Below are 57,671 nucleotides of genomic sequence, written 5' to 3'. Positions count from 1 at the left end.
CGGCAGTACGCTCTTTGGCTCCGACGAAACGGAGAACCTGAAAGTGTTTAACGACGTGATCGGTCTGGGTGGATTGGGCAACTTCTCCGCCATCGAACTGGGGAAAAAACTGGCCGGTAAACAGGTATCCTGCGCTACCTCTCTCGGACTCGATCATGAGAGCGTCAACGGCTCGAGCACACCGGCCGATCTGGAGACCTTGTTCCAACTGATCTACCTCTCATTCACCGCCCCGCGGGCCGACGAAGAGGCCTATACCTCGTTCGAAACACGCCTGAAAGCCCAGTTGCAGAACCTGGAACTCAACCCGATGGTGGCGTTCAGCGACTCCTTATCCGCCGCCCTCTACCGCGACGACCTCCGTGCCCAACGGATCCGTCCGGAAGATTTCGACAAGATCAGCTATCCGCGTATCCTGGAGATGTATAAAGAACGGTTTGCCGATGCTTCCGATTTCGTCTTTACCTTTATCGGCAATATCGACGCCGAAACGATCGTGCCCTATATCGCGCAATACCTGGCCACACTGCCCACCTTGAACCGGACCGAAAAAGGCAACGAAGCGGAGGTGCCGGCCATCCGGGAAGGGAAGTTCACCAACCATTTCCGGATGAAACAGGAGACGCCCAAAGCCTCCGTCGCCCAGGTCTATGCGGGGAATATGCCTTACAACCTGGAAAACATCCTTACGGCAACCCTGTTGCGGCAGATCCTCGATCTGGTCTACACCGAAAAGATACGCGAAGACGAAGGCGGCACCTACGGCGTACGCACCTCCCTGCGCATCTCCTCTTTCCCCGAAGGCGAAACGACCCTGCAGGTCTATTTCGATACCGACCCACCTAAACGGACGGCATTGAGTGGCATCGTGCGCAGCGAACTGCGTCGCATCGCCCAGCAGGGTCCGCGCGAAGAAGATTTCCGCAAGTCGGTCGATAATATGATCAAACGCCATGCGGAAAACCTGCAGGAGAATGCCTACTGGCTCAATGTGTTGGACAATTATTATTATAGAGGGATTGATTCGCATACCGGATATACGACGATCCTGCAGGCGATCAGCCCGGAAAAGGTCCGTACGTTCGCGCGCGAACTATTGGATCAGGGAAATACGATCGAAGTGGTGATGGAGCCCTAATCTTTTCCCGTCGAATGCGTGCGAAATTGAAAGCAAGGGCTTACCTTTGCCCGGATAAATACAGAAAAACATGGACAGAGAGTTTCGATCGAAGGTAGACTGGTGGTACCACCTGGTACTGATCCTCGTAGGCGGGGGCTGTGTCGCCGCGTTCCTGCAGGCAGGGATCTGGCCGATCATCGCCATGACCGCCATCACCCTGTTGGCTATTCACGTCTTCCTCAACACCTGGTACCGGATCACGGCCGACGGTTTCCTGATCGCCCATTGCAGCATCTTCCCGGAAAAGAAGATCGCCATTGTCGATATTCAAGCCTTGGAGCCGACCATGATGCCGGCCTCCAGCTATGCTCTATCACTCGACCGCCTGATGATCTGGACCGAGAAAGGACCCTGGATGATGATCTCACCCCGCAACAGAAAAGAATTTATCAAACTCCTCCGCGAAATCAATCCGGAGATAACCATTAAAAAGGAGGATACGTTTCTATGAAAGCAGCGTATGGAATTGATTATTCAAAAAATTGGAAAACAGCACTGTGCGTTTTTCTTGTTCTTTATTTTGCAGCGCTTATTTATCTATCGATCCGCCAGGAATGGGGACCCGTGATATCCTTTTCCCTGAATCTGGTCGTTTTGTATTTTATTCTGCGCAGAAGCAATACCCGGCATATCCAGATAACGGATAACAACCGGTTAATGCTGGGCGCGCATCAGTTTGAAATCCAAGCGATCGACCGAATCAGCTTTTATGACAACTATACATTCCAGGTGTATTATACCTTCGGAGGCGAAGCCCGAACCAGCCCGAAAATACGGTTGAAAGAAAGAGACAAAGAGGACTTTTTAAATACGCTTATAGCTATAAACCCAAATATTCAAATCAATTAAATCTAAGCAACATGAAGTACGATGTAGCCATTATCGGAGGCGGTCCTGCCGGATATACCGCGGCAGAACGGGCGGCACATGCCGGCTTATCCGTAATCCTTTTCGAGAAAAACGCGCTGGGCGGTGTATGCCTGAATGAAGGATGTATCCCGACCAAGACCTTATTGTATTCCGCCAAGACGTATGATACGATCAAATCGGCGGCGAAATACGCGGTGAAAGCGGAGAATCCGGAGTTCGATCTATCGAAGATTATCGCGCGGAAGAATAAGGTTGTCAAGAAACTTGTCGCCGGGATCCGCATGAAAATGGCGAACGGCCAGGTGGAAGTGATCAACGGCGAAGCAGCGATCCAAGGCAGAATAGCCGACGGCACACTCACCATCGCCAGCGGAGAGAATACATACGAAGCCGCTCATCTATTGTTGTGCACCGGCTCGGAAGCGATCGTTCCGCCGATCCCCGGCCTGAGTGAAACAGAATTCTGGACCAGCCGGGAAGCCTTGCAAAGTAAAGAATTGCCCGCTTCGCTGATTGTGATCGGCGGGGGCGTGATCGGTATGGAGTTTGCTTCGTTCTTCAATAGCCTCGGCACGGAAGTACACGTGGTGGAGATGTTGGACAAATGCCTCGGCCCGATGGACCGCGAATTGTCGGATCTGCTGCAGGCGGAATATGCCAAAAGAGGTGTGAAATTCTACCTCAGCCATAAGGTGACAGCGGTGAACGGACAGCAGGTAAGCCTGGAAAAGGACGGTGAAACCGTCGTTTTAGAGGGTGAGAAGGTATTGTTGAGCGTAGGGCGTCGGCCGGTAACCAAAGGTTTCGGACTGGAAGAACTGGGCGTGGAACTGTTCCGCAACGGCATCAAAGTGAACGAATATATGCAGACTTCGGTTCCCAATGTGTATGCCTGTGGCGACATCACGGGCTATTCTCTCCTGGCACATACGGCCGTGAGCGAGGCGGAGGTGGCGATCAACCATATCGCCGGCAAAAACAAACCGATGAGCTACAAAGCGATCCCCGGCGTGGTGTACACCAATCCGGAAATCGCCGGCGTCGGCGCTACCGAAGAGGAACTGCAGGCTGCCGGTACAAACTATACGGTGAAGAAGATCCCCATGGCTTTCTCCGGTCGCTTCGTGGCAGAGAACGAGATGGGCAACGGCGTATGCAAACTGATCCTGGCGGAAGACCAGACGGTGATCGGCGCCCACCTATTGGGCAACCCGGCATCCGAACTGATTATCATCGCCGGCATCGCCATCGAAAAAGGAATGAAAGCGGAAGAATTTGGCTCGTTCGTTTTCCCCCACCCAACCGTTGGGGAAATCCTTAAAGAGGCAGTATTTTCTTAGTGGAAAGTTGAAAGTTGAAAGTTGAAAGCGTTTCAAATACGACCTCAACTTTCAACTTTCAACTTTGCTTTACGCTTCGCTAAGCGATTTTCAATTCAACGTTAAATTCAATGGAAGGTTATATAGGCATACAGATAGGGGAATATCAATTGGTCAAAGATGTGATCTTTGCCATCCTGTTATTCCTCTTTCTGACCTTTGCCTTGATCTTCAACTCCCACTTCCGGCAGTTCTCCAAGATGATGAAGAATGTGGTGCACGTCAAACAACGGCAAAGCCTGTTTGAAGTGACACTGGGCAATATCAAAGAAAACCAGTGGCTCTTCCATATTTTTATGATTTTCCAGGCCCTGCTTCTGTGTGCCCTGTTTGCCTATTATGCCGGAATTACAATCCTTCAGCTACCGGTTGGCTCTCTAAAGACAATCCTGAGCTGTATCGGTATTTCCCTGGCGGTGATTACACTTTTCTATTTTTTCAAACAGGGGATTTATCGGCTTTTCGGTTGGACATTCGCCGACCCAGAGCGTACTAAGCTGTGGAAAATCAATTATATAGCAACCATAGAGTCGGGAGGAATCTTATTCTATCCATTGATCATCCTCTCGTTTTTCAGTAATATTCAGCCGATCTTCTCTCTCCTTTTGTTTTTCTTTCTCTACATCTTGTGTCGTTTTGTAATATTTTACAAGTCTATACGAATATTTCAGATAAAAGAGGACGGTTTATTATTTTTCTTTTTGTACCTTTGCGCCCAAGAAATTATGCCTTTATTCTTATTATTTAAAGGCGTTGAGTTTTTGTATAACTTTATCGATGTGAGTACTTTATGGCGTTGAATATTAAAAAAATGCTGGTGTCACAACCGGAACCTGCATCAGAGAAATCTCCTTATTTCGATATTGCAGAGAAATACGGAGTTGAGATTGATTTTCGTCCTTTCATCAAAGTGGAGGCTGTATCAGCCAAAGAATTCAGACAACAACGAATTGCCATTTTAGACTATTCCGCGGTTATTTTTACCGCCCGGACGGCGATCGATCATTTTTTTCATCTATGCGAAGAGTTGAGGGTTACCGTTCCCGAGACCATGAAGTATTTCTGTATGACCGAACAGATCGCAGTCTATCTGCAGAAATACATTGTTTACAGAAAGAGAAAGATTTTTTATGGGACAGGCAAACCCGAAGACCTGGTCGTCCTTATCGCCAAACATGCGAAAGAGAAATATCTGGCTCCCGTGTCGGATGTGCATAAAGACGATTTATTCGCGATGCTCGACACAAAGAAAATCGATTATACCAAAGCGATCATGTATCGTACGGTAAGTAATGAATTTTCGAAAGAGGAGACTTTCGATTATGATATGTTAGTATTTTTCAGCCCGTCCGGTATCTCTTCCCTGTTGAAGAACTTCCCGGACTTCAAGCAGGAAGATATTAAGATCGGATGCTTCGGCCCGACCACCGCGAAAGCGGTGAAAGAAGCAGGCCTCCGCCTGGACGTGGAAGCGCCCACCCCGGAAGCTCCCTCTATGACTGCCGCTTTGGATCAGTATCTGAAGAAGGCGTCCGGAAAGAAATGACAACAACACCGCAAGGATATACCTTATCCAAAGAAGAACGCCTGTCGTGGAAACGTTATATTGACCTGTTGTTCGCAGAAGGTCAATCGTTTATAGCGTATCCACTACGGGTGATTTTTTTGCCCCTAAGCGAACCGATGCCCGCCCGCTCGGCCTTCCTGGTCAGTGTTTCGAAAAAGAAATTCAAACGTGCCGTCAAACGTAACCGGATCAAACGACAGGTCCGCGAATCCTACCGCCTGCGCAAACCCGAACTGTTCACCGCCCTGGAAGCCAAAGACAAACACCTATTGGTGGCTTTCCTCTATCTGGACAACGAACTCCATACTTTTCAGCAGATGGAGAAGGCTATGTCGAAGGCAATCCGTATCTTGCGGGAGAAAATATGATACGGAAATTCTTTACCTCCTTATTGCTTTTGCCGGTCTATTTCTATAAGTATTGCATTTCGCCTATGACACCGGCATCGTGCAGGTACACCCCTACCTGTTCGGAATATGCCGTGCAGGCGCTCAAGAAACATGGCCCCATCAAAGGCCTCTGGCTGGCCGCCAAACGCATCGCCAGCTGCCACCCCTGGGGAGGAAGCGGCTACGATCCGGTGCCTTAGGAGATCAAGGTCTTTTAAGTCTTTTAGGTCTTTAAAGTCCTAAAAGACCTAAAACTCCTAAAACTCCTAAAAGACCTAAAAGACCTAAAAGACTTAAAGATATAATCAAATGAATCTCTACAATATCCACACCCACCACCCCTCCGGCGCCCCCTCAGCCCTTGAGATCGTCAATATCCTGATCAAGGAGCAGCCAGATGAAACAGATGCCCCCTATCGTTCCTACGGCATCCACCCCGCCTATATATATAATGTAGAGGAGCAACTGGCGCAACTGCGCCAACAGGCCACCCTGCCTCAGACCGTCGCCATCGGCGAAGCCGGCCTGGATAAACTCGTGGCAACTGATTTCACCCTCCAACAACAGCTATTCAAGACCCAGGCCTTAGTTGCCGAACAGATCGGGAAGCCCCTGATTATCCATTGCGTCAAAGCCTGGCAAGAATTATCAGCGATAAAAAAAGAAATCACCCCCACCCAACCCTGGATCATTCATGGCTTCCGCGGCAAACCGGAACTGGCGGAGCAACTGATCGCACAGGGCTTTTACCTCTCCTTCGGCTCACGTTTCAACCCGGAAGCCCTGCGAAAAGCCTGGCCCGACCGCTTATTGGCGGAAACCGATGAAGCGGAAACATCCATACAGGCTGTCTACCAACAGCTGGCCGATGCCCTCTCCCTTCCGCTGGAGACGATCAGTTTCAAATTAGCTGAAAATACCACGTCTATTTTTTGTTTCCTTAAATAAGTCGTACCTTTGGCGCTATTCTTTTTTAACTATTAATATGTTATAATTTAATTCGATGAATTTTGTAGAAGAACTAAGATGGAGGGGCATGATCCATGATCTGATGCCCGGTACAGAGGAACAATTACAAAAAGGGATGACTTCAGCCTATGTGGGGATCGATCCTACAGCCGACTCCTTGCATATCGGCCACCTGGTCAGCGTGATGATGCTCAGGCATTTTCAACGTGCCGGACACCGTCCGATCGCGTTGGTCGGAGGAGCTACCGGCATGATCGGTGACCCGTCGATGAAGTCGGCCGAACGTAATTTGTTAGACGAAGAAGCACTCCGTCACAATCAGGAAAGTATCAAAAAACAGTTGGCGAAGTTTCTCGACTTCGACTCGGACGCGCCCAACGCGGCGAAGTTAGTGAACAACTACGACTGGATGAAGAATTATTCTTTCCTTGATTTCATCCGGGATATCGGGAAACACCTGACCGTGAATTATATGATGGCCAAAGACTCCGTGAAGAAGCGGTTGAGTGGCGAGTCGAACACCGGTTTATCTTTTACAGAATTTTCTTATCAACTCTTGCAAGGATACGATTATCTATACCTCTACCAGCACGAAGGCGTTCGCCTGCAGATGGGTGGCTCCGACCAATGGGGGAATATCACCACCGGCACGGAACTGATCCGCCGCAAACTGGGATCGGAAGCTGAAGCTTTCGCTCTGGTTTGTCCGTTGATCACCAAAGCCGACGGAGGCAAGTTCGGGAAAACGGAGTCGGGCAACGTCTGGCTCGATCGCCGCTACACCTCTCCGTATAAGTTCTATCAGTTCTGGCTCAACGTGAGCGACGCGGATGCCGCCAAGTATATCCGGATCTTCACCGCCCTGTCGCAGGAAGAAATCCTCGCACTGGAGAAAGAACAGGAAGCGGCTCCTCACCTGCGGGCCATCCAGAAACGCTTAGCCCGAGAGATCACCGTTATGGTTCACTCCGAAGAAGATTACGACGCAGCCGTGGAAGCTTCGAATATCCTGTTCGGCAACTCCACTTCCGAATCGCTGAAGAAGCTCGATGAAGACACCTTATTGGCCGTCTTCGAAGGCGTTCCTCAGTTCGAAGTCGCTTATAACGACCTGAAAGAAGGCATCAAAGCGATCGATCTGTTTACCGAAAAAGCAGCCGTATTCCCCTCCAAAGGCGAGATGCGCAAACTGGTACAGAGCGGCGGGGTAAGCCTGAACAAGGAGAAACTGACCGATCAGGACATGACAATCAACACTTCCAACCTATTGAACGACAAGTATCTGTTGGTTCAAAAAGGAAAGAAGAACTATTTCCTGTTGATCGCCAAATAAGATCCGCAGCAACACAGGCAGAAAAAACCGGCAAAATATTTGCATCGTAAGATAAAATACCTACCTTTGCAACGCTTTTGCAGAAAAGCATCGGATTGTCTCATGGTGTAATGGTAGCACTGCAGATTTTGGTTCTGCCTGTCTAAGTTCGAATCTTAGTGAGACAACGAATAATAAAATAAAGATCCTGGAAGTTATACTTTCAGGATTTTTTTTGTTCTTTTGTTATTGTAAAAGCCTTTAAAATCTATTATGCGGAGTTCCATCAGAGTGATATACTTATTCTTCTTCTTTTTGCTGCCGGCACTTGCCTGGGCGCAATGGAATTCTTTTATTATCAACTACAAGAAAGATCTCTTCGGACGAGGGGCGCAGACCTGGCAGATCCGGGCGTACGACAACAACCATATCTTCTGCGCCAATAAAAACGGCGTACTGCAATACGACGGCAACGACTGGCAGCTCTACCCGATGCAGAACGGCTCGGATGCCCGCTCGGTCTATGTCTCCCCCAAGCAGGGACGTATCTATGTCGGCGGAGAAAGTGAGTTCGGCTACCTGGAACCCAGGGAGTCGGGCGAACTGGTTTATACCGCCCTCTCCCCGCGGTTCAACGAGCAGTATAATATGTATGGGGGATACTGGGGCGTGTTTGAGTTGGATAATATGCTCTATTACGTGTCCGACCGCCATATCGTCAAGCAGATCGGCGATACGTTCACCGCTGTCCCCTCCGATTTCAAGATCGATTGCTCGGCGGTGATCAACGGGATACTCTACGTGGGCACGTTCAACGGCATCTGGATGCTGGTGGGAAATACCTGGATCCCGGCTCCGGGCAGCGAATCGGTCAGTAACAAATCGATCCGCGCCATTGTGCCCTACCGCAACGGCTTCCTTGCCGCCACCACTTTCGACGGATTGTTTTACGGTACCACCGAAGGTGTCGAACCGATTGTGACCGGAGCCGAAGAGTTTATGCGCCGCAACGAAGTGTTCTCCCTGGCGGTCTCCGACAACCATATTGCCATAGGCACCATCCACAAAGGGCTTTTACTGATCGATACGCAAACCGGCGTTTTCAGCTATTACAACGAGCAGAACGGCCTGCAGAACAATACGGTGCTGACCGTCAGTTTCGACCGCTCCGGCGACTTATGGCTGGGGCTGGATAACGGGATCGATTATATCTCTTTGCATAACTCCCTGACAAATTTATACACCAGCCCCTACTCCAAAGGGGCCGGATATGCGGCGATCATCCACGACGACAGATTGTATCTGGGTACCAACCGGGGACTTTTCCACCTGCCGTATCCGATAGCTATGGGCGAGAACGCGATCAATCCGGAATTGATTGCCGAATTGAGCGGGCAGGTCTGGGGACTGGAAAAGGTGGGCGACGAGATCTTCTGCCTGCACGACAAAGGGCTTTTCCTGATCAAAGGAAATACGATCGAAGCCATCCCCTCTTTCCGCGGCGCCTTGATTTGTCATCCCTTAGAGCATGAACCCGGCCGTTGCTGGATCGGCTCGTACGACGGACTCTTTATGATCGAAAAGCAAAACGGGAAATGGCATATCATCCACCGGGTGGAAGGCGTCTCTTCCTGGATGAAAACCGTCTTTTTTGAGTCCGACTATACCATCTGGATCCGGGATATGCACCAGGGCATGACCCGCGTAGAGATCGATCCCGCCACATTCACGCGCAAAGACAATGCCCGGCTATTTAACGAGAGCAATGGGTTTGAGACCATCCGGGATTTATATGCGCATTATATCTTCGGCAAACTGCGTTTCAGCACCTTATCGGGTATTTACCAATACGATCCGGCTTCGGAACAGATCGTGCGCGATGAAATGCTCAATAGCTTCCTATCGCCGAACACAAGCTACTCTCAGATCACAACGATCGACAGTACGTTGTTTGCCCTTTCGCCCGACCGGATACAGGTATTGCAGTTCGCCGCAGGAACCCCTATTCAAAGTATGCATTTCCCCTTCAGTGCTTCCCAGATCGATTTTATCCGGGAATACGAAGCATTGGTTCCCGTGGAAACCCATAAAGCCATTATCCCGAACGAGCGGGGATTTGCTCTATTGAATACCGAACGCTCTGCCGCGCAACAGCGTAAAGACCTTTTTATTCAAAACGTCTATATATCCTATCCGAAAGACTCCCTGATCTATACCGACAATATAAGTCACCACATCGCGACCTCCGAGATACCCTACCGACAGAACGCGCTCCGCTTCCAATACGCGCTCCGCTCTTTCGGACAGACCGGCCACGCGGAGTATCGCTACCGCCTCTTGCCTGACGCCCTGTGGTCGGAACCCACCTCCGCCACAGTCAAGGAATACAGTAACCTGGCGGAAGGAGATTATATCTTTGAAGTCGAAGTCTTGCTGCCGGACGGGGAAAATGCCATCCAGCATTATGCCTTCACCATCCTGCCGCCCTGGTATCGCACGCTCTACGCCTGGATCCTCTATCTATTGATGGCGCTGGCCGCGCTTTATTACCTGTATAAATGGGAAGACCGCCGCATTGCCCGCAAACGCAAAGCGGCCCTGGCCCAAAAAGAGCAAGAGATGATGCTCAAAGAACAGGAATATGACCGGGAACGTTTCCGCAAAGAGCAGGAGATTGCCGCCCTCAAAAACGAAAACCTGGAACAGGAACTGACCTTCAAAAGCCAGGAGATGGCCAACCTGATGATCCATTTCTCGCGCAAGAACGAAATCCTGCTTTCCATCAAACAGGAACTCTCCAAGATCACCGGCGAGATGAAAGGCGATGCCTTTGTCAAAAGCAAACGCATGCTACTGGCCCTGAACAACAGTATCGACAGCAATATCGAGTCCGACGACGCCCTCAAACGCTTCGAAGAACAGTTCAACCTCGTACACAACAACTTTATGAAGCGCGTGCGCGAGAGGCATCCCGACCTAAGCACCAGCGAAATCAAGATGTGCGCCTACGTCAAGATGGGCCTCTCCTCCAAAGAGATCGCCCCCCTGTTGAATATCTCCGTGCGCGGCGCCGAAACCCTCCGCTACCGCCTGCGCAAGAAAATGGAACTCGAACGCGAAGACAGCCTGACGGAATACCTCAACTCATTTGCTTGAAAATCAATCCATAAAGAAGAAAAAAATAATTCCTTTTCAAACTACCGGTAGTTTGTGCACAAAGTATTAGTACTTTGCGAACAAACTACTAATACTTTTTCGACAAAATACCCGAACTTTGCAAAATGGTTATAAAAGGCAGAGATGACGCAAATTGAAAATGAAATACAATACAGATGGGCATTAGCTAAAGTAGATGAACTTCTGGAGCTCACCGATGAACATACTCCGGCCGACCATCCCAATATGATTGAATTAAAACTGATCTCTGATTTAGTCGCAGACTATTCCGATGAACATTTTACAGCCAACGCCTAATACCGATTGACAACCAACCCCTTACCCTATTCTGACGTATTCCTGACGTATATATTTTCGTTCACTGACGTATTCGCGAATAGTCATTTTTTAACTATTGCGTGAACAAAGCGCCTATGTTTGCGTCAGTGAATATGTCAATCTTAAAATGATCGATTATGAGAAATCTTTTGTTAACATGTGTGTTGTTATTGGCCACAGCTTTCTCGTTGTACGCACAGAACGTACAGATAAAAGGTGTGGTGGTGTCGGCCACGGACAATGAGCCGTTGCTGGGTGTGAATGTCGTCGTTAAAGGCACGACAAACGGTACCGTCACCGGGCTGGATGGGGATTTTACCCTGAATGCTCCCGACGGAAGTCTCTTAACTATTTCGTATGTAGGGTACAAACCTTTGGAGATTCGGGCGAACGCTTCTTCTCCGATGCATATTGCTTTGCAGGAAGATTCGGAACTGCTGGATGAAGTAGTCGTTGTAGGTTACGGTGTGCAGAAGAAGAGCGTGGTGACTGCCGCGATCAGCCGGGTAACCGCCGAAGACTTGGGGACGAGCAAGCCTTCCCGCGTGGAGGATGTATTGAAAGGAAAAGTATCCGGGGTACAGATCACCCAGAGCTCCGGTCAGCCGGGTTCAGACTCCAAGGTGCGTATCCGTGGGATCGGTACGGTGAACGACAGTAACCCGTTGTATATCGTCGACGGCATGCCGGTGGGCGGTGGCATCAACTACCTGAACCCTGCCGATATTCAGTCGGTCGAGATCCTGAAAGACGCGGCTTCGGCAGCGATCTACGGTACGCGTGGGGCGAACGGGGTTATCCTGGTGACCACCAAAGGCGGCACCAAAGGCAAAGCGACCGTCAGCTATGATATGAGCTACGGCTGGCAGAACCCGTGGAAAAAGAAATCCGTGTTGAACGCGCAGGAGTACATGACTATCATGAACGAGAGCCAGATCAACGACGGCAACGCGCCGCGTTATACGCAGAGTGAGATCGCCGCTGCCGGCAAAGGCACAGACTGGCAGGACGAAACGTTCAATTACGACGCGCCTGTTCAGAACCATCAGTTGAGTATCAGTGGCGGAAACGAGAAAGCACAGTATTTCATCTCCCTGGGTTACTACAACCAGGAAGGGATCGTGGGTGGTAACTACGACAAATCGAACTACGACCGCTGGAGCTTCCGTACGAACACCACTTATGAAGTATTTGAAGACGTGACCCGTTCGTTCCTGAACAAGGTAAAGGTGGGTGTCAACGTCGGTTATTCCCGCAATAAATCTACCGGTATCGAGACCAACTCCGAATACGGATCGATCCTGGGTAGCGCCCTGGCGTTCAATCCGCTGGTTCCGGTCTATGCCGACGAAGCGACAGCCGCCTCTATCCTGGCGCAGTATCCGAACGCGGTGACCGACAAAGACGGTCGCGTATTCTCTATCCCGCCGACAGGCTTCCAGGAAATCGCCAACCCGGTCGGTCTGTTGAACCAACCGCGCAGCGAAAAGAGCAACGATGACAAGTTCGTCGGTTCATTATGGGCAGAGATCGATGTGTTGCCCGGCTTGAAGTTCAAGAGCAGCTACGGTTTCGACCTGGCATTCTGGGGCACCGACGGCTACGAATTCCCCTATTTCCTGGCTTCACAGGGAAAGAATATCACGCAAAGCTCCGTTTGGGGCCAGATGAACCGCGGATATACCTGGTTGGTCGAAAACGTCCTGACCTATAATAATACATTCGCGGACAAGCATAACCTGACTGTCGTATTGGGACAATCGGCCCAGAAATACCGCACCAAACAGATAGGCGGTAGCGACTACGACCTGTTGGAAACCGACCCGAGCAAGGCATGGATCAATTCGGCCATCGCCGACCGCGACCAGGAACGGATTTACGGCGGAAACGGCGGATTCACCTTCGAATCACTCGCTTCTTATTTCGGCCGTGTCGACTATAACTTTGACGAACGCTATATGCTTCAGGCAACACTTCGCCGCGACGGTTCTTCCAAATTCGGAGCGAACAACAAATGGGCGATCTTCCCCGCTGTGTCTGTCGGTTGGAACGTATTGAACGAGCCCTATATGCTCGATTACAAACCGACCTGGTTCGATGCCTTCAAATTCCGCTTTAGCTGGGGTAAGAACGGGAACCAGAACATCGGTAACTTCCGGTATACTTCTTTGATGGACGGTGGACAGAACTACTATTTCGGTGGTGGCTACTTGGTTTCTACGGATGCTAAGAGCGGAACGATGCAATACGGTACGTCTCCGGCGGCTATTCCCAACCCGAACGTGAAATGGGAAGAGTCCGAACAGATCGACTTAGGGTTCGACGCCCGTTTCTTCGGCAGCGCCCTGAGCTTTGGTTTCGACTACTTCAAAAAGAAAACCAACGGTATGTTGATGGACCAGCCCATCCCGTCGTATGTCGGCCAGAGCGCGCCGATCGCCAACGTGGGAGACATGGAGAACTGGGGTCTGGAGTTCGAACTGGGATGGAAACAGACGCTGGGAGATTTCAGCTATAACGTTTCGGCCAATGCCACCTATATGAAGAACAAACTGATCAAACTGGGTAACGCTTCGGGCGAAGCCACGTATGAAAGCGCGGGCGCTTCGGGCGTAGGTAGCTATGTGAAAGGCAGCAACGGTGAAGTATGGCCGTATTTCTACGGATACAAGACCAACGGCATCTTCCAGAACATGAACGAGGTGAACAGCTATGTCAACAGCAACGGCGAAAAGATGCAATCAGCCGCTCAGCCGGGTGATGTCCGCTTTGTCGACTTCAACGGCGACGGCGTGATCGACGATACCGACAAGACCAAGATCGGTAAAGGGATGCCCGACTGGACTTACGGTTTCAGCCTGGGAGCCGAATGGAAAAGCTTTGATTTGAACCTGTTCTTCCAGGGAACGATCGGCAACGACATCTTCGACTTCTCCCAGCGTGGGGATATCCCGGCGATGAACCGTCCGACATGGATCCTCGACCGTTGGATCGGCGAAGGCACGTCCAACAAGATCCCGCGTATGACGACCGCTAACCCGAACAGCAACTGGCGTTCTTCAGATATCTATATCAAAGACGGTTCGTACCTGCGTCTGAAAACGGCACAGATCGGTTATACCCTTCCTATTCACCTGACCCGGAAAGCTTCTGTTCAACGGCTGCGCGTATATGTTGCTGCCGAGAACCTGATCACGCTCACCGGATACGACGGCTTCGATCCGGAAGTCGCTTCCGGCGGATACACGACACTGGGTGTTGATAAGGGTGTTTACCCGCAATCGCGTACCATTTCTTTAGGTGCAAACATTACTTTCTAATTCATTAAATCAAACAGATATGAAACGATATATATTCATGACCATAGTGGCTTTCGCAGGCATGTTGATGACTACGTCCTGCGGAGATGACTTCCTGACTGCTTATTCATCGGAAAAACAGGAAGCCGGTGGGCCGGCAACCGAAGGGGCGATCCTTTCCAACCTCGGCTCTGCTTATCAGATCTTATTGTTCGACAGTTACGCGAGCAACAACTATAACGGTGTCCTGTTTATGTCTGACCTGCGTTCGGACGACCTCTTCAAAGGGGGTGGCGACGCCGGCGACCAGGGACAGCTCTACCGTCTCTCTCAATTCACCTCCAGCGCAGCTGAAACAATCGGTGGATTATGGAGCATCTATTATACCGGTCTGGCGCGTTGCAACAACGTGATCATCGCCTGCGAGAACGCGGTCGACGTGAACGAAGCGAAGCTGGCGCAATACAAAGCCGAAGCCCATTTCCTGCGTGCCTACTACGTGCACCTGTTGTGGAAGTTCTGGGGCAATATCCCGTATTTCGAAGAGCCGCTCAGCTCCGCTCCGTATATGGCGCGTCAGTACAATGCCGATGAGATCTACAACGAGATTATGGAAGACCTGGCGGTGGCCTGTGCCGAAGGCGGCATGGCGATGCGCACCGGCGGAGCGGACCTGGGACGTGCTTCCCGCGCGGCTGCCTTGATGCTGAAAGCCCGCGTGGTGCTTTACCAGAAAGATCAAAGCCGTTACGCGGAGATCACCCAGGATATGGCGACGATCATCAATAGCGGACAGTACGATCTGTTCGGCAACTTCGACGCGATGTGGAACGACGAGAACGAGTTCTGCAACGAATCGATCTTCGAAAGTAACCAGATGCCCGAAGGCAAGACCTGGTCTACCGGCTGGCAAGGCTACGGCACGAACTTACCTGCCTTTATCTCGCCGAACGAATTGAAAGACCCGAGCGGTGTGTTCAAAGGCGGTTGGGGATTCGGCCCGGTACGAACCACGGCTCACGCGATCTATGAAGAAGGCGACTCTCGCCGTGACGCATCGATCAACGTATGGCCTGCCGGTTCCTATGGCGTACGCTTCCAGGATACCGGAATGTTCCAACGCAAATACGCTGCCCGCGTAGGCTACAACCCTCCTCCGGGCGATACCGACCTGAACTACTGCAATAACCTCCGTATCTTCCGTTTCGCGGAAACCTTGTTGAACTACGTCGAATTGGTTCGTATGCACGGACAAGGCGAAGTACAGGGTGTCAGCGCGCAGGATTGCTTCGACCGCATCCGGGCACGTGCTTTCGGCGGAGCCAGCTCCATCGCACCGACAGCCGCCAATATCAAATTGGAACGTCGCCGGGAATTCCTGGGCGAAGGCATGCGCTTCTGGGACCTCGTACGCTGGGGAGAAGCCACTTCCGTATTGACCGAGAACCTGCCGCAGTATAACTCTACCCGTACCTTCGAAGATTGGATGAAGTATCTTCCGATCCCGCAGGGCGAAATGGAAAAGACCAAAGGCACTGAGTTCGAGTTGAAACAGAATGGGAACTGGAACTAAGAGCAATTACGAATTAAGAATTACGAATTAAAAGAAAAGAACATGAAGAATATATTGAAATCCGGATTGCTGGCGCTGATCACGCTGTTTGCGCTGGCTGCCTGTGATCCGCAGGAAAGCAGTGATTATTCCTTAGGGCCCGTGCCACAGGAAAGTCAGTTATCGTTCACGGCAACTCCTTCATCGGGCAAGCCGAATGTTATCGAGTTGAAAGACGCCTCGTCGGTTGCCGGCGTAGCAGTCTGGGATCTGGGCAACGGCTCGACAGCCAAAGGCAGCGACGCCACGGCGGAATATCCGTTTGCCGGCACGTACACCGTGACGTTGACACTCTATACCACCGGCGGTTCCGCCAGTGTTTCGCAGACCATAACGATCGCACAGGATGATATGTCACTCTTGGATACCCCGATGTACAACGCCCTGACCGGTGGCGCCGCCAACCTGAGCGGTAAGACCTGGGTGTTCGACCAGTATCACGATGGACACTTTGGTGTAGGTCCGGCAACGGCTTCAACGCCCGAATGGTGGTCGTGCCCCGCCGAAGGCAAGAATGGCTCAAGCCTGTATACCCAAGAGTTCACCTTTACACAGGTAGGCGTGAAATTGGAATGGAAGAACAACGGATATGTCTATGCCAACGAGCCGGGCAAGAACGCCCTGGGTGGTGAGTTTATTGATAATCCGGGTGGCGCGGGCGACTTCGACGTGAAATACACTCCGAAAAGTAGCTATACCTTCGCCTTGAATGAAACGGATAAGACAATCACCCTGAGCGATGGTGCTTTCTTCGGTTTCTATACCGGAAGCTCTTCGTATGATATTCTTTCCTTGACGGACGATGCCCTGTATCTGAGAAACAAGAGCGCGGTAGAGTCGGGCAACGGTTGGTGGTTCCGCCTGATCCCGAAAGAGAAGAATGTGAAGCCGGATGTAACGGTTGAACTCAAAGCCGTTCCCCTGAGCGACGACTTCGAGAACGAAGCGCCTTCCGTAGTCTTCGATTCGGAAGATATCGGTGAGTTGTTCTCGCAGTATTACCAGAATCCGCTGCCGTTGCCGGTCAATACCTCCAAGCGCGTTTGCATCTACGAGAAGACAACTGCCTTCTATTCGAATATCTTCTTTACGGCCGATGGCTATAAGTTCGACCTGAAAGAAGTGAATAAGGTACGCCTGAAAGTGCTGATTCCGTCGGGTAATGATTACAAGACTGGTTTCCCGGTTGCCGGCGACTGGATCTCGAACAACAAACTGTTGCCGCAGCTTGCCGTGAAACTACAGGACAGTAGCAAAGGCGGGAACGCCTGGGAGACCCAGGTGGAGATTGTCAAGGCCGATCTGGAGATGGACAAATGGCTGGATCTGGAGTTTGACTTCAGCGCTGCCAAAGGTCGCGAGGACTTCGATAAGATCGTGATCCAGTTTGGCGCCGAAGGGCATGCCGCACCGGGCATCTTCTACTTCGATGATTTCTCGTTTGGGAAGTAAGACTATCTTGAGGCTGATCCAAAAGTATCAGATATACTATCTCGGTGTCCCCGCCTGGTCAGGCGGGGGGGACCGCTGCTCGCAGCGGTGGGGTGGTTGTCTTTGTTTGCATAGTTATATATCTTAGCCTGATATATAGGAGCCACCACTCCACCGCTGCAAGCAGCGGTCCCCCTCGCCTGACCAGGCGAGGACTCTTGATACTAACAAAATAATAATAAACAAGCCTCTCTCAATGAACCTGGACAAAATGAACTGGATAATTCTACTATCACTATTGCTTTCGGCTTGTGGGAGCGAAAGCAAATCGGAACAACCCGTCGACAAACCGGAAGAGGCAACGCCCTCCGGTTACGTTCCTGCCGGATACACACTGGTGTGGCAGGATGAGTTCGACGCTGCCGCGACCATGCCCGACCCCGAGCGCTGGTGGTACGAGACCGGCAATCACGGCTGGGGAAATAACGAATTGCAAAACTACGTGCCCGGCATGTACGAAGGCGATCGCTTTGCCCGAGTGAAAGACGGGATCTTGCAACTGATCGCCGACAAACGTGGGGATCAGGTCGTGTCGATCCGCATGAACACCAGCCAGAGCTGGCAATACGGCTACTTCGAAGCGCGTCTGAAACTGCCGACGGGCAAAGGCACCTGGCCGGCGTTCTGGATGATGCCCGCCGACTACAAGAGCTGGCCGGCCGACGGCGAGATCGATATCATGGAAGAGGTAGGCTATCGCCCCGACTGGGTCTCTTCGGCGATCCATTGCACGGACTATAACCACAGTATCGGCACGCAGAAGACCGGTGAGCAGTATCTCGAGACCGCCCGGAGTGCGTTCCATGTCTATGCCGTAGAGTGGACCGCCGACTATATCCGCGCAACGGTCGACGGCAAGCCCCATTTCGAGTTCTTAAATGATAAAAAGGGGAACAAAGACAGTTGGCCCTTCGACAAACCGTTCTACCTCAAGCTGAACCTCGCCTGGGGAGGCAACTGGGGTGGTGCCGAAGGGGTGGATGAAAGCGCGTTGCCCGCCACGTATGAGATAGACTACGTGCGGGTGTATCAAAGGAAATGAAGAATGAGGAATGAAGAATGAAGAATGAGGAAATGAAGAATTGGAGCGAAGCTAAATGAGGAAGGGAAATAATATGAAAAAGAAAATAACAATCGGATTGGGTTGCCTGTTCTTGTTGGCACTGGCTGCCTGCACGGAGAAATCCCAATCGACAGATAAGAAATTAGAGACCCATGTAGAGAATCTTCTGGCGCAGATGACGCTGGAAGAGAAGATCGGGCAGATGAACCAGATCAGTCCGTGGGGGGAGCCGACACAGATCGCCGAAGCCGTGCGCAAAGGGGAGGTCGGCTCTATCCTGAACGTCGTCGATCCGGTGGCGATCAATGCCTTGCAGCAGGTGGCGATGGAGGAGTCGCGCCTGAAGATCCCCCTGATCATCGGGCGGGATGTGATCCATGGCTTCAAAACGATCTTCCCAATCCCGTTGGGACAAGCGGCTTCTTTCGATCCGCAACTGGTGGAAGCCGGCGCCCGGGTGGCAGCTATCGAAGCGGCTTCCGTGGGAGTCGCCTGGACGTTTGCCCCGATGATCGATATCGCCCGTGACCCGCGCTGGGGACGGATCGCCGAGAGCCTGGGTGAGGATAGCTATCTCACCGCAACGCTGGGCGCCGCCATGATCCGCGGTTTCCAGGGCTCGGACCTGAGCGATCCGACAGCGATCGCTGCCTGTCCCAAGCACTTCGTCGGCTACGGCGCGGCGGAAGGCGGACGCGATTATGCCTCGACCTTCATCCCCGAGCGCACGTTGCGCAATGTGTATCTGCCGCCTTTCGAAGCGGCGGTGCGAGAAGGCGCGGCCACGTTTATGACCTCGTTCAACGATAACGACGGCGTGCCTTCGACGGGCAACCGTTTCATCCTCGAACAGGTATTGCGCAAAGAATGGGCGTTCGACGGCTTTGTGGTGTCCGACTGGGCCTCCGTAGCCGAGATGATCGCACATGGATTCTGCAAAGACGGCAAAGAGGCAGCGGAAAAAGCGGTCAATGCCGGGGTAGATATGGAGATGGTGAGCGGACTGTACGTGGCTCACGTCAAAGAGCTCTTGGCGGAAGGCAAGATCCGGATGGAAACGATCGATAATGCCGTGCGTAATATCCTGCGCGTCAAGTTCCGTCTGGGACTCTTCGAGCAGTCGCATATCGACACCGAAGCACCGTCGGTATTCTATGCCGAAGCGCATCTGGCGAAAGCCAAAGAGGCGGCCGTCGCCTCAGCCATCCTGTTGAAGAACGAAGGCGACTTCCTGCCGTTGACCGATCAGATAAAGACCATCGCCGTCGTTGGCCCGATGGCCGACGCGCCTCACGACCAACTGGGTACCTGGGTGTTCGACGGTGATAAGAATTATACACGCACGCCGCTCAAAGCGTTGCAGGAAGAATATGGCGACCGCATCCGGATCCTTTACGCGCCGGGAACAGCCTACAGCCGCGATCGCGCGACCGACGGCATCGCTGCCGCCGTAGCCATCGCCCGCCAGGCGGATGTCGTCTTGGCATTTGTCGGCGAAGAAGCGATCCTGTCGGGCGAGGCACACAGCCTGGCCGACCTCAACCTGCAAGGGGCACAGAGCGAACTGATCGCCGCAGTGGCAAAAACCGGCACACCGGTGGTGACCCTCGTGATGGCCGGCCGCCCGTTGACGATCGAACGCGATGCCGAGGCCTCACGTGCCGTCATGTATCACTTCCATCCCGGAACGATGGGTGGACCGGCCATCGCCGATCTGCTTTTCGGCAAGGCTGTGCCCGGTGGCAAATTGCCGGTCACCTTCCCCCGCACCGTCGGGCAGATCCCCATCTATCACAGCCACAACAATACCGGACGCCCCTACCAGGGCAACGAAACATTGTTGGACGGTATCGCGTTGGAAGCCGGACAGACCTCGCTGGGTAATACCTCTTTTTATCTGGATGCCGGAAACGATCCACTTTATCCGTTCGGATACGGACTCTCATATACCACTTTTGAATATGGTAACCTGTCAATCTCAGCCGACCGGCTGCGACCGACCGATGAGTTGACGGTTACCTTCGAGGTGACGAACACAGGCAAATACGACGCCACGGAAGTGGCCCAACTCTACGTGCAGGACTGCTTCGGATCGGTCACCCGCCCGGTCAAAGAATTGAAACGCTTCGCCCGCGTCGCACTCAAAGCCGGTGAGAAGAAAACCGTCAGTTTCACCTTGCCCGTGCAAGAGCTGGCATTCTATACGATCGATATGCAAAAGAAGGTCGAACCCGGCGACTTCAATCTCTGGGTAGGTCCAAACAGCCGCGACGGACTGCAGACCACATTCGTCGTCGAATAACCCGGAACCGCATAAAACGCTGAAGACGCAGAAGAGAAAAAGCTGCGTCTTCAGCGTTTTTTTCGTTTCGCCGCGCCGTTTTTTTGCCGGGCTGCCGGCCTTTTTTGCTAAGAGGTACCTCATAATTTATTTTGACGTACCTCATAATCTGTTTTGACGTACCTCTAAATAATTTTATACCTACCTCTAACTCCTTTTTGCCGCCCTCTCCCCATGATCTGCCGGGAGAAAACGGGCTTTTCTCGCCTCCACTTTCGAAAGTCCTTCCCGCCACCGCCTAAAAAGGGAGAAGGGTGTTTTATTTTCTTATAAAAGGTTAAAATATCAGCCCGGACGTAGCGGCAATGCGTTCTTTATCCGTTCTTTGCAATAGTGTTTAATATCAATGATTGAACAACTATTACTCAAAATAATCTATTAAAAACGCATTATGACTACAAGAAGAAACTTTTTGAAGAGCGGAAGCTTAGCGCTTGCCGGCTTGATGGTCGGGCAACGCTCGATCGCTTCGATGGCGGAAAAAGCCGCCTACACAACACCTGGAACGGCTGCCACAATGCAGTATGTATGCAAACGACCGGCATTGGCCGACCGGCAATTCACCTCCGAAGCGGTGGAAAAAGCCATCCAGACGACAAAAGCCAAACTGAAAGACCCGAAGCTGGCCTGGATGTTTGAAAACTGTTTCCCCAATACGCTGGATACGACCTGCGAACATTCGATGAAGAACGGCAAGCCCGACACCTTCGTGATCACCGGCGATATCCACGCCATGTGGCTGCGCGACTCGTCGGCACAGGTGTTCCCGCACGTGCAGTTTGCCAACGCAGACGAGAAGGTACGGGTGATGCTCGAAGGCGTGATCCGTCGCCAGACGAAATGTATCCTCATCGATCCGTATGCTAATGCCTTCAACGACGGCCCCCTGGGTGGTGAATGGCAGAAAGACCGGACGAAGATGAAGCTCGAACTGCACGAACGCAAATGGGAGATCGACTCGCTTTGTTACCCTATCCGCCTGGCTTACCATTATTGGAAGAAAACCGGCAATACGGCACCTTTCGATGCGAACTGGGTGAAAGCGATCGAACTGATCTATCAAACCTTTATCGAGCAACAACGCAAAGACAACCTGGGACCGTACAGCTTCCAGCGTGTAACCGACCGCCAGGGCGATACGGTATTGAACGACGGCTGGGGAAGCCCGGTCAAACCTGTTGGATTGATCGTTTCGACGTTCCGTCCGTCCGACGACGCTTCGTTGTTCGGCTTCCTGATTCCTTCCAACCTGTTCGCGATCACTTCATTGCGTCAGGTGGCGGAGATGTTGCGTGAGATCAAAAACAATACATCGCTGGCCTCCAAGTGTGAAGCCTTGGCGAAGGAAGTAGAAGATGCAGTGAAGAAATATGCTATCGTGGAACATCCGGTATTCGGTAAGGTGTATGCCTTCGAGGTAGACGGCTTCCACAATGTCTCTTTTATGGACGATGCGAACGTTCCGAGCCTGTTGGCGTTGCCTTATCTGGGCTGTGTCGATCAGAACGATCCGATCTATCAGAATACACGCAAGCTGGTGTTGAGCGAATACAACCCGTACTTCTTCAAAGGAACAGCCGGCGAAGGTATTGGCGGCCCGCATATCGGTTACGATATGGTCTGGCCGATGAGTATCATCATGCGCTGTAACACAACGAACGACAACGAAGAGATCCGCCACTGCGTCCGCATGCTGCGCGACACGGATGCCAACACCGGCTTCATGCACGAGTCGTTCCACAAGAACAATCCGGAGAAATTCACCCGTTCCTGGTTCGCCTGGGTCAACACCCTGTTCGGCGAAATGATCTACCGCCTGGTCAACGAAGGCAAGACGGATATCCTGAATAATCTGGGATAATACCCTATATGCATTCCGGCTCCTCTCCTGGTCAGGAGAGGGGGAGACAACCACTCCACCATCGCAAGCGATGGTCCCCCTCGCCTGACCAGGCGAGGAGCCAGAATACTCAAATCGTAATTCAAATCAAATACATTTCTTATGAAGTTTTCCTTCCCCCTGTTACTCATTTCCGCCGCACTACTCGTCACCTCCTGCCAACCGCAGCAGGCACGCGACACGGCGGCACAATCACTGGATCTGACGCAATACGTCGATCCCTATATCGGAACCGGCGATCATGGCCATGTCTTTATGGGCGCCAACGTGCCTTTTGGATTGGTACAGCTCGGGCCGTCGAATATCCCGCAGTCGTGGGACTGGACCTCGGGTTACCATATCACCGACTCGACCATTATCGGCTTTAGCCATATGCACCTCAACGGGACGGGTATCGGCGACCTGGGTGATATCAACCTGATGCCGACCACCGGCGAGGTACGTCTGGCACGCGGCACGGTCGACGATCCGCAATCGGGCATGTACTCCCTGTTCGACAGACAAACGGAAAAGGCACGCGCCGGTTACTATGCTGTGCACTTGGAACGTTACGGCATCGATGTGGAACTGACGGCCACCAAACGCGTCGGCTTCCACCGCTACACCTTCCCCGAAGCGCCGGAAGGACGGGTGATTATCGACCTGGAAAACGGACAGAGCTGGGACCGCCCGGTGGACTGCTTTATCCAACAGGAGAGCGCCACGACAATCTCCGGCTACCGCTACTCCGTTGGCTGGGCAAACGATCAGCGGGTGTTCTTCACCGCGGAATTCTCGAAACCGATGACGGGCTTTATCGCTTCCGAATCCGGCGAAGTCAAAGAAGGTACCGAATGGAAAGGCCGCAGAGTCTACGGACAGGCATTGTTTAACATGACAGACGGCGAAGAGCTTTACGTGAAGGTAGCCCTCTCGCCCGTCAGCATCGCCAACGCGAAGATGAATATGCAGGCAGAACTGCCCGGCTGGGACTTCGAACAAACCATCGCCGCTGCCGACCAGGCATGGAACGCGGAACTGAACAAGATCCAGATCCAGACGAAAGACGAACGGGTATTGCGCACGTTCTATACCGCGCTCTACCATACGATGATCGCACCCTCGGAATTCTGCGACGTGAACAAAGACTACCGCGGATCCGACAGACAGATGCACACGGACGCGTCGTTTACCAACTACACCACGTTCTCACTCTGGGATACCTATCGCGCGGCACATCCGCTGATGACGATTATCCACCCGGAGAAGATGACAGATATGATCCAGACGATGCTGACCATCTACAAGGAACAAGGCAAACTGCCGGTATGGCACCTGATGGGCTGCGAGACCGACTGCATGGTGGGCAACCCGGGCATCTCCGTGGTGGCCGATGCCATCCTCAAAGGCTTCGGTGGCTTCGACAAGGAGCTGGCCTACGAAGCGATGAAGAATTCGGCACTGCTCGACGAACGGGGACTGAAATACTTCCGCGAATACGGTTACATCCCCTACGACCTGGAAGGGGAAGCGCTCTCGAAATGTATGGAATACGCGATTGCCGACTGGGCATTGGCGCAGGTCGCCCAGGAAATGGGCAAGACAGAGGATTATGAATACTTCCTCCAGCGCAGCAAAGCCTACCAACACTATTTCGATAAGGAGACCGGCTTCGTGCGCGGACGCTCTTCCACGGGGCAGTTCCGCCCGAACTTCAACCCGTTCGAGTCGGTACACCGGGAGAACGACTATGTCGAAGGTAACGCCTGGCAATACACCTGGCTCGTGCCGCATGATATCGCCGGACTGGTTGAACTCTTCGGTAGCCGGGAAAAGTTCATCGAGAAGCTCGACTCACTCTTTATCGTCGAAGGCTCATTGGGCGAACACGCCTCGCCGGATATCAGCGGCCTGATCGGGCAATATGCCCATGGCAACGAGCCGAGCCATCATGTGTTGTATATGTATCCCTACGTGGGGCAGCCGCGTAAGACGGCCGACCGCGTGCGTGAGGTATTGGATGTAATGTACAACGACCAGCCGGCGGGCTTGTCGGGTAATGAAGATGTCGGCCAGATGTCGGCCTGGTATATTCTTTCTTCGCTGGGCTTCTACCAGGTAGAGCCGGCAGGCGGGAAGTATGTCTTCGGCAGTCCGATCATCGACCGGGCAGATATCCGCGTCAAAGACGGCAAGACCTTCACGATCATCGCCACCAACAACAGCGCGGAGAACAAATACATCCAGAGCATTACCCTCAACGGCCAACCCTACGATAAGTTCTACCTCGACTTCAAAGACATCGAAGCCGGCGGCACACTGGAACTGGTGATGGGGAATTAAGGCTTTATGGAGTTAAGGGGCTCAAGGGGTTTAAGGAGTTTAAGGAAGCAAGAGCTTCCACTCCTTAAACCCCTTGTTCCCCTTAAACCCCTTAATTTCCTTAACCCCCTCTCCTATTCCTCGGATGATGTTCAAGGATCTCCCGCCGCAGGAATTCGCGGTCGATATGCGTATAGATCTCCGTGGTGGTGATCTTTTCATGGCCCAGCATTTCTTGTATGGCCCGGAGGTTGGCGCCGCCTTCCAGTAGGTGGGTGGCAAAGGAATGCCGGAAGGTATGCGGGCTGACGTTCTTATGGATACCAGCCGCCTCGGCCTGCACCTTGATCACATGGAAGACCATGATCCGGGACAAAGCCGTGCCGCGTCGGCTGAGGAAAAGGATATCCTCATGCCCTTTTTTTACGTTGATCGTGTGGCGGTCGAAGAGGTAATTGCGGATCTCGCGTATCGCCGTTTCGGAGATCGGCACCAGCCGTTGTTTACTTCCTTTTCCTTCTACTTTAATGAATCCTTCTTCAAAGTAAACATCCGAGTAACGCAGCGAAGTCAGTTCCGACACCCGCAAGCCGCAACTGTAAAGCACCTCGAGCATTGCCCGGTTACGCTGTCCCTCGGGCAGGGAGAGATCGATACTGTCCAACAGGGCGTTCACCTCGTTGAGCGTAAGCACCTCGGGCAGTTTGACTCCGATCTTAGGCATCTCCAACAACTCGGTCGGGTCGACCTTCAGGTAATCTTCCAATAAAAGAAAGTTATAGAAAGACTTGACGCCCGAAATGATCCGGGCCTGGGAACGGGCATGGATACCGACATCGTGTAGACGGGCGACAAACTGCTGCAGATCCTCGTAGGTAATCTCCGTCACCTTCTTCTTTTCGGCGGCGGCAAAGGAGAGCAGTTTGTCCAGGTCGCGCCCATAGGCATCCAGCGTATGGGGAGAAAGGGATTTCTCCAAACGAAGATACGTATTGTATTTCCGAATGATCTCACTCTCCCGGGCCATTGTTTCCTCCTTGTTCACTGCGTCTCAAATAATTTGTTTACCTTTGCATCGCGTTTCTACTATGGTATCGCAAAGGTAATTAAATTTAGGTATATGAAGCGGTTTCTTATTATCAATGGCCCCAATCTCAATCTGCTGGGCAAACGCGAACCCGATATCTACGGGAGTACGACATTTGAAGGATATCTCGAAAAGCTTCGCGCGGCATACCCTTCCTGCGACATCGCTTATTTCCAAAGTAACATCGAAGGTGAACTGATCGACCGGATCCACGAAGTGGGTTTCGACTACGACGGGATCATCCTCAACGCCGGTGCTTATACGCATACGTCAATCGCCTTGCACGACGCGATCAAGGCAGTGACAACGCCTGTCGTCGAAGTGCATATCTCCAACGTACACGCCCGCGAACCGTTCCGCCACCATTCGATGATCGCCGCCGCCTGTAAAGGCGTGATCGCCGGCTTCGGCATGGACTCGTATCGCCTGGCGTTGGAGGCGCTGGTAGCAATTGATAATTGTTAATTGATAAGAAGGCGAAAGTAAGAAACAAAGAAAGCGAATATAAAGGTATTAGTTTAGAATAAGATTGTGACTTGTTAGTTGATCCGGATGCGGCATCAATTATCAATTACCAATTATCAATTAGTTTATTAGTTATGCTGAAACATACAAAGATTGTAGCCACCATTTCCGACAAACGCTGTGAGGTAGAGTTTATGGACTCCTTATACAAGGCGGGAATGAATGTGGTACGTTTGAATACGGCCCATATGCAAGACGAAGGGCTGAACAAGGTGGTAACCAACGCACGCGCCGTCTCCGACCGGCTGGCGATCCTGATGGATACGAAAGGGCCGGAGATCCGGACGACCGTCCTGAATGAACCGATCGCGTTCACTGCCGGCGACATCGTGAAGATGGCCGGTGATCCGGATGCGGAAACAACCCGCGACTGTATTTATGTCTCCTACCGCAACTTTGCCAAAGACCTCTCGATCGGCAGTGATATCCTGATCGACGATGGTGACCTGGATCTGAAGGTGATCCGGAAAGAAGATGATTTCCTGGTCTGCGAGGCGCTGAACGACGCCACCCTTGGCAGCCGCAAGAGCGTGAACGTGCCGGGCGTACGCATCAACCTGCCTTCCCTGACCGAGAAAGACCGCCACAATATCCTGTGGGCGATCGAGAACGAACTGGACTTTATCGCGCATTCCTTCGTACGCAACCGTCAGGATGTACTGGATATCCAACGCATCCTGGACGAACACAATAGTCCGATCAAGATCATCGCCAAGATTGAGAATCAGGAGGGCGTAGACAATATCGATGAGATCCTCGACGTGGCGTATGGTATCATGGTGGCCCGTGGCGACCTGGGTATCGAAGTGGCTGCGGAGAAGATCCCGGGCATCCAGCGCGTCCTGATCAAGAAATGTGTGGAAGCCAAGAAGCCGGTGATCGTCGCTACTCAGATGCTTCACTCCATGATTCAGAACCCCCGCCCGACCCGCGCGGAAGTGACCGATATCGCCAACGCGATCTATTACCGCACCGACGCATTGATGCTCAGCGGGGAAACGGCCTACGGGAAATATCCGTTGGAAGCGGTGCAGACCATGACTAAGGTCGCCCGGGAAGCGGAGAAGACCAAGATGGCAACCAACGATATCCGTGTGCCGATCACCAGCGACCTGGATGTCACCTCTTTCCTGGCCAAACAGGCGGTGAAGTCGTCGAATAAATTGCATGTCAAATCGATTATTACCGACAGTTATACCGGCCGTACGGCTCGTTACCTGGCAGCTTTCCGGGGAACGGCGACCGTGTTCGCGATCTGTTATAACCCGAAGGTGATGCGCCAGTTGGGACTCTCTTATGGCGTATGGGCCGTCTATCAACCGATGACCGACAGCCGCCGCGCCTATTTCCTGGATGCCCTGCAACAACTGATCAAAAGCGGACAGGTGACGCGCAACAACATGGTGGCTTACCTGAGCGGTAGCTTCGGCGAAGGGGGAGGCACCTCCTTCCTTGAAATCAATAACGTAGGCAAGGTTTTGGATGCCGGGCAGAAATATACCCTGCCCACCTTCCCGGAAAGCGAAGAATAAGTGTATCTTTGAACGATGACGCTCGAAGACTACATACTTGCCCATAGTGATGAAGAAGGCGAACTGCTGGCGGCCCTCAACCGGGATGCCCATGTGAATATTCTTCGTCCCCGGATGCTTTCGGGCCATCTGCAGGGACGTATCCTGAAGATGTTTTGCCGCATGCTGCGTCCGCAGCGGGTGTTGGAGATCGGTACCTATACCGGATATGCCACCCTCTGCCTGGCGGAAGGCATGCCGGAAGGATCAGTGATCCATACGTTGGAGATCAACGACGAGATGGAAGACTTCATCCGAAAGTACATCGACCAGTCGCCCCACCGGGAGAAGATACGCCTGCATATCGGGGATGCCCTGGAGCTGATCCCCCAACTGGAGGAGACCTTCGATCTGGTCTTTATCGACGCCGACAAGCGGCTGTACGCGGAGTATTACGACCTGATATTCCCCAAGCTCCGCCCGGGCGGAGTGATCCTGGCGGATAATACACTCTGGGATGGCAAGGTCGTGGAAGAAACGCCGGCCTCTGACAAACAAACGCTGGGCATTCTGGCGTTCAACGAGAAGATTAAACAGGACGAACGCGTGGAGAAGGTGATCCTTCCCTTGCGCGACGGCCTGACAATGATATGGAAAAAATAAACAAAGAACGATGGACGGAACAAGATTAAGCAAGATAGAACGTCTCCTGCAAAAAGAGGTCGGAGATATGTTTCAGAAACAAACCCAGGGGATGCCAGGCACACTGGTCTCCGTCAGCCGCGTACGGGTCAGCCCCGACCTCAGCCTGGCGAAGATATACCTCAGCATATTCCCTTCGGACAAAGGAGAAGAGCTGCTCAAGTCGATCCGGACGAACACCAAATCGTTCCGCTACGACCTCGGACAGCGCGTGCGCCTGCAACTGCGCCGCATCCCCGAATTGGCGTTCTTTATCGACGACTCGCTGGACTATCTGGACAATATTGATAAACTGCTTCAAAAGTAAAGCGCTTTGAACCTGTCGTTCTACATCGCCCGGCGTTACCTCTTCTCCAAGAAGTCGCATAACGCGATCAATATCATCTCGATGGTATCGGTCTGCGGTGTAGTGATCGCCACGGTGGCGCTGGTCTGCGCGCTCTCGGTATTCAACGGTTTCAACAACCTGGTGGCGATGATGTTCAGCAGCCTCGATCCCGAACTGAAGATCTTGCCGGCCAAAGGCAAAGTGTTCGATCCGACCCGGCCGGAGATCGCCGGCGTAAAAGACTTAGCGGAGGTAGCTTTTATGACCGAAGTCTTAGAAGACAACGCGTTGATCCGCACGCAAGGACGACAGGACTTTGCCGTACTCAAAGGCGTGGATCCGACCTATATGCAAATGACCGGGATTGAAGAGGCATTAGTCGACGGACGTTTCGCCTTGCGGGAAGATGTGGTCGACTATGCGACCCTCGGAATCGGCCTGGCTTACACCCTGGGCACCAAAGCCGGCTTTCTTACCCCCCTGGAAATATACGTTCCCAAGCGGAACGAGAGATACAATCCCGCCAATCCGGCGGCTTCTTTTGATGTGGGATATGCCTACGTAAGCGGAACGTTTCGTATCAACCAGGCGGTGTACGACGATTCGTACATGATCGTGCCGATCGAACTCGCCCGTTCCCTTTTTCGTTACGACAAAGAAGTCTCTGCATTGGAACTCAAGCTTAGTCCGGAAGCGGATCCGGCCCAGGCAAAAAGAAAAATACGCAAAATACTGGGAGAGGCCTATCTCGTTCAGGATCGCTACGAGCAACAGGAGGATGCCTTCAAGATGATGCAGGTGGAGAAAGCGATGACCTTCCTGATCCTTTGTTTTGTATTGACTATCGCGTTGTTCAACCTCGTCGGTTCACTCTCGATGCTGATGAACGAAAAGCAGGAAGACGTACGCACCCTGCGCAATATGGGTGCGGATGAGAACCTGATCAAGCGGATTTTCCTGTTCGAAGGCTGGATGATCTCCGGCTTCGGTGCGGTGATCGGTATTGTGGTGGGACTGATCCTTTGTTTTCTGCAGATCCGGTTCGGCCTGATCCGCTTGGGACAAACGGCGGGCGCCTTCATAATCGACGCCTACCCGGTGCAAGTCATCCTTTCGGACATCTTGATTATCTTCGCCACCGTACTGAGCATCGGCTTCTTCTCTTCCTGGTACCCCGTGCGGCGCCTCAGCAAAAAGTGGTTCCCTTCCAACTAATTATATTCCTCGCCGAACTTCAAACGTGCGTCGGCCATAAACTGTTTGATGCGCTGTTCATCCCCTTTGCGGCAGATCATCAATACATTCCCGGACTCGGCAATGATATGATCGTCGAGGCCCTGAACCACAAGCAGACGGTCCGGATCTTCTAACGAAACCAGATTACCCGTGCTCTCATACAACAAAGCTTTGCTGCTCTTGAGCACCACATTCTGCTGCTCATCCGGATCACCCAGCTCATACAGAGAACCCCAGGTGCCCAGGTCGGCCCAACCAAAATCAACACATAGCATATACACATTATCCGCCTTCTCCATAATCCCATAGTCGATCGAGATATTAGGACTATACGGATAATGCTCCTGAATAAACTGCCGCTCCTCCGCCGAATTGAAATACGGTACGCCCAGATCGAAACGGGCAGTCAACTCGGGAAGATACTTCTTGAAAGCATCCAGGATCGTATTCACATTCCACAGGAAAAGACCGGAGTTCCAGAAAAACTCACCGCTCTGCATAAAGACCTTCGCCAGCTCCAGGTTCGGCTTCTCCGTAAAAGTCTTTACCTTCAGGAAATCACCCAGTTTCTTCTCACTGCTCTGGATATAACCATAACCGGTTTCCGGACGGCTCGGCTTGATGCCCAAAGTCACCAACGCATTGTTATCCCGCACAAAGTCAAGCCCTTTCTGCACATCCGCCAGGAAAACATCCTCCTTCTGGATCAAATGATCCGAAGGCGCCACCACAATATTCGCATTCGGATTGCAATTCCGGATATGATAAGCCGCATAAGCAATGCAAGGAGCCGTATTCCGGCGCGTCGGCTCCAAGAGGATCTGCTTGTCCTGCAACTCGGGCAACTGCTCCCGGATCAGGTCGCCATACCTCTCATTGGTCACGATATAAATATTTTCTGTCGGAATAATTTTATTAAAACGGTCAAAAGTCATCTGTAACAACGAACGGCCGGTCCCCCAGAAGTCTAAAAACTGTTTCGGATAACTCTCTCTGCTGAAAGGCCAGAACCGGCTACCGATCCCGCCGCCCATAATAACACAATAATTATCTTTCATACTATCAGATTATTAAGATGGTGATCAAAACACAGCCAATAAAGATCAGGCTATATGTTACAAATCTAACGAAATAAATCCGTATTTATTCCCTCCCCCACAGACTAAATGAAAAAAAGCAACGAAAGTTTGTCTAATAAAAAAATATATCTACCTTTGCAACGCCTTTTCAGGGAACGCCCTCCACATAAGGCACCTTACATATTGCACATGCCCAGATGGCGGAATTGGTAGACGCGCTGGTCTCAAACACCAGTGGATTCATTTCCATGCCGGTTCGATCCCGGCTCTGGGTACTGAAGCGGAGAAAGTAGAAATGCTTTCTCCGTTTTCTTTTTTATACCCTCGTAATTCGTTGGTTTGCTGATAGATTAAATCAAGGACTTAAACATCGCACTTTCGTCGAAAAAAGCGCAATGTTTTGTTCACCAAAGTGCAATGTTTTGTCGAGCAAAGTGCGATGTTTTGGAAAAGGGGGGGTTGGCGGGTTTCAATTTAGAAGCTAACGCCTCCGGAGCAATAGAGAATATCTTCTTTATAACCTACTGAAAACCAGGCCTCAACATCCCCTTCAGAAACTACCGGTAGTTTGTTCACAAAATACCGGTAGTTTGTCGACAAAATATTAGTAGTTTGTGCGCAAACTACTGGTCGTTTGAAAAAGGGGTTATGCCATCATTGTATTTCTGCGCTGAAATGAATGGAAGACACTACCGGTCCAGCGTGTTTATCACTCCATTCATCTATCCAAATCAACGGTTCTGCAACAATTATTGGCAACACGCGTATGGGCTGGCTTTCTTTGTCGGGAAATAGTTTCAATAGAACTAAAAAAATAAGACAAATGAAAAAGCTAATCGTTGGTTTCGTATTTTTCTTTATGGCTTCCTGTATTATCGCGCAGGATAATCGGCTGAACAAGTATTTTGATCTCCAGTTGAAAGATATAATACGCATGGTTCCTGAAAAACAGGAATATGATGTTGTGATAAAAAGGCAAACGTTGCACCCAATAGAAAACAAGGTGTATGATGGAGAAATATTAAAATCTACCTGGTGGATGTATGATAACGACTCGATTGTATGGGATAATGTTCGTTGGTCGAAGATTGACAACATCTTGCAGGAACCGGAGCAGACTGTTGATTGGAGTGAATTAAACGGGAGGAGTCATATCATTGGTGCTGCCAATAAGATCTTTCAGGAAGATTTCTATTCCGGCATTCCAACAGAAAAGATAGAATGGGCAAGGATGATGACGTCGGATGTTCCCTGGTTTGAATTCGGCTGGTTTATGTTAGACAGTCTTGAATTTCAAAAAGAATATTTCCCACCGGAGATGGAGAATAAAGAAACTTCAATTGAAGGAGTATATACCTTTTCATTTTCATACCTGAAATGTATTTGGGCAGGAATAACATTACATAATAACGAAGTTTGCGCTGTAGTAAAATTCGAATCATTACGCAACCAGATGACAAATTATTGGGAAGGAAAGATAGCTATGCAAGGTCGCAATTTGTATTACGGCGAATTGTGGATATCGTTAAATTCCAAACAAATAGAACATATAGAAATGGTAGAGGACTTCGTAGGCGAGGTTTATCCTCACGCAGCGCTGTTTGAAATGCAACGGACATTGACTATCAACAAGATTAAATAGTCTCTTCTTGAATATATGGCGGACAGGAATGACAAAAAGTTGTAGATTTGTATAGATATGAGAAAGAAAATATTCTACATCGGTTATGGCGCGAGTATATTGTTTGCTATAATATTTCCTTTTCTGTTGGGATGGATACGCTCGCAACCGCTATTTAACGTGGAAAACCTGTTATTCTCAATATGCTGTGGACTTATTGCCTCCATTACTGTTTTTGTCTTTCATAGGGTGATGGTTTATAATTCGAATAAGTCGGCAGCCCAATTGAAAAAGCAATTAATGCCATCATATCTTCTTTTTGTTTCTGTTACAACGTTTTCCGCCTTGTCGCTTTTCTGTCCGACGCTTTATTTAATATACCGGATAAACGACAAGGACACAAGCGGTTTCATGAAACACATCCTCCAACAGGAGTTACCCGGAGTAATTATATCCGTCTTAGCCGGGATCTTTTTGTCTACGATTGTTTTTTTCTTTACCGTTTGGCAGCAGGCAGTTGAGCGGGAGCAACAATCTTCGGCGGAGGCATTGAAATATAAGTACAAAAACCTCAAAGCACAGATTAATCCCCATTTCCTTTTCAATAGTTTGAACACACTCTCTGAAATTGTATATGTAGACGCTAAAAATGCAGACCATTATATACAGATGTTAGCCGCCATTTACCGGTATATCCTGGATAATGAAGAGACAGACCTGATCTCGTTGCATGAAGAATTCCGCTTTATTAATCGTTATTTTGAACTACAGAAAGAACGCGATGGAGAAAAGATCCGACTGGAAATCGATTTCCCGCACCCGGAAAGATACAAGACCATCCCCATTTCTTTACAGATATTGATCGAGAATGCGCTTAAACATAACTCGGCCTCGGAAGAAAATCCTCTACATATTCATATTCAGGAAAACGATGGGTATGTTGTGGTTTCCAATAATATCCAAAAAAGAAATACCTTAAACGCTTCTCACGGAACGGGGCTGGCCAATCTGAAAGAGCGACTGAATCTTATTATAGGGAAAGAGATGACTATAGAGATGAAGAATAATCTGTTTATTGTTAAACTACCCATTATCCGGTCTCAAATATGAAAGTATTGATAATAGAAGACGAACGTCCGGCAGCACAGAAGATTATCCGTCTTTTGGAAGAAATAGATAAAGGCATTGAGGTTGTCGATGTATTGAAATCGGTTGAACAAGCAACGAACTGGTTTACTACTCATCCGGCTCCGGAACTGATTTTCATGGATATTCAGTTGGAAGACGGTATCAGTTTTGAATTATTTGAAACCTGTGAGATAAAAGCTCCTATCATCTTTACAACCGCTTATGATGAGTATACATTGAAGGCTTTTAAGGTGAATAGTGTGGATTACCTTTTGAAGCCGATTGCTTCTGATGATTTGAAAAAAGCAATCCATAAATTCAATACGTACCACAGGCAGAAGATGGATTATACCCAATTGGAGCATATTATCCGCCAGTTACAACCGGCGACAAAAGAACGGTTTCTGATTAAGGTTGGCGAACACTACCGATCGATACCAACCTCTTCTATCCATCGTTTTTATATCCTGGAGAGAAACACTTTTGTCGAGACAGATAAGGGAAAGAATTATCCGATCGACTACTCCTTAGATAAAATAGAACAAATGGTTGACCCGAAACTCTTTTTCAGGGTTAATCGCAATTTTATTGTGAATTTCTATGCGATTCGCGATATCATCATCTATTCATCAAACCGCCTGAAATTAAAACTTGACAATTGGGTGGAGGAAGACATCTTAGTCAGCCGTGAACGCGTCACGGCCTTTAAAGAATGGATGGATCGATAACCCACTTGGAAATCGCCATATTTTCAAACCCGAAAACACCTATGCCACCCAAGTCGCCTTTTTCCATAGCCATTCCAATGGGCCCTGGCGGTGCGTGCGAAGCCACCAGCGGCAGAAGAGGAATTGCAGGAGGAAGACGGCGATGCCGATCAGGAAACAGGCGGTGATGCCGGTGTATCGGTAAAGTCCCAACCCCCAGTTGTAGAACAGGAAGGCGCCGAATAAAGACTGCGACAGGTAGTTCGTCAGACTCATGCGGCCGTACGGGGCCAATGAGTGGAGTATGCCTTTGAGCCTGGTCAGGTAATACAATAGGATAACCCCGGCAAACAAGATGCCGGTGAAGGCCAGGTTGGAAAGGGATTTTAGTATAAGCGTGGAAGGCACGAGCAACGCCTCGCGGCTAATGAACTCGGGAAGCATTGCCGTCAAGCCATAAATCGGGAAGAAAGCGAGGGTAGAGATCAGGAATACCTTGACCCACAGCTTCATATTCTCATCGGAAGGAAGAAATGTCCGGCTACGTCCGATCAGCATACCGACCATAAACAAAGCGGCCGTTTGCGTGATCCGTCCATGCAACAGCATCCAGCCCATATTGGCCACATTACCCGTCCAGATAGCCGTCTTACACATCTCGAGGAAAGAGCCTTCTTTCTGCGCGATATTGACCAAATCCCAATATGGCACATCAAGCCCGGCATTGATCACATATTCCGGGCGAAATAGCGCATAGATAAGCTGCATCCACTCCAGCGGTTGCAACAGGAGAATAACCGCAAGGATCGCCACCGTGCGGGTAGAAAGGCGGCAGACAGCAATCAATACATAACCCACCAATGCATAGAGCACCAATATCTCACCGGGGAACAAAGTCGAATTGATACAAGCAATAAAGAAAAGCAAGACCAGGCGCCAGGCAAACCGCCCGCGGAAGTCTTTCCCTTTCTCTCTTTGCCCGTTGTCCTGAATAAAAAAACTGAAACCGAACAGCAAAGCAAAAATACAATACGCCTTACCCGAGAAAGCGAAAAAGATACTGTCCCAGATCGCCCGGTCGGTAAACAACAGGAAACGATTGGTCTCTTCCGGGAAACTATAGAGACTGAAACGTTCGATAAAATGAATAAGGGTAATCCCCATTACGGCGAAGCCACGCAAGACGTCCGCGATCTCGATACGATGACTATTAGCTGATACGGAACCGGCACCAGCCATTGCCCCTTCAGGGCAGCAGTTTGTTTGAATCATGAATGTAGAGTTATTTGTCGCGTCAAAGATAGTGAAAACCGAATGCAGAACCAAGCTTGCTTGAGTTATGCTGAGGCGCATCCTATCTTCTACAAATATAGAATAAAAAGTTATAATATCCCATAATTTTCATATCTTGCAGCGTTTTTGTGTGTTGCCATATTGACAAGAGAATATAAATGGGTAAGATTGTACCGGAGTTGATTAAACTCTATTTGGTCATTCTGCTGCTTACACTATCTGCAAAAAGTTACTCTATCGACTCAGACAAGCAGCTGTACGAATTACATCAGGACTTGCAAACAGTTCCTGCGGAGGAGCGTTTGCCTTTTCTAGAAGACTACTGCAAGAAGCATACACAGGATGAGAACTACCGGGAATTCCTCCGCTTTTACGAAGAAGAAGCCACACGGATGAACAACAAACATCATCTGGGTAATGCCCTGACCATGCTCGGCCGGCATTACTATCCGGTGTATCCCGACAGCCTGAAGAGGGTTATCAACCGCTTGAAACCGATCGTGGAAGAGAATAAAGAGTATGTAGGTTATATCGATATCTGGGCCTTATATAATTATTCGCTGGTGTGGGAAGGCAAGAATGAAGAATTAGACAAATCGGCTAACGCCCTGAAAACATACAGCCAGCAGGTAAACTACGCCAAAGGACTGGAGCTGGCCGACCTGAATATGGCCTATTTCTACTACACCAACGGGATGGTGGATGAAGCGGAGAAGGTCTATCTGGATGTGTTGGACCGGAAAATCAAACGCGACTCACCGCTTGCCGAGCGTATCAGCATACTCAATCAGCTCTTCCATTACATGACGGACAACAAGAAAAGAGAGAAGTATCTGTTGGAAGCCGATGAGCAGATAAACGTATTCAAGGAACAGCCGAATAACAGCGAAGAGGATAAAAACTCCGTGCAGATGTATGAATTCGCAGTCTATTCCACTCATGCCGAGTTGTTGATAACTGCTAAAAGATTCGACGAAGCCTACGAACGCCTGAAGCAGTTGGATAGTATCCCGGTGCCCCAAAGCTTCCGGGAAGAGCGCCTGATGGCCATCCATAATCTCTATTTCAGCTATTATTTTGAGTTGGAAAAATACGACGAAGCCTTGCTACACCTCGGAGAGATCGAACAGTTGGTGCGCAAGAGCCGGAACTTGGAGAACATCAAGGTGATGCTTTCGAACAAAAGGCGGGTCTACATCAAACAAAACAAGTTTGAAGATTTGTCGCGTGTGCAGGACGAACTGATCCAATTGAAAGACTCCATCAACCAGTCGAATTTCCAGGAGAAGATTGCCGACGTACGTGCCCGCTACGAGATGGATCGATTGGAACTGGAAAAGAAAGAGATGGAGATCGAAGCGGAGAAGACCCGCAGCCAGGCCACGTTGTTATTTGGCGGCTGTGTGTTGTTGCTGTTGGCATTGTGCGGACTGACCTTTGTCATGCGTTCGATCCAGCGCAGCAAGCAGGCCTTGCGCGAAGCCAAAGAGAAAGCGGAGAACGCCGACCGGATGAAGTCTGCCTTCCTGGCCAATATGAACCATGAGATCCGTACGCCGTTGAATGCGATTGTCGGCTTCTCCCAACTGATCATCGAAGAGGTCGATCCCGAGAACAAACAGGAATTCGCGCAGATCATCGAAAGCAATAACGAACTCTTGCAACGCCTGATCGGCGATGTACTGGATATCTCCAAGATCGAGTCGAACTCCATGTCATTGATCTATAAGCAGTACGAAACCTGCCAGATCATGAAAGAATTGTATAACAGTATTTCCCTTCGCGTACCGGAGACCCTTGAGTTTATCCTCGATCCTTGTGAAGCGATCACCATCGAAACCGACCGTAACCGCCTCGTACAGGTCATCACCAACCTATTGACCAACGCGATCAAACATACGCAACAAGGCCATATTCGCTTTGGTTTTGAGCGACAAGATGCGCAGACGCTCTATTTCTATGTCGAAGATACCGGCGAAGGCATTCCGCCCGAGCAGGTCGATAAGATCTTCGACCGCTTCGTTCAATTAGAGAACGGTACCAAAGGTGTAGGCCTCGGACTGGCAATCTGTAAAGGATTGATCACACAGATGGGCGGTTGTATCGGCGTCACTTCTGTCTACGGCGAGGGCTCTACGTTCTATTTCACCCTTCCCCTCGAGCGCAAAGTATAGTTCCGGTCACTGAACCGTTATCACTGCCTGCCCGCGAATAATCTCTCCTTCGTCCGTTATGCCTTCGATCACCACGTCGTAGGAAGTTGTGGTGTCGGGTGTGTTGAAGCTAATTTCCGCCTCACCATCCAGCGAGAGTGAAACTACCGGCAGCCAAAGCAGTGTGGCCCGCCTTTCCGGAAGAGCTACCGTTTGCACCTCTTCCGTCTCCTCCATTCCGGGTGCAGGCATTTTCTCAAGATAGTTCATCGCCGATTTGGTGGTGATCACCAGTAACTTCTCGGTGTCCATAACAGCCGAAAGCCTTACAACCAAATCCACCTGAAGCACATCTTCGACAAACAGGAAATCTTCCAGATCACTATCGGCGCCCGCACCGGAAAGAATATCCATGCCGTCGACCAGGATCTTCACCATGGTACCGCGATGATAAGGCACTCCTCTCGTGATGCGGAAGCCGGGGATGCCGCGCAAGAGGTCCTTGATGGAATGGGGGTTGCGCTTTTCAATATCTTCGAGGGTCAATCGGGCATCCGGCCGTCCGACGACAAAAGGAGAACGTATATTCCGCGGTTTTGCTTTCTCTTCGACCGTCACATCGTCCAGCAGGATATGAAAAGCTTCCTCTTCCGGCGAAGGCATCTCCTGCTCGTATGCGATCTCCGGAATCTCAAAGTCTTGCGCCAATACACGATCCACCGCATAGCGCTGCCACCCTTGCGTCAGCATCAGGCAATCCAATATATGCAATTTGTCCGCAGTCGGCTGATCGAAATACCAGGCGGCACCTTCGACGGGGTCTTTCAATTCGGATGTCAACAACAAAGAAGAAAGTATCGTCACGGCCGGTTCCGGTGGTGCATCCGCCCGATCGGTCACCGACAGGGAGAATGTCCCACGCAACGGATTCCCTTCGAGATCGGAAACGTAGATGGAAAGCCCGACCTTCTCGCCCTTGTCGTAGACTATTTTATCGGTCACAATGGAACTTTGTGTCCGGTCATTGCCTGCCATATTATAGACAAGACGCTCACTAACCGACTGCCCCTCCGCGTTCAGAAGCAACACCTGCACAACTCCCGAAGGGAAAAATGTTTTATCGAAAGAGAGATACGGCTTGGCCGGACCCCAACGATCCGCATAATATACCGTACCCCGGCAATGGATCAACAGGGTATAGTCCGCTGCCGGTGCCGCCCCTTTTCCCGTCAATAAAGAGACGACGTAGTTATTCCGGACCGAACGCAGTTGCAGAGCCACCGCATCGGCTTTAGCCTCAGGCAACGCAAAGCGACGCGTCTGTCCCTGCGAACCGGTGCACTCGGCATAATACGTTTTCCCCGCTTCGGCATGCAACTGAAACGTACCCATACCGGCATGCACGGAATTGAATACCGTCACCTCCTGCCCGGCTTCATCCACTACGCGGCCGCGGATCGGTTCTGCCTGTTCCGCCCGGAAAGCAATTGTCGTAGCGGCTCCCACCGGCAAGTTGCCGCCTTCAGGGAAGAAAGAGACCTGGAATTCATCGTTCGCTACCGTACTCTCCCCTGCCGCGCCGGTCCCGATCCGTAGACTCTTCCGAAAGAAATAGTCCGGTCCTGTATTCTCCATATATCGGGTATAGGCGCGCAAGCTGTATTCGCCGGCAGAAAGAGCTCCCGGGATCGGCAGATAACCCTGATAACACTCCCGGTCGGCCTCGAGCATCACCCGGGATATAGGTGTATCCGTTTGATCGAGTAATTCTGCATACACATAACGGCTATAAGGTACCGGTTCATGCGTGGCAGCATCGACCAGATAGGCCCGAAACCAGACATTCTCGCCCGGCAGATACTGCGCCCGGTCCGTATGCAGATAGAGTTTCTCCTGCGGATACAATTGTTGTTGCTGATGAAACAATAATGGAATGGAGTCGTTGGGTGAAGCAAAAGCTTTCGTTGCCCCGGTCAGGCAAAACAGGCAATATAATAAAACGTAAAAACGGAAGTGTAGCATAGGATAATCGTTTGAGTGATACACACAAATATAAAGTATTTTTTCAGCGATCCATTGAAAAGTTACCACTCATTCGAAAAAAAAGGGCACTTCTCTTTTCCAGAAGTGCCCTTTCTTCGAGAAACTACCGTTTATAGGATAGCCTCTTCGATATCTTTTTTCCGTTTCAACGCTTCGAGGAAATAATAATCGGCGTAGTTCAGGGGTTTATCGACTTCGGCGTCGTGCGGTATGCTGCCGACGCTGTGCATCAACAGGAAGTTGCCGTTCGTGCCCGGTTCGGCGCGGTAGGCGGGCGAAGCCAGGCTGCGCATGATCTGGTCGGCATACGTTTTATAGGTGTCGGCCTCCGGAAGATCCAGGGTGCTGATCTCATACAAAGCGGAAGCGATACAAGAAGCCGAAGAAACATCACGCAACGCATTCGGGATATCGGGCGCATCCATATCCCAATACGGGATCAGGTCGTCCGGCATATCTTTATGATCGCGCATGAAACGGAACGTCTTCAAAGCCTGATCGAGGTATTTCTGTTCGCCGGTCTCCCGGTAGCAGATCGTATAACCGTAGATCGCCCAGGCTTGTCCGCGGCTCCATGCCGATTCATGGGCATAGCCTTGTGCCGTATGGCGGTTGCGCACCGAGCCGTCTTCCAGGCTGTAGTCGATCACATGGTAGCAGCTTCCGTCCGCGCGGAATTGCTCGGTCAATGTACGGTCGGCATGGGCGAGCGCAATCTCGCGGAACGATGGATCGTCGGTGATTTTTGTCGCTTCGAACATCAGTTCCAGGTTCATCATATTATCGATAATCACCGGACACTCCCAGCCGCGCTGCGACATCCAGCCCCGGTCGACATCCCACGATTGGATAATACCGGCTTCCGGACGGAAACGGGTCGATAACGACCGGGCGGCCTGAACCACCACTTCTTTATACTGCGGATTGCCCGTCAACCGCAGTCCGTTGCCGAAACTGCATCCGATCATAAAACCCACATCATGGTGCCAGGTCAGGTTCTTCGCTTCCTCAATGGCCGCACAATATTTTTCGGCCAGCGGACGATAAGCCTCATCGCCGGTCAACTCATACAGATACCAGATGGATCCGGGAAAGAATCCGCTCCGCCAATCCGCATATCCACAATAGAACACCGAGCCATCGGCCTTCAAAGTGGTTGGGTTTAAGAACTTCTCACTATTCTTTTCGATCACATCAATTTCACGCCCTATCTGATCGCAGGCGAAAGCCACGTTTTCCCGGATAAAATCGGTATCCGTCTCTTTCTTTTCCGCACAGGCGAAAAATAAGAGGGAGAGTACAAGAGCTGTAGTAGACTTCATCATATCATTGTTATTTTGTTGTTTGTATCAGAAATGAGTATTTCCCTTTGCGTTTCATCTGCTTGGCATATAATGAAACACGGTAAACTGCCTCGCCCCACACATTCGACAACCGGGCATCATCCAGTGTGATCGTTTCAACGACCGGATCAAAGACCTCTTTGTCGTAGATCAATTTGACCTTCTGCCCGCCGGCTTCAACGGTGAACTCACCCGCCTTCGTCAGTTCGACCTTCCCCCAGGTCAGGAAATTCACCTGGTTGGGTTCCTTTGTTTGATCCAGCGAGAAGCTATCTTCAATCTTCACCCCGTTGCGTTCCAAGGTGTACGAACGGATCCATTCTTTCACGTGAGCCTCTTTCGGATAAGCCGTTGCGATATTGGCAGAGAAGGTTTTTCTTCCCGGCTGGAAACGGACATCCGTCGCCTTATACGCCGCGCCAAAAGCCTGTGCCACGCCATTGATCATCGGCACATTATGATAATCACTCTGCATCGTCCAGATCGAATAGCGTTCCGAGCTGAAGGTCTGCCGGGTGTACGTTCCCACGCCGGCATCGATAAAGAGCGGGGTCTTATTCAGGTAAAGGGAAAACGTGCCGATATCGTTATGATTATGGCTTTCATTGTTGTATCCGCCTTTAGCGGCTAAGAAAAATCCGTTGGCATGGGTCAGGTAGCAAAACTCCGTTTCGGGATACCAGGTATAAAGCGGAGGGGTATAATCGGCTGTTTCGTTCGCCAATTCCTCCCGGTAAAGCAGGGTTTGCAAAGTGCGGAACACATCTTTCCCCGAAGAAACGGGTAGTTGCCGTGTCAGCTGTTTCTGATAGGCGGCATACTGTTTCATCACCCGGCTATCGACCGCTTTCCCATACCGGAAGATCAGGTCGGCACCTCCCCCTCCTTTAGCCGAGGCATCGGCGAAATTGACCACCCAGCCATCCCCGACATAAGAATAAGCGATATACTCGCCCATCGCTTTGATCATCGGCTGATCGAAGATCGAGATCTTTCCGCCCGTTCCGTCGTACAAGATCTGCAGGTAATCGTACATCTTGCCCGCGGCATGCCCCCAATACGAAGGGCCTTCCTCGCAAGCCCCGTCGGTATGCGTATAATTGATAAACTGATCCACAGAGACCATCGTGCGGTAAACGGCCTGCGCCAGGATGTCCGGATCGTTCTCCAAGAGGAAGAAAGTTTGCAACACATTGAAGTTACACCAGGGATTCCAGTTGTTCACCATCATGCCCGGTTGGTAGTTAAAAGCCATCCACCAGAAGCTATCGTCGTGCATAAACGCATCCATTGTACGCTCCTGCAATTCCGTCCGTAACCGTTCGGCAATCACCGGATTGACCTGATCGAAAGACGGTTTGAAATAATAATACACCCAGGCCAGCATAGAACTGAGATCGCCCGAGGTCAGATCGATCACCGGTTTTTTATTGTCCGGAAGCGAGCGGCCTGAGATCTGCTCCCTTCCCAAATGGGCGGAGAGCGCCCAGGAAGTCATCTCGCATGCCTGGTACACACCATTGATCAACGGGTCGATAAACCGACCTTTTCCTTCCGCCAGTTCGGCCATGAAAAGATCGGCTATCGCCTGATTGTTGCTGCCGAAGGGATCTTCCATCACCCGACGGTTCCCTCCGCGTTCAAACTCTAAATAATCGGTTGCCTTAACGACTTTCCATTCATAATTAAGTCGGTCTACTCCTTGTTGTATAAAAAAACCTTTCGTATCACCGAATAACTCATCCCAGCCCTTTCTGTCGGCATAAGCGGGATACGGAACCCATTGTTGTTGCATGACCAACACCTCTTTCAACCGAGAGATGTCCGTTGTCTTTTGGAGTAAGTCTTTCTCCGTATAGGCATGCAAATGCATACCTATACAGAAGAAAGAGAAAAGAAGGAGCTTTTTCATAAATATTTTATATCTAAGTCTGTATCTAACAGTATAACATTTATCGTGTAACAGTAACAAAAGTACAGTACATAAGCCAAAAAGATAGCATATATAATCTATTTTATATGCACAAATAGTCCCAAGCAAGGTTTTAACATCTCTCCACAGCCCAAAAACCCGGTTTTCCCTGAAGGGAGAAGAGAGAAGGGGGAAGGGAAGAGAAGAGAGAAGATAGGAGATAGAAAGCGCAGGGCGGGGAATAGAAGAAAATCTTCCGATTTTCTTCGGTAGTGGGTAGTTGGTAGTTGGTAGGCGCGGAGCGGTAAATGGAAGGGAATTTGAAGGTGCAGGATAATGCCAAATGAACTATCTTGGCTCCCCTTCTTAGAAAAGAAGGGGGTGGACCAGAGCCGTAGGCGATGGTGGGGTAGTTTGATCCTAATTTTGTATGAGATAGGTGTTTATCTTTTATTCCAGCATTCAAACTACCCCACCGCTGCAAGCAGCGGTCCCCCCCTTCTTTTCTAAGAAGGGGAGCTGAGATAGTCCATCTGCTATCACCGGAAAATCCTCAAATCTCAAAAGATTTGCAGATCCGAAGCGAGTTATTGGAGAATGAAACCTCCAAAAACCCCCTCCGTACAGCGTTTTTCGTTTTTTTACTACCATCATACAGGATTTTCTTTCTACTCTGTATATCAATCATATAGCTATTTTAGGCAGCCCCAAAAAGACTAAAATCCCTGTAAGTAACTTTTTGATACCTGTTGGAGAGCCCCATCAGTGATCGGTTTAACATTGTCGGCTGTTCCGGCTGTATGATGGTAGTAAAAAAATGAAAAACTATGTGCGGGATGATCGGTTTACCGCTAATTATCGTTTGCATTTGTTGACATCTGTCGTTTATCAACCCAAGCCGCCTCCTTTACCGAAAAGGCCGGCAGGGTTTCCGAAAAGGCCGCCGGAGTTTAGCAAAAGGCCGGCAGGGTTTTTCCAAAGGCCGGCAGCCTTTTCCGAGAAGGTCTGACGTTTTTTTAAGTATGCCTTTATCTTTCACCCGAAACGCTGATCAATACAGGGATCTGGCGACCGGGTGAAAGGTGAAGACCGGACTAAAAACTTTTATGTGGTAAACTACCGGTACTTTGCGCGCAAACTACTAATACTTTGTCGCCAAACTACCGGTAGTTGGTGCGCAAACTACCGGTAGTTTGTGAAGGGGATATTAATATCTCATAATCAATCCGTTAACCAATAGGGTCAACGTTCAGATACCAAAAAGGCCACCCCGCAATGGGATGGCCTTTGTTTGGTGTTATAGCTACTTATTTATTCGCTTCAAATACTTAGTAGATCCAACCCGGTGTCGGAGTCAGGTTCGGATTCATTTCCACTTCCTTGGCAGGAATCGGCCAGGTGTATTTGTAATCGCCTTGCCAGGTGTACGGAGAGACAACTGCGCCCCATACCTGAGTGATACCGTTACCTGCTTTGAACTTCGTTTCTTTCAACGTCTTCCAACGCATTTCGTCGAAGAAGTTGATGCCTTCGTTCACGAACTCGATGCGTCTTTCGTGACGTACTTTCTCGCGCAGGTCGTCCTGACCGGTGTATTGTACCGGAGGCATTCCCACGCTGGCACGACCACGTACCATATTTACTTTCTCAGCAGCTTCGGTCAGTTTACCTTGCTCTACCAATGCTTCAGCCCACAGCAAGAGCACGTCGGCGTAGCGGATCATCGGTTCGTCGGTCGGACAACGGTCGCGCGCCGGGATCGGGTTATTGCCTTCGTAAACGAATTTACGGTGCAGGTAGTGGAACTGTGTACGTGAGTCGGTCCAGAGGTCGCCACCTGCCTGATCGGCCATCGGCCAGGTGCTGGTGGTCAGGATCTCATTCGTGCCGAAGATACCCAGATACGTAGAGTACGGCGTGATCACGCTGGCAGCCAGACGCGGGTCACGGTTCTCGTATGCTTTCTTGATACGTTCTTCGTTGCCTGCCGGCAGATAAACTGCTTTAGCCGCGTCGCCCAGTGCATCCAGACGTTTTTGTACCGCATCCGTTACCGTCGCTGAAGCACCTTCGATATTCCGCAGGAAGTACACCTCACGCGCTTTGGGATCCATGGCGTTAAAGCCCGGGATGATATCGTCCCAGTTGAACGCTTTGCCATCGGCATATTCATACATATCCACGAAGCTGGGAGCCACCAGGAAGGTATTCCAGCAAGAGCCGAAAGAAGAACGGGTACCGCAATAGAACTGTGAGTTACCGCCAAAACCGGCATCACCGATATGCTGTACGCTGAAGATCATCTCTTCGCAACGCTCGTTGGCTTCCGTGAACAGTTCTTTGTAACCGTCCTGGAACAAAGCGTAACCACATTCGCCTACCTTAGCGAAGTCGGCAGCTGCCTGATCCCATTTCTGTTGGTGCATATATACTTTCCCTCTCAACGCGTAGGCAGCCCCTTTGGTGGCACGGCCTTCTTTAAGGTCGATATTCGGGAAGTTCGGTTCGTTGATACAGTCGGTCAGGTCTTTGGCGATTTGTTCCCATACTTCGTTTTCCGAGCTCTGTCCTAACGTACATTCGTCCGGAGTGATCGGTTCGAGATACACGGGAACACCTTTGAACAATTCATTCAGTTTGTAATAATGCAGGGCACGAAGGAACTTCGCTTCAGCGACCAGACGGCCTTTCTTTTCGGCCGATACCGGAGATACTTCCGGAATGTTCTTGATCGCGTCGTTTGCCCGGTGGATTCCCTCATAAGCTTTCTTCCAGAAGTTGGAGAACAAGCCCTGGCTGGTTGTTGCCGTACCGTTCATAAACGGTTCGTTATCTCTACGCTGAGAAGTCACACCCCACTGGTCGAGGGCATAAAGACCATAACCCGCGCCATCCCCTGCATAACCCCATCCTCTGAGGTTCGAGTAGATACCGGCCACGCCCATATCGGTCAGGTTTTCCGTTCCCCACATCGTCGAGGAAGCCGGTCTGTTGTAGGGCGCCGTATCCAATATATCGGTACATGCTGTTGCTAACGAAAGCATGCCTATTGCTGCAACTATTGAAAATAATCGATTCATATTCATTTCTCTTTATTAAGTTAGAAAACAAGGTTAAGACCTGCAGACAGCATTCGGGCTGTCGGATAAGCATTGACCGAACCACTCATTTCAGGGTCGAGACCCGGGAAGTTGGTAATCGTAATCAGGTTTTCACCGGCTACAAACACGCGTACATTCTGCAACTTAGTCCGTTCAATCAAGGTCTTCGGCAAGGTGTAACCTACCTGAAGGTTTTTCAACTTGATATAGGAAGCGTTATGCAGGTAACGTTCGTTATCGTAATGCGCGCCACTTGAGTTGTATTTCAAACGCGGGTATTCCGCATTGATATTGTTTGCGGGATCCGAAGGATTCTCTTCGTTATAGTAGTAATACTTCGTAGCGGCATCGTGTGCCAATACGGTACGGTCGCCCAGGTTCGAGTTATCGATACCGCGGGTATTCATGTAGTAATACATACCGGCGTTACCTGCCCAGGTCATGCTGAAGTCGAAACCGTTCCAAGCCGCAGAAGCATTCAAACCGAAGCTGTATTTCGGCATTTCCGATTTGCCGGTAAACTTGCGGTCGTGCGTGTTACCATAGATCTTATCGCCGTTATTATCCGCCAGAATGAATTCACCATACCACAAACCGGATTTGCTTACCGTGTTTGTTGCGAAGCTATAACCGGCTGCCTGCATATCTCTTACCCACTGCAAGTCGGCTTCTGTACGGATCATACCGTCTCTTGGTCCACCGTTCGGGTCAACGTTGCCACTGCCATCTTTATAGGTTCCGGTTCCTTTGTAAACCGAACGCATAAAGAACTCATCAAACATATAACCTTCCGTACGGATCTTCGTTCCATTGATATCGGCTACGTCACCGATATTGCTCTTGTAAGATTCACCTTCCCAACCTTGATTCAGTTTGCCTTTATAAGCAACCACCTCATTCTGGTTGTACGAGAAGTTGGCATTCACCATATATTGTACCTTACCGATCTGGTCGTTCCAGGTCAGGTTCAGTTCAATACCTTGGTTACGCATATCCGAGGTGTTCTTCGTCGGAGCGCCTACCGTACCCATCGTCAGATAGATCGACGGTGAAGTCAGGATCCCTTCCGTCAAGCGGTTGTAGTAGTCTACTTCCAGGTTCAGGCGTTGGTTCAATACCGACGCGTCCACACCAATACCGAAAGAGTTTACATTTTCCCACTGTAACAGGGCGTTCGCCAGTTTCGACTGTGCCAGACCGTTCAGGATCACGCCACCGAAAGACGTATTGGTCTTTCCGTAAGTCGCCTGCCAGTCGTAATAACCGGAAGTGGTGTTACCCAGCTTACCCCAGTTGGCACGCAGTTTCAGGTTGTCGAAGAATGAACCTTTCATAAATTCTTCTTCCGAGATACGCCATCCGGCAGAAGCGGAAGGGAACGTACCCCAACGGTTGTCCGGAGAGAAACGGGAAGAAGCATCGCGACGTACGCTGGCTTCAAACAGGTAACGTCCTTTGTATGCGTAGTTCACACGGCCGAGCCATGACAACATACCGAAGTTGTAATGCGCGCCATACTGGCTGTCTGAACCATCACTGTTACGGAAACCGGTGATCTTGTCGTTCTCGGTTGCCGTGGTAATATCGGTCAATGAGAAGTCCATCATACCGTGACGTTGCGCGTAGATTCTCCGGGCGTCTTTATAATATTGTTCGTAACCTACCATAGCAGACACATCGTGGTCGCCGAATGATTTGTTGTAGTTCAAACCTACCATCGCGGTGTATTCGTATGATCTTTCACCGTCGTACGAGATCGTTCCGGTCGAAAGGGTGCTACCATAACGTTTGATTTCGTTCGTGCGGAAGCTATACATATTGTTTTCTTTGGCATAGGCTTCGCTATCGTAACGATAATCCTGATAGTTGAAACGGGCCTGAGCCGAGAGTCCGTCGTAGATATCGGCTACGGCATACCAGGTGGTATTCACGCGTGTGGTGGTCTTTTCACCTCCTGTATTGTTCAGGAACCAGAACGGGTTGTTTGCTGTTCCGTCTTCTTCGTCTGCTTCAGGGAAACCGTATTTGCCGTCGCGTTGCGGGGTCATACCCGGCACGGTCTGGAACAGATAGGTGAAAGCAGAGCCGGTATTGCCCGCTTCGGTGAATTGCTTGGAAGCATAGGTCTGTGTTCCGAAAGTCAGGAAGTTAGCAATCTTCGTCTCGGCGTTGATACGGAATTGATATCTTTCCGATCCGGTGTTTTCCATCGTTCCGGGGTTGTCCATATACATCATCGACAACAGATAGTTTGAGTTCTTGCTACCGCCTGAAACCGAAAGGTTATGCTTGTGGTACAGGTTGTTTTCGAACAATGCGTCGAACCAGTCGGTGTTCGGATACGCCAGGTAGTTGGGGATACCCCATTCGTTGTCTGTTCCGTTCGGATTCTGTGAAGCCTTACGCCAGGCGTCGATGGTTGATTGATTGTAGCGTTGGGTATGTCCCATGTTCGACTGTGCGCGGTTGAACAAGGTCATATAATCCGCATAGTCGGTAATAAAGTCCACCTTACGGCTGGGCTGTTCGGAAGCCACGATACCGGAATAGGTTACGCGCGGAGCTGCTTCCGTACGTCCTTTCTTGGTGGTGATCAGGATGACCCCGTTTGCACCACGTGACCCGTAGATAGAAGACGAAGCCGCGTCTTTCAATACAGAGATTGATTCCACGTCGTCCGGGTTCACCGAGTCCATACTACCCACCGATCCATCGACGATCACCATCGGGCCACGGGAATTGCTGTCGAACGTACCGATACCACGGATGCGGATACTGGCACCGTCGCTGCCCGGGTTACCACTCGTTTGGCGAACGGTCATACCCGGAGCCAAACCAACCAATGAAGTTGACAGGTTAGGCACCGCGCGGCTTTCTAATTTTTTCGAGCCGATGCTGGAAACCGAACCGGTCAGGTTCACTTTCTTCTGCACCCCGTAAGCGACGACGACTACTTCGTCAAGCGCTTGTGTATCTTCCGCCAACAGGATGTTGAATGTCGTTTGATTGTTTACCGGGATCTGTTGTTCGATATACCCGATATAAGAGATTACCAGCGTGGCATTGGCAGCAACGCTCAGCGTAAATTCACCATCGAAATTGGTGATGGTTCCGTTTGTAGTACCTTTTTCTACTACGTTTGCTCCGATAATCGGTCCGCTCGCGTCGGAGACAACCCCTTTTATCGTGATCTTTGCTTGTTGCGGAGAAGCTGTGATAGCCGCTTCCGCATTTTCAAGCCCTGCAGTCGGATTGGCCTGAACCGATCCAACGGATGCCAGAAGCATTGTTGCTCCTACCAGCATCGTTTTCGAAAAGAGAGAGATGTTGAAATCTTTCATCATAATAACATAGACTAAAAGTTTATAAAATATATTTCATTCTTTGAGAAACTTTGGCCGCACAATGGCGGTTCTTACTTGCACATTCCTGAGTTTTAGATTTGCATAGGCTTTTTAGATTTTATTTTGTTTATTATTGTTAAGGCAAATATATGGACTGTCAATTGTTTGCGTCCACACATTGCGTCCGATTCATATACACAAAAAGTCCAAGCCCGGGCTTTTAACTCTTTCTACCCGTTTATTTCCAAGACCATAAGACGATATCCGACTTCCGGTCTTTCCCATTTACCGAACGGGCTTCGATCTGATTCTCTCCGGCAGACAAAGCGACTTCGTTCCAGGTGAACGTAGCATAGCCGTCCGGTGTCTGCCGGCCGAGGCTTTTCCCGTTCACAAACAATTCTACTTCTTTCAGGTTGGAGAATACCGTTACGGTGGTAAGTGGTTGGGTGCGGCGCGTATGCCGGCGGTTGGCGATATACACGAATCGATCCTCCGTGTTCCAGTTGGCCTTATAAAAGTAGAAGGCATCCTTTTTCACTTTCCGGTCGAAGGTGACCAATCCTTTATCATTGATGCCCGGACGATCGCCCTCGGTACGGTGGGCGGCTCCGAAGTCGAACATATTCCAAACGAAAGAGCCCCAGATAAACGGGCGTTCGGCTATCGCCTGCCAGTTGCCGATATGGTAGGCCGTTTGCCAGTTCTCGGGATGCCACCAGCCGGAGGCATCGCCGCTTTTCACTTCGTCCTGTTGGTGATAGATGCTGGCACCGGCACCGTATTCACTGATACCGATCTTATAGGCAGGGAATTGGCGGTGGATGCCATCCGCCCATCGCCCCAGGTCGGCGAAGCTGCCGCCATACCATCCGTAATACTTATTCCAGGCAATCAGGTCGGAATGCGGACTCAGCGCATTATCATCGCCCAGGAAGCTGGCGGCAACCGTCGGACGTGTCGGGTCTTCGTCATGGGCCAGGGCATTGAGCTCCGCGATATACGCTTCGGGGCTGTCACCGATGGTCTTCAATTCATTATACAAGCCCCACATGCAAATGGAAGGATGGTTATAGTGCTGACGGATGAGTTCTTTCAGTTGCTCTTTCCCGTTCGCGCGGAAAGCAGGCTGATCGACATACCCCCGTTCTTCGTAACCGCCGGGACCGATAAAAGGAATCTCTGCCCAGATGATTAAGCCGCTTTCATCGGCTAAATCATAGAAATAAGGGGCCTGGGGGTAATGCGCCAGACGGATGGCATTGGTTCCCATCTCCAGGATAATATCCATATCTTCCCGATGATGCATAGGCCGCAGGGCATTGCCGATCTCCGGCCGGTCCTGATGGCGGCAAACGCCTCTCAACTTGAGAGGATTACCATTCAGGAAGAAGCCTTTGTCGGCATCCACCGTATAATAACGAAGCCCCAAAGGCTGGCTAACCGTATCGACGATCTGCCCGTTCACCGCCAGATCGACCCGCACCTGATAACAGAAAGGATCCTTGCGCCCGTCCCACAAACGGGGAGACGGCAGGGTGAAACGGATCTCCTGCGGTTGATTGATGCCGGTAGGTAAAGTAAGGGTTTTCTTTTCCGAGAGCAGTTTTTTGCCGCCGTCAAAGATGTTCACCGTCAGCTCCGCCTCTTCCGTAGCCGCATAATTACTCAACATCACCCGCGCGTTTACAACCGCCTCTTTCTCCGATATCTTTTCTTGCACCAGGTAAATGCCCGGCGAAGCATAGTCGGTCAGTGAGATCTGCTGCTCGTCGGTGACGATCAGGTAAACATCCCGGTAGATGCCGCCGTAGAAGTTGAAGTCGCCCACCAGCGGCATAATATCCAGTTGCAAGGCATTGTTTACGCGAACCAGAATCTCATTCGGCTTCCCGTAATCCACCCGGTCGGTCAGATCAAAGACAAAAGCGCCATAGCCACCCCGGTGTTCCCCGACATGTTGTTGATTGATAAAAAGATTAGTGACTGTGTTCGCCCCTTCGAAGCGGAGGAAAAGGCGTTTGCCTTTCCATTCTTCCGGGATATCGATCATCTTCCGGTAATTGCCCACGCCTCTGAAATAGTCCTGCTCGCCCGCCAACGCGTCCTGTGCGTTCCAGGTATGGGGCAAATCGACCCGGCGTTCCGAATTTTTCTGTACCTGCCAGGAAAAGCGGAAGTTCCAGTTCTCGTTCAACAGGATTTGCTTCCGGGCAGCAAATAGCGTACTATTACAACATACGCATAGTAGGAATAAAATGGCGGTCTTCTTCATGGTATTTCCCTTTTGCAAGCAAAAATAGGGATCCACCCCCTGACCGGGCCATACAAATCGTCCGATTTATTGACACATATTGTCTAAAGGCAAAGAATTAAGAATTACCGCTATTTATGGCGCTACTGTTCTTTTTCAAAGTCTTCCAGTTCGCGCAGGCCTTTTTCCATGGCGGCGATGTTGTTGCGGTAGAAACGATACTGGACGACGCTGACAAAGGCCGTGCAGAGTAAAAGAACGACTATTGTAACCACATTCATCGTATGAAAATAGATTTTATCGCCCTGCAGAAGGATCACCGCGCCACCTCCCAGAAGCCCTACGACAGCGCCCCAGGTATGGTTCCTTTTGTTCAGTAGTTTGTAGCGGAGGATGACTTTCATATTCTCCACGATGCCTTTCCCCTGGAGGTCGATACCCAATAGGAGATACATCAGATAAGCCTGTACCGCCAGGGCAAGGGCCATCATGCTCATTAATACAATAAAAGAGGAGGTCAACAGGACCGTATTGATTTTGATCAGGGGCAATAGGATGATCGTTACAAACACAACGACCAGACTAAATAAATCATAGCGTTGCAGTCGGCTCTGCGCCGATAGCGTTTTCTTCTCGATCATCTCCCGCACGAGCCGTTGGTTCACTATCTCATTTTGCGCCAGGCGTTCACTCAGGATACCCCAGCTCGCTTTTAATTCTTCCAATTCCATATTCGGTTGTTTTTTAGCTGTCAGACATTGTTTTCAATTTCTCTTTGATCCGATTCAGTTTGACGGCTACATGGTTGCGCGTAAGGCCGGTGATCTCCGCGATCTCGTGGTAATTCTTCTCCTCGAGCCAGAGAAGAATAATCGCGCGCTCGAGCGGATGGAGGCGGTTGATCATGCGGTAGAGTTCGCGAAGCTGACTGGTTTTGTCTTCTTCGTAGGCAAAATCTTCCAGGTCGACCGTGATGGGAACCACTTCCGGCCGGTTCTTCGATTTGCGGTAAAAAGACACACAGGTATTCAGCCCGATACGGTAGACCCATGTCGAGACCTTACTCTCACCCCGGAAGTGAGGATAAGCTTTCCATAGATTGATCACGACCTCCTGATAGAGGTCGTTCAGATGATCGGCTCCGGAGGCATACATATAACAGACCTTATAGATGATCTGCTTATAGTCTTCCACCAAAGCGACAAACTCTTTCTTTTGCAACTGTAGATCCATTGAACTTTTCGTTTCTATATCATCAGTCGCAAAACGGAAGAAATAGTTACACTACCTGATCAGATTCATAAATTCCTCCCGCGTCTTGGCTTGCTGGAAGAAGCCAGTGAAGTCGGAAGTAGTCGTCAGGGAGTTTTGTTTTTCCACGCCGCGCATCTGCATACACATATGTTGGGCTTCGACGACAACCATCACGCCCAGGGGATCCAACGTCTGCTGGATACAGTCTTTGATCTGCATCGTCAGGCGTTCCTGGATCTGCAAGCGGCGGGCGAAGATATCCACGATCCGGGGAATCTTGCTCAGGCCCGTGATGTAGTGCCGGGGGATATAAGCGATATGGGCCTTACCGAAGAACGGCAGCATGTGATGCTCGCACATCGAGAAGAAGTCGATGTCTTTCACAATCACCATCTGTTTGTATCCTTCCTCTTTGAACATGGCAGAGCGCAGGATCGCTTCGGGGTCTTCGTTATATCCTTTGGTGAGGAATTGCATGGCTTTGGCTACACGTTCGGGCGTTTTCAACAGGCCTTCGCGGGTGACGTCTTCTCCCAACAGGCCGATAATCTCTTTGTAATGTTGCACCAACGCTTCGTTGGCAACGATTGTGTTTTCTGTTATTCTCATATCTAAATGAAGAATGAAGAATTAATATAGTGGGATTCGAATCTTTTCTTTAACAATATACATTTCTTTGGCAAAGGAAGGGAAAGAAACGGATAATTGGCGTAATACATGATAAGCTTCCTCATGGGTGCGGTAATCGCCTACGCGCAATCGCCAGAAGGGAGCGGTATAGGTCACATACGTGGTCAGGTCCGGGAAAAGCTCTTTGATCTTTTTCTCTTTATCAAAGGCTTCGTCTTTCGACAAGCGCTGATTATTTCCGGAGAAGACCTGGGTGCGGAAACCATCGAGGATCAGGAACGAATCGCCATCGGTCTGTTCCACATTGGCGCCGTGTTTACGGGCGCCCACCAACTGGCGGATCGCATCCGACTGATGAATCACCACCTCTCCTTTTCCCCATCCCGGTTCTTCCAGGGCATCGAAGATCGTCTTGACCTTCTCTTCCTGTACGGGCAATCCGGTTGCCGTCTGGGCGCTCTGGGCGAACAAAAGACTGGGGAGGAAGATGAAGAATGTAAAGAATAAATGTCTCATAAAAAATTATGAATTATGAATTATGAATTATGAGATAAACGATGAGATGGGAGTTCTCATAATTCATAACTCATAATTCATAATTCTAAACGCGCAGAGCGCGTTTAGTTAAAACGCTTCAATAATCGGCATAAATTTATCTACGCCCAGTGAAGCCCCACCGATCAGACCACCGTCGACATTGGGTTTGGATACCAGCTCCGCGGCATTGGCACCGTTCATGCTGCCGCCGTAAAGGATCGTGCAGTTGTCGGCAATCTCTTCGCCGTATTTGGAAGCGATCGTGCGACGGATATGCGCGTGGATCTCTTCGGCCTGGTCGGCCGTCGCGGTTTTGCCTGTACCGATAGCCCATACGGGTTCGTAGGCGATCACCAATTTCGCGAAATCTTCGGCAGAGAGTTCAAACAGAGAAGCTTTCACCTGCTCGTCGACCACGTCGAAGTGCTTGCCGGCTTCTCTTTCTTCCAGCACCTCACCGATACAGAAGATCGGCGTCAAGCCGTTGGCCAAAGCCAATCCTACTTTCGTTTTCAGGATCTCAGCCGTTTCGTGGTAGTAAGCTCGACGTTCCGAGTGACCCAGGATCACATATTTAGCGCCCGTAGAAGCGACCATAGCCGCCGATACCTCACCGGTATACGCGCCTTTATCCTGATCTGCGCAGTTCTGGGCAGCCACACCGATCACATTCGTATCGATAGCCGCAGCGACAGAAGCCAGATGGGTGAACGGAGTTCCGATCACTACATCACACTTCAAAGTCTTACCTTTCAATGCTTCATTCAATTCTTTTGCCAATTCCAACCCTTGCTCGAGGGTGGTGTTCATTTTCCAGTTTCCTGCGATAATGTTCTTTCTCATAACTTAATTATTGTTAATTGCTTTACGCTTCGCTAAGCGAACGTTGTTTGTTAATTCTTAATTGTTAATTCTTAATTGTCAACTGCCTTCCGCCGTCGGTTACGCAGGTAATCGTAGCCCCAAACGAACAGCAAAGGTACGGCAAAAGTCAATAAGTTGGTTATCATCCAGGTGTCTTCTTTCTTCACCGCCTGGTCGCGACCGCGATAGTCGTCCATCACCGCCTTCACTTCTTCCATCTCGGGAATATCCCGGAAATGCCATTTCGCCCATACCGTTCCGCCCCTCAACAGGATCAGGCCGGGGTTCGCGCGGATCATCGTTTTCAACAGGACATCATCGGCCTGCAGGAAAGGATATTCGGCACCCGTATAGTCGATCCAACGGTTGATCTCCTCTTCCGGCGAACCGGTCACACCATAAAACGCCAGGGCGTGTTCCTGCGCGTAGTCGAATACGCCGTTGATCTGATCGATATATTCATCGTTCGCCGCACCGAGGTTGGGCGAGACCAATAAAAAGACATCTTTGTCGGCTTGCAATATCTCCTGCGTCACATCCTGATCGTCCGGATTATATAAATTGAACGCGGCGATCAAAGGCACATAACCTTGTTTGATCAGGGTCGTCTGCGACTCCACGAAAGTCCAGCCGCTGCCCTCGGCAGGCAGGTTGTCGAGTCCGAACGTCTGTTGCGCCCCGTCTTTCTCATAGATAAACGAATAGAGGTATTCGTCTTCGGGCGCTCCTTCGGGAATGGCCATCGCTTCAGGGATATTCGTGCCCACCTTATACGGGCGGAAATCCATCACCGGCAGGTGGCGGTAGTTCTGCAGGGTGAAAAAGCTGCAGAAAAAGAAAGCGAACAGGGCGACAAACCAATATACCTTATAGGTAAAGAACTGGTAGATCCGTTGATTATGAATAAACAGGAAAATAGCGGCGGCGAGCAATACGACATTCTTGCCGAACGTCTCCCAGTTGCTTAGGATCACCGCATCGCCGAAGCAACCGCAGTCGGATACCGGATCGAACAATGCCAGATAGAGGGTCAACGGCGTCATAAAAGCCATCATCGCCAGTGCCAGGAAAGAGGCATACCGCCGGTAGACGCCCAACAAGACACAGACGCCCAGCATAAACTCGATCGCAATCAGGTTGAACCCGAACACCTGGGATAAGGACTGGAAACGATCCAGTCCGAACGCAATCAGGTAGTCCCCGATCTTCAAAGCGAACCCGACCGGGTCGACCGCTTTCACAAACCCGGAAAAGACAAACACCGCCCCGATCAATACCCGGCAGCATTCGGCTAATCCTTTGATGATCGTTTCCCGGTATTTCATATCTCTGTTTTTGCCTCTTCCAGTTTGATCAAACCGAAAAGCGCGTAGTTGATCATATCCATATAGTTGGCATCCACCCCTTCGGAAACCAGGGTCTGCCCGTCGTTGCTCTCGATCTGCTTCGTGCGGTAGAGCTTCGTCAGGATCAGGTCGGTGTACGAGCTGATCCGCATGCTGCGCCACGCCTCGTCGTAATCGTGGTTCTTGGCATACATCAGTTCTTTCGTCTCCGTGATGTATCGATCATACAACGCCAACGCCTCTTCGTAACTCATATCCGTGGTATCGGAAAAACCTTTCGCCAGTTGAATAAGCCCGATCACGCCATAGTTGACAATGGCGATAAACTCCGGACGAATGCCTTCGTCGACCTTACTGACGCCTTTGATCTCCAGCGAACGTATCCGGCTGGCTTTGATAAAAAGCTGATCCGTGACTGACTCCGGACGCAAAATCCGCCAGGAAGGACCATAATCCTTCAACTTCTTTTCAAACAGCTCCCTGCATTGAGCGATCACACGCTCGA

44 protein-coding genes and 1 tRNA gene (2 of these 45 cut by a window edge) are annotated in these 57,671 nt (G+C 50.5%); 29 read left to right on the top strand and 16 right to left on the bottom strand.

Translation table 11 applies throughout. The annotated features are described in order from the left end of the window. The 19 genes from M2133_RS12515 to M2133_RS12425 form a co-directional block, all read left to right on the top strand. A protein-coding gene (locus M2133_RS12515; protein WP_277466506.1) for an insulinase family protein crosses the window boundary here: on the top strand, positions 1-1,138 show its end. The gene continues 1,655 nt to the left of window position 1, outside the view; only the last 1,138 of its 2,793 coding nucleotides appear in the window; the start codon falls outside the window, past its left edge; it ends in the stop codon at positions 1,136-1,138. A 70-nt stretch (positions 1,139-1,208) separates the two neighbouring features. Then, positions 1,209-1,631, top strand: coding sequence for a PH domain-containing protein (locus tag M2133_RS12510; RefSeq protein WP_277466495.1), 423 nt, complete (start codon positions 1,209-1,211; stop codon positions 1,629-1,631). A 113-nt stretch (positions 1,632-1,744) separates the two neighbouring features. Next, positions 1,745-2,029 (top strand): hypothetical protein, encoded by a 285-nt coding sequence (locus tag M2133_RS12505; protein WP_277466494.1) that lies wholly within the window; start codon positions 1,745-1,747, stop codon positions 2,027-2,029. 11 nt (positions 2,030-2,040) lie between these two features. Next, a complete protein-coding gene (lpdA, locus tag M2133_RS12500; protein ID WP_277466493.1) occupies positions 2,041-3,390 on the top strand; it encodes a dihydrolipoyl dehydrogenase in 1,350 nt (449 codons plus the stop codon). 110 nt (positions 3,391-3,500) lie between these two features. Continuing rightward, entirely contained in the window at positions 3,501-4,229 is a 729-nt protein-coding gene (locus M2133_RS12495; RefSeq protein ID WP_277466492.1) for a DUF4271 domain-containing protein, read from the top strand. Next, on the top strand, positions 4,226-4,975 hold the full coding sequence (locus M2133_RS12490; RefSeq protein WP_277466491.1) for a uroporphyrinogen-III synthase: 750 nt from the start codon (positions 4,226-4,228) through the stop codon (positions 4,973-4,975). Before M2133_RS12495 ends, M2133_RS12490 begins: the two co-directional genes overlap by 4 nt. Beyond that, positions 4,972-5,364: a ribonuclease P protein component gene (rnpA, locus tag M2133_RS12485; protein WP_277466490.1), complete on the top strand. Its 393-nt coding sequence runs from the start codon at positions 4,972-4,974 to the stop codon at positions 5,362-5,364. Before M2133_RS12490 ends, rnpA begins: the two co-directional genes overlap by 4 nt. Further along, positions 5,364-5,585, top strand: coding sequence for a membrane protein insertion efficiency factor YidD (gene yidD / locus M2133_RS12480; RefSeq protein ID WP_277466505.1), 222 nt, complete (start codon positions 5,364-5,366; stop codon positions 5,583-5,585). Before rnpA ends, yidD begins: the two co-directional genes overlap by 1 nt. A 109-nt stretch (positions 5,586-5,694) precedes the next feature. After that, the gene (locus M2133_RS12475) at positions 5,695-6,333 is read left to right on the top strand and encodes a TatD family hydrolase (RefSeq protein WP_277466489.1); all 639 of its coding nucleotides are present in this window, start codon (positions 5,695-5,697) and stop codon (positions 6,331-6,333) included. A 55-nt stretch (positions 6,334-6,388) separates the two neighbouring features. Further along, positions 6,389-7,687, top strand: a complete 1,299-nt coding sequence (gene tyrS, locus M2133_RS12470; protein ID WP_277466488.1) for a tyrosine--tRNA ligase — start codon at positions 6,389-6,391, stop codon at positions 7,685-7,687. 270 nt (positions 7,688-7,957) lie between these two features. Next, positions 7,958-10,822: a transcriptional regulator gene (locus M2133_RS12465; RefSeq protein ID WP_277466486.1), complete on the top strand. Its 2,865-nt coding sequence runs from the start codon at positions 7,958-7,960 to the stop codon at positions 10,820-10,822. Positions 10,823-10,966: 144 nt separating this feature from the next. Beyond that, positions 10,967-11,140, top strand: coding sequence for a hypothetical protein (locus M2133_RS12460; RefSeq protein WP_277466485.1), 174 nt, complete (start codon positions 10,967-10,969; stop codon positions 11,138-11,140). 158 nt (positions 11,141-11,298) lie between these two features. Continuing rightward, positions 11,299-14,481, top strand: a complete 3,183-nt coding sequence (locus M2133_RS12455) for a TonB-dependent receptor (protein WP_277466484.1) — start codon at positions 11,299-11,301, stop codon at positions 14,479-14,481. 19 nt (positions 14,482-14,500) lie between these two features. Further along, positions 14,501-16,033 (top strand): RagB/SusD family nutrient uptake outer membrane protein, encoded by a 1,533-nt coding sequence (locus M2133_RS12450; RefSeq protein WP_277466482.1) that lies wholly within the window; start codon positions 14,501-14,503, stop codon positions 16,031-16,033. Between the two features lie 42 nt (positions 16,034-16,075). Continuing rightward, positions 16,076-17,524 carry a PKD domain-containing protein gene (locus M2133_RS12445; RefSeq protein WP_277466481.1) on the top strand — a complete coding sequence of 483 codons (1,449 nt, stop codon included), beginning with the start codon at positions 16,076-16,078 and terminating at the stop codon, positions 17,522-17,524. A 250-nt stretch (positions 17,525-17,774) separates the two neighbouring features. Next, on the top strand, positions 17,775-18,605 hold the full coding sequence (locus tag M2133_RS12440) for a glycoside hydrolase family 16 protein (RefSeq protein ID WP_277466480.1): 831 nt from the start codon (positions 17,775-17,777) through the stop codon (positions 18,603-18,605). Between the two features lie 73 nt (positions 18,606-18,678). Next, positions 18,679-20,928 (top strand): glycoside hydrolase family 3 N-terminal domain-containing protein, encoded by a 2,250-nt coding sequence (locus M2133_RS12435; protein ID WP_277466479.1) that lies wholly within the window; start codon positions 18,679-18,681, stop codon positions 20,926-20,928. Between the two features lie 430 nt (positions 20,929-21,358). Continuing rightward, positions 21,359-22,828: a glycoside hydrolase family 125 protein gene (locus M2133_RS12430; protein WP_277466477.1), complete on the top strand. Its 1,470-nt coding sequence runs from the start codon at positions 21,359-21,361 to the stop codon at positions 22,826-22,828. Positions 22,829-22,969: 141 nt separating this feature from the next. Beyond that, complete coding sequence (locus M2133_RS12425) at positions 22,970-25,189, top strand: GH92 family glycosyl hydrolase (protein WP_277466476.1); 2,220 nt, start codon at positions 22,970-22,972, stop codon at positions 25,187-25,189. A 100-nt stretch (positions 25,190-25,289) separates the two neighbouring features. Here the strand turns inward: M2133_RS12425 and xerD are convergent, their stop codons facing one another. Next, positions 25,290-26,195, bottom strand: a complete 906-nt coding sequence (xerD, locus tag M2133_RS12420; RefSeq protein WP_277466504.1) for a site-specific tyrosine recombinase XerD — start codon at positions 26,193-26,195, stop codon at positions 25,290-25,292. Between the two features lie 93 nt (positions 26,196-26,288). Here xerD and aroQ point away from each other — a divergent pair, with 93 nt between their 5' ends. The 5 genes from aroQ (at position 26,289) to M2133_RS12395 (ending at position 30,536) form a co-directional block, all read left to right on the top strand. Continuing rightward, positions 26,289-26,720: a type II 3-dehydroquinate dehydratase gene (gene aroQ / locus M2133_RS12415; protein ID WP_277466475.1), complete on the top strand. Its 432-nt coding sequence runs from the start codon at positions 26,289-26,291 to the stop codon at positions 26,718-26,720. A gap of 134 nt (positions 26,721-26,854) precedes the next feature. Continuing rightward, the gene (gene pyk, locus M2133_RS12410; protein WP_277466473.1) at positions 26,855-28,312 is read left to right on the top strand and encodes a pyruvate kinase; all 1,458 of its coding nucleotides are present in this window, start codon (positions 26,855-26,857) and stop codon (positions 28,310-28,312) included. Between the two features lie 15 nt (positions 28,313-28,327). Beyond that, positions 28,328-28,954: an O-methyltransferase gene (locus M2133_RS12405; RefSeq protein WP_277466472.1), complete on the top strand. Its 627-nt coding sequence runs from the start codon at positions 28,328-28,330 to the stop codon at positions 28,952-28,954. A gap of 10 nt (positions 28,955-28,964) precedes the next feature. Continuing rightward, the gene (rbfA, locus tag M2133_RS12400) at positions 28,965-29,300 is read left to right on the top strand and encodes a 30S ribosome-binding factor RbfA (RefSeq protein WP_277466470.1); all 336 of its coding nucleotides are present in this window, start codon (positions 28,965-28,967) and stop codon (positions 29,298-29,300) included. Positions 29,301-29,306: 6 nt separating this feature from the next. Next, positions 29,307-30,536, top strand: a complete 1,230-nt coding sequence (locus tag M2133_RS12395) for an FtsX-like permease family protein (RefSeq protein ID WP_277466467.1) — start codon at positions 29,307-29,309, stop codon at positions 30,534-30,536. Here M2133_RS12395 and M2133_RS12390 read toward each other — a convergent pair. Continuing rightward, positions 30,533-31,615, bottom strand: a complete 1,083-nt coding sequence (locus M2133_RS12390) for a mannose-1-phosphate guanylyltransferase (protein WP_277466465.1) — start codon at positions 31,613-31,615, stop codon at positions 30,533-30,535. The genes M2133_RS12395 and M2133_RS12390 overlap by 4 nt on opposite strands. Before the next feature lie 212 nt (positions 31,616-31,827). On the opposite strand from M2133_RS12390, the gene M2133_RS12385 reads away from it, so the two are divergent. The 4 genes from M2133_RS12385 (at position 31,828) to M2133_RS12370 (ending at position 35,113) form a co-directional block, all read left to right on the top strand. Further along, positions 31,828-31,911: transfer RNA gene (locus tag M2133_RS12385), tRNA-Leu, on the top strand. Between the two features lie 548 nt (positions 31,912-32,459). Then, the gene (locus M2133_RS12380; protein WP_277466464.1) at positions 32,460-33,278 is read left to right on the top strand and encodes a hypothetical protein; all 819 of its coding nucleotides are present in this window, start codon (positions 32,460-32,462) and stop codon (positions 33,276-33,278) included. 390 nt (positions 33,279-33,668) lie between these two features. Then, positions 33,669-34,367: a histidine kinase gene (locus M2133_RS12375; protein WP_277466463.1), complete on the top strand. Its 699-nt coding sequence runs from the start codon at positions 33,669-33,671 to the stop codon at positions 34,365-34,367. After that, positions 34,364-35,113 (top strand): LytTR family DNA-binding domain-containing protein, encoded by a 750-nt coding sequence (locus M2133_RS12370; RefSeq protein ID WP_277466462.1) that lies wholly within the window; start codon positions 34,364-34,366, stop codon positions 35,111-35,113. Before M2133_RS12375 ends, M2133_RS12370 begins: the two co-directional genes overlap by 4 nt. Before the next feature lie 39 nt (positions 35,114-35,152). Here M2133_RS12370 and M2133_RS12365 read toward each other — a convergent pair whose 3' ends face one another. After that, positions 35,153-36,331, bottom strand: a complete 1,179-nt coding sequence (locus M2133_RS12365; RefSeq protein ID WP_277466503.1) for a DUF418 domain-containing protein — start codon at positions 36,329-36,331, stop codon at positions 35,153-35,155. A gap of 212 nt (positions 36,332-36,543) precedes the next feature. On the opposite strand from M2133_RS12365, the gene M2133_RS12360 reads away from it, so the two are divergent. Beyond that, complete coding sequence (locus M2133_RS12360) at positions 36,544-38,559, top strand: HAMP domain-containing sensor histidine kinase (protein WP_277466460.1); 2,016 nt, start codon at positions 36,544-36,546, stop codon at positions 38,557-38,559. Between the two features lie 6 nt (positions 38,560-38,565). On the opposite strand, the gene M2133_RS12355 is transcribed toward M2133_RS12360, so the two are convergent. The 13 genes from M2133_RS12355 to M2133_RS12295 all read right to left on the bottom strand — a co-directional run. Further along, the gene (locus tag M2133_RS12355; RefSeq protein ID WP_277466459.1) at positions 38,566-40,560 is read right to left on the bottom strand and encodes a hypothetical protein; all 1,995 of its coding nucleotides are present in this window, start codon (positions 40,558-40,560) and stop codon (positions 38,566-38,568) included. A 131-nt stretch (positions 40,561-40,691) separates the two neighbouring features. Then, on the bottom strand, positions 40,692-41,906 hold the full coding sequence (locus tag M2133_RS12350; protein ID WP_277466457.1) for a glycoside hydrolase family 88 protein: 1,215 nt from the start codon (positions 41,904-41,906) through the stop codon (positions 40,692-40,694). A 7-nt stretch (positions 41,907-41,913) separates the two neighbouring features. After that, a complete protein-coding gene (locus M2133_RS12345) occupies positions 41,914-43,836 on the bottom strand; it encodes a heparinase II/III-family protein (protein WP_277466456.1) in 1,923 nt (640 codons plus the stop codon). A 1,328-nt stretch (positions 43,837-45,164) separates the two neighbouring features. Continuing rightward, positions 45,165-46,916: a RagB/SusD family nutrient uptake outer membrane protein gene (locus M2133_RS12340; protein ID WP_277466455.1), complete on the bottom strand. Its 1,752-nt coding sequence runs from the start codon at positions 46,914-46,916 to the stop codon at positions 45,165-45,167. 20 nt (positions 46,917-46,936) lie between these two features. After that, positions 46,937-50,281 carry a TonB-dependent receptor gene (locus M2133_RS12335; protein WP_277466454.1) on the bottom strand — a complete coding sequence of 1,115 codons (3,345 nt, stop codon included), beginning with the start codon at positions 50,279-50,281 and terminating at the stop codon, positions 46,937-46,939. Between the two features lie 238 nt (positions 50,282-50,519). After that, entirely contained in the window at positions 50,520-52,556 is a 2,037-nt protein-coding gene (locus tag M2133_RS12330) for a glycoside hydrolase family 2 TIM barrel-domain containing protein (protein ID WP_277466453.1), read from the bottom strand. A gap of 122 nt (positions 52,557-52,678) precedes the next feature. Next, positions 52,679-53,266, bottom strand: a complete 588-nt coding sequence (locus M2133_RS12325) for a hypothetical protein (protein ID WP_277466452.1) — start codon at positions 53,264-53,266, stop codon at positions 52,679-52,681. A 13-nt stretch (positions 53,267-53,279) separates the two neighbouring features. After that, a complete protein-coding gene (locus M2133_RS12320) occupies positions 53,280-53,768 on the bottom strand; it encodes a sigma-70 family RNA polymerase sigma factor (protein ID WP_277466450.1) in 489 nt (162 codons plus the stop codon). 51 nt (positions 53,769-53,819) lie between these two features. Further along, positions 53,820-54,398, bottom strand: coding sequence for a GTP cyclohydrolase I FolE (gene folE / locus M2133_RS12315; protein ID WP_277466449.1), 579 nt, complete (start codon positions 54,396-54,398; stop codon positions 53,820-53,822). A gap of 21 nt (positions 54,399-54,419) precedes the next feature. Beyond that, a complete protein-coding gene (locus M2133_RS12310; RefSeq protein ID WP_277466446.1) occupies positions 54,420-54,935 on the bottom strand; it encodes an SPOR domain-containing protein in 516 nt (171 codons plus the stop codon). Positions 54,936-55,043: 108 nt separating this feature from the next. Beyond that, positions 55,044-55,799: a triose-phosphate isomerase gene (gene tpiA, locus M2133_RS12305; RefSeq protein WP_277466444.1), complete on the bottom strand. Its 756-nt coding sequence runs from the start codon at positions 55,797-55,799 to the stop codon at positions 55,044-55,046. Between the two features lie 71 nt (positions 55,800-55,870). Then, on the bottom strand, positions 55,871-57,145 hold the full coding sequence (locus M2133_RS12300; protein ID WP_277466443.1) for a BT_3928 family protein: 1,275 nt from the start codon (positions 57,143-57,145) through the stop codon (positions 55,871-55,873). Beyond that, positions 57,142-57,671: the 3' portion of a DUF1599 domain-containing protein gene (locus M2133_RS12295; RefSeq protein WP_277466442.1), read on the bottom strand. The gene runs 22 nt beyond the window's last position; the window shows 530 of its 552 coding nt (coding positions 23-552); its start codon lies off the right edge, out of view; it ends in the stop codon at positions 57,142-57,144. Before M2133_RS12295 ends, M2133_RS12300 begins: the two co-directional genes overlap by 4 nt.

Source organism: Parabacteroides sp. PF5-6 (assembly GCF_029504695.1).
Lineage (GTDB): Bacteria > Bacteroidota > Bacteroidia > Bacteroidales > Tannerellaceae > QVMG01.
This window is presented reverse-complemented; position numbering and strand designations above follow the sequence as displayed.

Coding starts and splice junctions, on each gene's coding strand:
- M2133_RS12510 (WP_277466495.1), top strand. CDS start 1,209: ATGGACAGAGAGTTTCGATCGAAGGTAGACTGGTGGTACCACCTGGTA.
- lpdA (WP_277466493.1), top strand. CDS start 2,041: ATGAAGTACGATGTAGCCATTATCGGAGGCGGTCCTGCCGGATATACC.
- M2133_RS12495 (WP_277466492.1), top strand. CDS start 3,501: ATGGAAGGTTATATAGGCATACAGATAGGGGAATATCAATTGGTCAAA.
- rnpA (WP_277466490.1), top strand. CDS start 4,972: ATGACAACAACACCGCAAGGATATACCTTATCCAAAGAAGAACGCCTG.
- M2133_RS12475 (WP_277466489.1), top strand. CDS start 5,695: ATGAATCTCTACAATATCCACACCCACCACCCCTCCGGCGCCCCCTCA.
- tyrS (WP_277466488.1), top strand. CDS start 6,389: ATGAATTTTGTAGAAGAACTAAGATGGAGGGGCATGATCCATGATCTG.
- M2133_RS12460 (WP_277466485.1), top strand. CDS start 10,967: ATGACGCAAATTGAAAATGAAATACAATACAGATGGGCATTAGCTAAA.
- M2133_RS12455 (WP_277466484.1), top strand. CDS start 11,299: ATGAGAAATCTTTTGTTAACATGTGTGTTGTTATTGGCCACAGCTTTC.
- M2133_RS12450 (WP_277466482.1), top strand. CDS start 14,501: ATGAAACGATATATATTCATGACCATAGTGGCTTTCGCAGGCATGTTG.
- M2133_RS12445 (WP_277466481.1), top strand. CDS start 16,076: ATGAAGAATATATTGAAATCCGGATTGCTGGCGCTGATCACGCTGTTT.
- M2133_RS12440 (WP_277466480.1), top strand. CDS start 17,775: ATGAACTGGATAATTCTACTATCACTATTGCTTTCGGCTTGTGGGAGC.
- M2133_RS12435 (WP_277466479.1), top strand. CDS start 18,679: ATGAAAAAGAAAATAACAATCGGATTGGGTTGCCTGTTCTTGTTGGCA.
- M2133_RS12430 (WP_277466477.1), top strand. CDS start 21,359: ATGACTACAAGAAGAAACTTTTTGAAGAGCGGAAGCTTAGCGCTTGCC.
- M2133_RS12425 (WP_277466476.1), top strand. CDS start 22,970: ATGAAGTTTTCCTTCCCCCTGTTACTCATTTCCGCCGCACTACTCGTC.
- xerD (WP_277466504.1), bottom strand. CDS start 26,195: ATGGCCCGGGAGAGTGAGATCATTCGGAAATACAATACGTATCTTCGT.
- aroQ (WP_277466475.1), top strand. CDS start 26,289: ATGAAGCGGTTTCTTATTATCAATGGCCCCAATCTCAATCTGCTGGGC.
- pyk (WP_277466473.1), top strand. CDS start 26,855: ATGCTGAAACATACAAAGATTGTAGCCACCATTTCCGACAAACGCTGT.
- M2133_RS12405 (WP_277466472.1), top strand. CDS start 28,328: ATGACGCTCGAAGACTACATACTTGCCCATAGTGATGAAGAAGGCGAA.
- rbfA (WP_277466470.1), top strand. CDS start 28,965: ATGGACGGAACAAGATTAAGCAAGATAGAACGTCTCCTGCAAAAAGAG.
- M2133_RS12390 (WP_277466465.1), bottom strand. CDS start 31,615: ATGAAAGATAATTATTGTGTTATTATGGGCGGCGGGATCGGTAGCCGG.
- M2133_RS12380 (WP_277466464.1), top strand. CDS start 32,460: ATGAAAAAGCTAATCGTTGGTTTCGTATTTTTCTTTATGGCTTCCTGT.
- M2133_RS12375 (WP_277466463.1), top strand. CDS start 33,669: ATGAAACACATCCTCCAACAGGAGTTACCCGGAGTAATTATATCCGTC.
- M2133_RS12370 (WP_277466462.1), top strand. CDS start 34,364: ATGAAAGTATTGATAATAGAAGACGAACGTCCGGCAGCACAGAAGATT.
- M2133_RS12365 (WP_277466503.1), bottom strand. CDS start 36,331: ATGGCTGGTGCCGGTTCCGTATCAGCTAATAGTCATCGTATCGAGATC.
- M2133_RS12360 (WP_277466460.1), top strand. CDS start 36,544: ATGGGTAAGATTGTACCGGAGTTGATTAAACTCTATTTGGTCATTCTG.
- M2133_RS12355 (WP_277466459.1), bottom strand. CDS start 40,560: ATGCTACACTTCCGTTTTTACGTTTTATTATATTGCCTGTTTTGCCTG.
- M2133_RS12350 (WP_277466457.1), bottom strand. CDS start 41,906: ATGATGAAGTCTACTACAGCTCTTGTACTCTCCCTCTTATTTTTCGCC.
- M2133_RS12345 (WP_277466456.1), bottom strand. CDS start 43,836: ATGAAAAAGCTCCTTCTTTTCTCTTTCTTCTGTATAGGTATGCATTTG.
- M2133_RS12340 (WP_277466455.1), bottom strand. CDS start 46,916: ATGAATCGATTATTTTCAATAGTTGCAGCAATAGGCATGCTTTCGTTA.
- M2133_RS12335 (WP_277466454.1), bottom strand. CDS start 50,281: ATGATGAAAGATTTCAACATCTCTCTCTTTTCGAAAACGATGCTGGTA.
- M2133_RS12330 (WP_277466453.1), bottom strand. CDS start 52,556: ATGAAGAAGACCGCCATTTTATTCCTACTATGCGTATGTTGTAATAGT.
- M2133_RS12325 (WP_277466452.1), bottom strand. CDS start 53,266: ATGGAATTGGAAGAATTAAAAGCGAGCTGGGGTATCCTGAGTGAACGC.
- M2133_RS12320 (WP_277466450.1), bottom strand. CDS start 53,768: ATGGATCTACAGTTGCAAAAGAAAGAGTTTGTCGCTTTGGTGGAAGAC.
- folE (WP_277466449.1), bottom strand. CDS start 54,398: ATGAGAATAACAGAAAACACAATCGTTGCCAACGAAGCGTTGGTGCAA.
- M2133_RS12310 (WP_277466446.1), bottom strand. CDS start 54,935: ATGAGACATTTATTCTTTACATTCTTCATCTTCCTCCCCAGTCTTTTG.
- tpiA (WP_277466444.1), bottom strand. CDS start 55,799: ATGAGAAAGAACATTATCGCAGGAAACTGGAAAATGAACACCACCCTC.
- M2133_RS12300 (WP_277466443.1), bottom strand. CDS start 57,145: ATGAAATACCGGGAAACGATCATCAAAGGATTAGCCGAATGCTGCCGG.